Below are 57,671 nucleotides of genomic sequence, written 5' to 3'. Positions count from 1 at the left end.
ATTGCCGCGACCATAGGGGATGATGCAAAACGTACAGCGGTGATCACAACCATTTTGGACCTGCACATAGGCGCGCGACCGCGTGCCAAATCCGTCAATCAAATGCCCGGCGGTTTCAGTGACCGACATGATGTCATCGACCAGAACTTTTTCACTTTTGCCAATAAAATCAGGGCCAGACAGTTTCTGCCAGGTCTCAGGTTGCATCTTTTCCGTGTTGCCCAGAACCAGATCGACCTCATCCATATTGGCAAAGGTTTCGGGTTCTGTTTGCGCGGCGCAACCGGTAACGATCACTTTTGCATCGGGGTTTTCACGGCGCAAACGGCGGATTTCTTGGCGGGCTTTGCGCACCGCTTCCGCTGTTACGGCACAAGTGTTCACCACCACGGCACCGCCAATGCCGGCCTCTTCTGACATGGCTTTCATCGCCTCGGTTTCATAGGCGTTCAGGCGGCAACCCAGTGTCGTGAATTTTAGATCAGATGTGGTCATCAGAGTGCACTCAGAAATTCTTCACTCATCGTGCCATCAAACACATGCGTGGCGGGGCCCGTCATCCAGACACCATCGTCGCGCCAGTCAATCTCAAGCCAACCACCATCAAGTTCCATCTTAACCTTCTTATCAGTCAGGCCCTTTTGATGCGCCACAACCGCGGCCGCACAGGCGCCAGAACCGCAAGCAAGGGTGATTTCACCGCCACGTTCCCAAACCCGCATGCGAATTTCGTCCCGCGCCCGGATTTGCAGGAACTCAACATTCGTACGTTGGGGGTATAAGATATGATGTTCCAGAGTTGGGCCAATTGCCCGTAGATCCACTGATTCTATATCATCTACAACAAACACCATATGCGGATTTCCCATGCCACAGGCACCTGGCGCACCCTTGATTGGCAGGTTCATCAAGTCGTCAACGGCGTGAGACAGGGGCACCTGATCCCAGGTCAATTGCGGATGGCCCATATTCACGCTGAACAAATCATCGTCCACGCGCATGCCCGTTAAAACCTCATGACCTGTGAAGAATCGAGCTGTATCACCGCCAGTTTCTTCAAGGATAAGTCTGGTAATACAACGGCTTGCATTGCCGCATGCATCAGCGCGCGACCCGTCAGAGTTCCAAAATTCAACATCCAGATCAGCTTGATTGGATTCACGAAGAATCACCAATTGATCAAAGCCCACGCCAAAATAGCGGTTCGCAATAGCCTTGGCGCGTTCCGGCGTCATGACATCGGGCCCATGACGCGTATCAATGACGACAAAGTCATTTCCCAAGCCGTGCATCTTACGAAACGGTAAACCGGCGGTGTTTTTCTGCTGCATATCCATGGCTTCCGTATAATCTGAAAGAAAAAATCATGCCAGAGACGGATTTTCAAAGATTCCTCCTTGACCCCGTCGGCTCGCAACCTTAAACGACCCGCAAGTGAGGGCCCTTAGCTCAGTTGGTAGAGCGGCTGACTTTTAATCAGTAGGTCACTGGTTCGAACCCAGTAGGGCTCACCATTATTTGAAACCACCATGTCTGAGTAATACTCGATATGGTGGTTTTTTAATTCTCTATTCAATTCGATACCTTGCGTGGCCCGCTGCGAACTAGCCTACAAATTTACATTCATTTGACGGCACGTTTCTCTCGATCATAATGACCCGCTCGAACTGTAAGTACAGGATACTGAGTCTCCCCCTTTAAAGTGGTCCGCCCCTATGTGACGAGTGATGAATACTACAACGCACACGTCACCCAGATGCTCGGTGATCGCAAACCGGATTTGCAGCGCACGCCAGAGCGCGAAGCACTTTTATTAGGCATGATATTGCGTGCAGGCTTGATCAATTCGGCCCATGGCATCATTGATGATAGTGTCGATGGTTTCCCACGTGACAGCCACATAGGCATTGCTGAACTCTGTCGGGAGATTGTCACCCGCGCACCATAAACATGCACTTTGAATATCTGCTTACAGGACGAGAAAAATGATCCAGAATAACCCCGATCTGATCAAGGCAATCCGAGATCAATTCGCCCATGTGGACAACTGCCCGTTTCAAGGAGATCGTATTTTCTTTGAAAACGCAGGCGGTGCATTGACGTTGAAAACCGCTGTTGGGACCTCTTCAAAATATGCGGCGATCCCGGATAATCAGGGGCGTGACAACCCAGCGGCACACGCGCTTGTGGCAACGATTGACAAAGCCAAAGCCGATATGGCGGTCTTGATGAACGCGAAGTCGGGTCAATTCTTTGCGGGTGAAAGCGGCACCGAACTGCTGTTTCGTTTGATCCGCACAGCCTGTGTGAACGCGCCCAAAGGTGCGAAAGTGATCGGGTCATCGATTGAACACCCCGCAAGCCGATCTGCGGCGCGCCGTTGGTCTGATATCGCAGGTCTTGACTATGTGAACGTGCCACATGATGACGCAACGGGCCTTGTAACCGCTGCCGCATATACCGCGTTGATGACGCCGGATGTGGCGGTTGCGACGATCTTGCATGCGTCACCCGTCACCGGCATGGGCATGGATGTTGCGGCGATTTCCAAAGCGATCCGTGCGGTTTCCCCTGATTGTATAATCATTGTGGATGGCATCCAACACGCGGCCCACGGTCAGATGGACCTAGAGGCCTACAACGTCGATGGTTACGCGATTTCGCCTTACAAAATGTTCTCGCGTCATGGGTATGGCATTGCCTGGATTTCCGACAAGCTGTCTGCCCTGCCGCATGATATGTTGATCGATGCGGCCCCCACAGGTTGGGAATTTGGGACACGCGACACGGGCGCATATGCAACATTGTCTGATGTGGTCAGCTATTTTGATTGGCTGGGGGGTGAGGTTTCCAATGAGGTCGAGCCGCGCAAACGGATCGAGGCCGCCGGGCGTGCGATCCACGCCTATGAAACCCATCTGACCAACGCGATGATCAATGGCACAGGCAACCTTCCGGGCCTGCGCGACATGGATCACATCACAATTCTGGCTGGTGCCGATAATGCGGCCCGCGAAGGGCTTGTGTCGATTGTGGTGAAAGGTATGGCATCCCCTGATGTTGTGACCATCCTGAACAATCAAGGCATTCGCACCCACACGCGCAAAGCCGATCATTACAGTGGCAACGTGCTTGACCCGCTTGGTCTGCCTGATTGTATTCGCATTTCGCTGTGCCATTACAATACAGAAGCCGAAATCGCGCAGCTTTTGACCGTGTTGAAAGACCTCGCTTAGCAACAAAATGACATGCAGGCCTTCACGCATGACTTGAAGAAACCACCACATCTGGGCCCCTCGATGTGGTGGTTTTTAACGTTCCTGATGGGCCTGAAGCGTTTTGGCCAATTCAAAAAGTTGTGGTGCAAGTGGGTTGCTCTTGCGCCAAATCATCCCAACCTTGCGTGATGGGGCAGGGCGCGCGAATGTTGTCACCTCAACGCTTTCGGACTGCACCTCGAACGGAACGGCCATTTCTGGGATCAAGGTCATCCCCAGACCAGCCCCAACCATGCGCACCAAAGTGGACAGGGAACTGCCCTCCATCACATCGCGCGCCTTGACCCCACCGACATTGCAATACGACAAAGCCTGATCCCGAAAGCAATGCCCTTCCTCAAGCAATAAAAGCCGCATTTTCAGCAATTCACTGGGGCTTGGCAGAGGCATCTGCGCTTCCCGACCGTGTCTGACCAAAACGAATTCTTCTTCAAACAGCAAGAATTCTTCCAACAAGGGTTCAGACACGGGCAATGCGACGATGGCCGCGTCCAATTCATATTCCCGCAGCCCTTTCAAAAGCGTCTTGGTAACCGTTTCCCTAGGGATCACGTCCAACGTCGGGAAATTCGCGGCAAGCTTTTTCAGGATCTCTGGCAATAAATACGGGGCAACTGTCGGGATCACACCCAACCGCAACCTGCCGCTTAGCGGGCCTTTCGAAACGCGCGCCAGATCGTCCAACTCGGCCACGGCACGTAGAATGTCTTTCGCCCGCATGACAAAATTTTCACCGACAGGCGTCATCCGAAGACCGCGCGGAGACCGTTCCACCAGTGGCGTCCCAAGAGATGTTTCCAGCTCTTTTATTTGGATCGACAAGGCGGGCTGGGTGACCGCACATGCATCCGCCGCGCGCCCAAAATGACCGTGACGATCTAGCGCCACGAGATAGCGAAGCTGCTTCAAAGTAAAGTTGTTCATAATAATAATTTATCGGGAGGCACAAAAAATGCAATTGGATTTATCATCATCCCGCCGATAGCCTGATCTAGAGAGCCAAATAACAATAATAATATCAGCAAACGGAGTTTTTCATGACCAAGACCGCACAACAAGGCGAGGGCTGCCCGTTTCACCACGGTGGAAATACGACACTGTCAAAGCCCGTTACAAAGTGGTGGCCGAATGCGCTTAATTTGGACATTTTGCATCAACACGGCGCACCCACAAACCCGATGGATACCGATTTCGATTACCGAACTGCGGTGAGCCAGCTTGATTTTGACGCTGTAAAAGCTGACGTGCACGCGTTGATGACCGACGAACAAGATTGGTGGCCTGCCGATTGGGGGCATTATGGGGGTTTGATGATCCGGCTGGCGTGGCATTCGTCCGGGTCTTACCGTCTGGCAGATGGACGCGGCGGCGCTGGCTCTGGCAATATTCGATTTGCACCTCTGAATTCTTGGCCTGACAATGCAAGCCTTGATAAAGCGCGCCGCCTGTTGTGGCCGGTTAAGAAGAAATACGGTAACGCCCTAAGCTGGGCTGACCTTATCGTTTTATCTGGCACAATTGCTTATGAATCCATGGGGTTAGATACGTTTGGTTTTGGATTTGGTCGCGAAGATATTTGGAGGCCAGAGATCGATACATATTGGGGTTCTGAACAAGAATGGTTGGCCCCAAGTGAAGAACGCTATGATAATTTAGAAGACCCATCCACCTTAGAAAACCCATTGGCCGCCGTTCACATGGGGCTGATTTATGTGAACCCAGAAGGCGTGAATGGCAAACCTGATCCGTTGAAAACCGCCGCCCAAGTGCGGGAAACCTTCGCCCGAATGGCAATGGATGACGAAGAAACCGCCGCCTTGACCTGCGGAGGGCACACAGTTGGCAAAGCCCATGGCAACAACGACGGCAGCAACATCGGGGCCGAACCTGAAGGGGCCTCAATCGAAGCACAGGGGTTTGGTTGGGCCAATCCAGCGCAAAACGGCAAAGCATCCGAGGCCTTCACCTCAGGTATTGAAGGGGCCTGGACATCTGAACCCACAAAATTCGACATGGGTTTCTTCGATCTTCTGTTCGGCTATGAATGGGCCTTACAAAAATCACCAGCAGGCGCGTGGCAATGGGAACCCGTTGACATCAAAGAAGAAGATAAGCCGCTTGATACGTCAGATCCGTCCCTGCGCCGCAATCCCATCATGACAGATGCGGATATGGCAATGAAAATAGACCCGACCTATAATGCAATCTGTCAGAAATTCATCGCGGATCCTGCCTATTTCAAAGATGTCTTTGCCCGTGCTTGGTTCAAACTGACACATCGGGATTTGGGCCCGAAATTATGTTATATTGGCCCTGACGTTCCGCAAGAAGATCTCGTTTGGCAGGATCCGATTGCACCGGGTAACGCGACCTATGATGTCTCTGCGGTGAAGGCCAAAATCGCAGCCAGTGGCCTGAGCAACGCCGAGATGATAGCAACCGCTTGGGACAGCGCAAGGACCTTCCGCAGGTCGGATAAACGCGGTGGTGCCAATGGTGCCCGCATCCGACTTTCGCCTCAGAAAGATTGGCAAGGCAATGAACCTGCGCGCCTCGCCAAAGTGTTGAACGCGCTTGAACCCATCGCAACAGAGGCCGGCGCATCCATTGCTGATGTGATCGTTCTTGCGGGCAATATTGGCCTTGAAGCCGCTATCGCGGCAGCCGGGTCGAATATCGCGGTTCCCTTTGCCCCTGGTCGTGGTGATGCAAGCGATGATCAAACCGATGGCGCATCTTTTGACGTGCTTGAACCTCTCGCAGATGGGTTTCGCAATTGGCAGAAAGCCAAATATGCAGTCAGCCCAGAAGAAATGATGTTGGATCACGCCCAATTGCTTGGCCTCACGGCGCAGGAAATGACCGTGTTGCTTGGCGGCATGCGTGTGCTGGACGTAAATCACGGCGGCGGGCAGCACGGTGTTTTCACTGACCGCCCAGGTGCCTTGACGCCAGATTTCTTCGTTAATCTAACCGATATGGCCTACAGCTGGCACCCGGTTGACGGCACGGACACTTATGAAATCCGTGATCGAAAGACTGGGGTCGTGAAATGGACAGCTACCAGCGCCGATCTGGTGTTTGGGTCAAATTCCATTCTGCGCGCCTATGCCGAAGTCTACGCCCAAGATGACAATGCGGAAAAACTAATTCGCGATTTTGTCTCGGTTTGGACAAAAGTCATGCAAGCCGACCGATTTGACCTTGCCTAAGCACATCAACGCCTTCGCCATCACCCGGTGGCGAAGGCATATTGATCAGCGTGTTTACTTTTTTGGCCGCTCTCAATGCATTTTTTGCCAGTTCGTTTATTCTGGGTTCAGATTCTGCGTGAATTAATGCATATCGTACCTAAGTATTAGGCAATCACCCTTGCCACCTTTTGAGATTGCGACCCTGGAGCCTGAATGACCGACTTTACCCCCCGCGAAATCGTTTCCGAACTTGACCGTTTTATCATCGGCCAAAATGACGCCAAACGGGCCGTTGCTGTGGCTTTACGCAACCGTTGGCGCCGCAAGCAGCTGCCTGACGATCTGCGCGACGAAGTCTACCCAAAGAATATTTTGATGATCGGGCCCACAGGCGTTGGCAAAACCGAAATCTCGCGCCGTTTGGCGAAACTGGCACGTGCGCCGTTTCTGAAGGTCGAAGCAACCAAATTCACCGAAGTCGGGTATGTTGGCCGAGACGTTGAACAGATCATCCGTGACCTTGCAGATGCCGCGATTGCTCAGACACGCGACCTTATGCGCGAAGATGTGAAAACCAAGGCCCACGAAGCCGCAGAAGAACGCGTTTTGCGCGCCATCGCCGGCGAAGATGCCCGTGAGGCGACGATTGAAATGTTTCGCAAGAAGTTGAAGGCGGGTGAACTTGATGACACTTTGATCGAACTTGATCTCGCTGATACATCAAGCCCAATGCAGGGCTTTGACATTCCAGGACAGCCGGGTTCAAGCATGGGCATGATGAACCTAGGTGACCTGTTTGGAAAAGCGATGGGCGGGCGCACAACACGGCGCAAACTGACCGTTTCCGAAAGCTATGACACTTTGATTGGCGAAGAAGCTGACAAGATGTTGGACGACGAAACCATCACCCGTACGGCCCTTGAATCCGTTGAACAAAATGGCATCGTCTTTCTGGATGAGATCGACAAAGTGGCTGTTCGTCAAGAAAGCCGAGGGGGCGATGTTTCGCGCGAAGGTGTGCAACGTGACCTGTTGCCCTTGATCGAAGGCACAACTGTGTCGACCAAACATGGCCCCGTCAAAACGGACCATATCCTGTTTATCGCATCCGGCGCGTTCCACATCGCGAAACCGTCAGATTTGCTGCCAGAATTACAAGGCCGCTTGCCCATTCGCGTTGAACTGCGTGCCCTAACAGAACAAGATTTCGTCCGCATTTTGACCGAAACTGACAATGCTTTGACCCTGCAATACACCGCATTATTGGGCACCGAAGGTGTCACCGTCACCTTCACAGATGACGGCATTGCGGCGCTTGCAAAGATTGCTGCGGACGTGAACGAAACTGTCGAAAATATCGGTGCACGTCGGCTTTACACAGTGATTGAGCGTGTATTCGAGGACCTTGGCTTCACCGCCCCAGACCGCAGCGGCGAAGAGATCACGGTGGATGCGGATTTCGTCGAAGCAAACCTTGGCACATTGGCGAAATCCACAGATCTGTCGCGCTACGTGCTGTAAATTGACATCAAGTTTCGGTTCTAAAATCAGATGAACCTTGGTTTTATCTATGTTAATCTGCGGACAAGTTTAGTTTTAGCAGGTTAACATGCGATCCATTTATCTTCTGATTTTTCTGGCCCTCACGGCCTGTTCCCCACGGGTAACACAGATCAATGTTGTCCCTGGGCAGCTCAAAAATCACACCATCCCAGTGTTTTTCGCCACAAGCCGCAGCCCAGATTTCACTTTGCGATACGGAAGTGATCGCAGCGAGGTCACGGGATATGGGCAATATGATATTTCCATCCCACCCAACCATGTTACGGGACAAATTGAGTGGCCCAAACGCACGCCTGATGCTTTGAAACATTTTGTTGCGCGCAGTGAAAATCTATTCTCTTCCCCACAAGAGTTTAGCGAAAAACTTGCCCGGGAACTTCGTCAAAAACCGCGTGGGGAACGCGATGTCACGATATATGTGCATGGGTTTCTGAACAGTTTCGCGGACGGCATCTATCGCACGGCACAACTGTCCAATGACTTTGGGAATCCAGACGTATCGGTACATTATTCTTGGCCCAGTGCCGCGCATCCGCTTGGCTATATTCACGATCGGGATTCCGTGTTGTTTGCTCGTCGTGGCCTAGAAGAGTTAATCAATCAAGTCGACGCTGCGGGTGCCGACAGTGTCTCGCTGGTGGGCCATTCCATGGGGGCCCTTTTGTCGATGGAGGTCCTGCGCACGATGGCCATCCGCGACAATCGGGAAATGCTGCGCAAGGTTGGTGGCGTCTTCTTGGTTTCGGCAGACATCGACGTTGATGTTTTTCGCAGTCAGCTTCAAGAAATCGGCGCGCTTCCCGATCCATTTATTTTGATAACGTCAGAACAAGACCAAGTGTTGCGACTGTCTGCTTTTGCGACGGGGTTGAAGCAACGCGTGGGCTCTTTGGGCAACCCAGATGAAATCGCCGACTTTGACGTGACCGTCATCAATACCAGCGATTATTCCATCCGGGGTGGGCATTTTAATGCGGGGAACTCTGCCGAATTGATCACGATTTTACAGCGCATGCAGGGTACAATTGACAGCCTTAGCGATGGTCAGAATACGCGTACGGGCATTGTACCCGGTGCCGCGATATTGGTGCAAAATGCCACGCAAATTCTACTTCCGGGGATCGGGCAGTAACATTAGCGACGTCGGCGTAGATACACATACCAAGCACCGCCGCCGCCGTGTTTTTTATGGGCTTCGACGATCTGTAAAACGGCCCCATTCAGCGCGCCACTGTGCAACCACTGTGGCACTTGATGGCGCAGAATTCCGATGCGTTCCGGGATTGGGCCACCCGTGTCACGATCTTTACCCTTGCCCGTAATCACCAGCACCAAACGCGCGCCATTCGCATGGGCATCTAGGATAAAACGGTTCAAAATAGGATGCGCGCGGTTCAACGTCATGCCGTGCAGATCAAGTCGCGCTTCTGGCACCATTTTACCCCGCTTTAAACGGGTGAAGTTCTTTTTGTCCATCTGCAACGCGTGACCCGCAACCTGCTCGCTGATCGAGGGCGATATGACATGGCCCGCAGATTTACTGCTGGCGCGCTCTCCCAGTTTAAACGGCATAATCGGGTCGCGCGGCTTGGCGGGTTCACGGATTTTTTTGACTGGATCAACGGAAAGATTTTCAATCGGGCTTTCACGCAGAACTGACTTTTTCAACGGGTTCGCGGTGTCAGCCACCTTATTCCAAAGCGCTTCTTCTTCGGGACGCAACCCGCGCCCACCATGTTTGCGTTTCATATGTCCCCCTCCGGAACCTTTTGAAATGCAAGGGTAATTGGCAACAACACAACCATCCGACCACGATCACGAACCTGGCCTGCGGCGCGCCCGGCCAGATCCCCAGACCCATAAAAGATATCAGCGCGTTGCGCCCCTTTTATCGCAGAACCCGTGTCCTGCGCCACCATCAAGCGCCGCAGCGGATCACCGCCCTCTTTTTCAATCCAAACCGGCGCGCCCAACGGCGTGTAACGGCGATCAACGGCAACTGTGCGCATGGTCGTGACAGATCGGTTCATCGCACCAAGCGGGCCCTTATGGGATGGAACATGTCGCAATTCGCGGAAATATACAAAGGACCCGTTATGACGCAAAAGTTCGGCACCATCGACAGGGTTTCGACGCACCCAATTGGCGATAACACCCGCAGAAACTTGGTGACGGTTGTAAATGCCGCGGCGGATCAATTCTTGACCGATAGACCGATATTCATGCCCGTTTGCACCAGCATATCCAACACGAAGCACGCTGCCATCTGTCAGGCGAACACGTCCAGATCCTTGAATTTGAAGGAAAAACAGTTCAACTGAATCATCAACCCAGCAAATCTCAAGCCCACGCCCATTCAAAGCACCGGTTTCTTCCAGTTGACGTCGCGACAAACGCCGCACAGAATTATCACGCGGTAGGCTGTAAATCGGGAAACGGAAACGCCCGGTGCGGGCGCGCGAACCGGATAATTCAGGTTCAAAATACCCCGTGAACAACATGGGTTCACCATCTTCGATCAGCACAGGGCGGAAGAACATCTCGAAGAAGGTTTGTGCAGAAGATTGATCCATCGGGCGCGATTTTGCCAAGGCACAAATCGCTTTCCACTCGGGGTCTTTCAAGTCTCCGCAGGTTTCTAAAAATGCAGAAAAGGCTTCTGCATGATTGTCTTCTTGCCAACCATCCAACTGATTGAAAGGTAACAAAGAATAGCGTTCTTCAGACTGTGCAGTCATTCCCAAGATCACCCAGATAAATGCCGTAAACAGGACATATCGTATTTCCCGAAGTCTCACGGCATTCATCCACTTGCTGCGTTTGTGCCGCTATTATTCGCCCGTGGCGACCAGCTTCCAATTTGGGTTCTCTGATCCCATTTCATGGGCAAAAGTCCATGTATCACGCTGGCGTTTTACAGTTGTTTTATCGCCCTCGATGATGTCACCACCACGATCACGAACAACCGAGGTCAGCTCGCCGATGACACGCACGGATATCTCGCCTACGCGCGTGGTGCTGTTAAATTCAGCGCCAGCAATCGCGATTTCACGGATGCCGATGAAATCGGCCTCAATGGTCAGGCCTTTCAGTTCGCGATCCGTCACAACTTCGGCGAAGGTCTCGTACACGTCAGGTGCCAAAAACGGTTTGATTTGACCAAGATCGCCCCGTTCAAACCCCATCAAGATCATTTCATAAGCACCACGCGCGCCACCGATGAATTCTGTAACAGAAAAACTAGGGTCGGCGGCTTTCATCGCGGCCAATGTGTTGGCCTCGGGGCTGTTTTCTTCCACGTGATCGGTGATGTCACGATCAGGGCCGCCTTCAATCACTTCAAAATTATGTTCCACCTGCCTGCTGGTATCGGGGCGTGGCATAGGGGGTTTTTCAAAACCCTCGCGTGTTCCAAGCACGGAACGCAGTTTTAGAAAGAGAAAAATGGCAACTCCGGCAAGAACCAGAAGCTGAAGTGAAGATGAATCGTTCATGAATACCCTCAAAAGGATGGAAACATTTGTTGTTGATACATATGTAGGTGTTGGGTGGGCGCAAGTCCACCGAAGCTAACGAAAGGATTGCCCATATGTGGCTGTTTGTTGCGTTTATTGCGGTTCCGCTGATAGAAATCGCTTTGTTTATCCAAGTTGGGGGGGCGATTGGCCTGTTTTCCACCTTGGCTGTTGTCGTGGTTACTGCCGTTCTGGGCACTTGGCTTGTCCGATCTCAGGGCGCGCAAGCGATGGCGCAACTGCGGGGGTCCTTCAATGAAATGCGCGACCCAACTGAACCTCTGGCCCATGGCGCGATGATCCTATTTGCGGGTGCACTTTTACTAACGCCTGGCTTTTTCACCGATGCCATTGGTTTTCTTCTACTTTTCCCGCCATTTCGTACTGCTGCGCTGAAATATCTAGGGCGCGCGTGAAAATGCAAAGCTTCACCATGGGCCAACATCCAGGCGCACATCCGCGTTCACATCCAACACATGCGTCAGCTTATGATGATGTCGTGGATGGTGAATATTCCGAGGTGCAACCAGATACACCACAGATCCAAACCCCATCAGATAATCCGTCAGGTTGGACCAAAGATCAGTGACGGTTGTTCCCCGGCTGATCGCCTGTTAAGACTTCTGCAAATTTTATCACAAAAGAGAGAGCCCAATGGCCGAAAACGAAAAAGCTGCTGCTGCACCAGAACAACCCGTTGTTCCACGTATGCAGGTTGCTGCACAATTTATCCGCGATATGTCATTTGAAAATATCGTTGCCCAAAAAGGCATTCAAGGCGACGTGCAACCTGACATTCAAGTCCAAGTAAATCTGGACGCGAAAAAGCGTGAAGCTGAAAACACTTATGAAGTGATCAGCAAATTTTCGATCCACTCAAAGAACAAAGCTGACGGCAATTCCTTGTTCATGATGGAACTGGAATACGGCGGTGTTTTCGTGGTTGAGAATGTTCCCGAAGAACAAATGCACCCGTATCTTTTGATCGAATGCCCACGTATGTTGTTCCCCTTCGTGCGCCGCATCGTTTCTGACGTCACACGTGATGGTGGCTTCCCGCCGCTGAACTTGGAAAACATCGACTTTGTTGGTCTGTACCGTCAGGAACTGACCCGTCGTGCCCAAGAAGAGAAAAAAGGGCAGACCGTTTCCTAAACCTTAGGAAAACCGGTTCCAGACCGCTTCATCGCCCATGCCGGATATAAATTCGGCGTGGGCTTTTTTTTCGTCTTCCGTTAGGCGCGAGGGTAGGGGGGCTGCGCGCTTTGAAGGCCGCCATTCGGCTGATCCTGCGCCGCCTGATGACTTTCCACCTGATACCGTAGACAGGCCAAAATCAGGTTGTTTGCCGCCGATCAGTTCAAGGTAAACTTCCGCCAAAATTTCGGAATCGAGCAAGGCGCCGTGTAACGTACGCGCCGTGTTATTGATCCCATACCGGCGACACAACGCATCCAAAGATGCGGGTGAGCCGGGAAATTTTTTGCGCGCAATCGCCAGGGTATCAAGGGATTGCGACATGGGAAGTTCCTTCATCCCAAGCCAGCGCAATTCAGCATTTAGGAACTTCATGTCAAAGCTGGCGTTGTGAATGACCATGCGATCACCACGCACAAAATCAACAAAACCCTGCGCGACATCTTTGAACAACGGCTTATCACGCAAGGTAATTTGGCCAGGTTCCGGTTTTTGCGGCGGCGTTAGAATATCAGGGCCAATTCCGTGAACTTCAAACGCACCTGCCGGCATGTCACGTTCAGGATTGATATAAACGTGATAAGTTTCGCCCGTGGGCATGTGGTTCCACAGCTCAAGCGCACCGATTTCGACAATCCGGTCACCACTTTCGGGATCAAAACCCGTGGTTTCCGTATCAAGCACCAGCTCACGCATTGAATTTCCCCTTCGCGATATCAGACAACACTTGTTTCACAGCTGCCCGGGCACTGTCCAGATCTGTCGTCTCGATAACATAATCTGCCCGCGCGCGTTTTTCCGCATCTGGCATCTGTTTCGCGAGGATCATTTCGAATTGTGCTTCTGTCATCGTGCCACGTTCCAAAACCCGCGCGCGCTGCACATCAGAAGGGGCCGAAACCACGACAATCACGTCAACGATCTCATGTGTTCCCATCTCAAACAAAAGCGGGATGTCCAACACAGCAATCGGCGCAGTTGTCGTTCGAATAAAGTCTTGGCGGTCTTCATTCAGAAGGGGGTGAACGATGGCTTCGATCTGCTTCAGTGCAGTTTTATCCACAGAAATCCAAGCTTTTAGTCGACCACGACTAACTTTATTATTTTCAATAGCTTCCGCATGAATATCCCCAATCAACCCAACGGCTTTTCCACCGGTATCATAGAGACGATGCACAGCTGCATCCGCATCCCAAACTGGGGTGTTTTCAGCTTTGAACATCGCCGCGGTAGTCGATTTCCCCATCCCAATGGAGCCCGTTAAACCGATCAGAATTGGTTTCATGCAGATAGAACCGCTTGGCGCAAATCTTCGTCCACTTCTGGGCGTTGTCCGAACCAGCGTTCAAAGCCAGGTGCCGCTTGATACAACAACATTCCCAATCCATCGACGGTCGTACAGCCCGCTTCGCGCGCGGTTTTCAGAAATTCTGTTTCGAGCGGCGCGTAAACGATGTCGGTCACGACAGTTTCCGGGCGCAACCCTTCCAACGACACGTTTAACGGTGCATTTCCCTGCATTCCCAAGGAGGTGGTGTTCACCACAGTGTTCGTTTCTTCGATCATTGTATTGGCATGCACCCAATCAAAAACCGAAATCCTGGCGCCAAATTCGGCTTTTAATGCCTCAGACCGCGCTTTTGTGCGGTTTGCCAAGAGAATGCGTTCAACGCCCGCGTCTAATAATGCCGACAGCACTGCCCGAGATGCACCACCGGCACCCAATACGGCCGCCGGGCCTGCCTTAGGATCCCAGTTTGGCGCACCCTGTTTCAGGTTTTCAATAAAGCCATAACCATCTGTGTTATCAGCATAAATTTTACCGTCTTCATTGAATGTCAGGGTGTTTGCAGCCCCTATTAACGCTGCACGATCGGTCACACTGTCAGCGATATTCAACACTGTTTCTTTATGAGGAATTGTAACGTTCACGCCAACAAACCCCATTTTGGGCAAGGCACGCAGACAGTCTTCAAGCGCGTCATGCGCTATATTCATAGGGACATAATGACCCTTGATCCCGTATCGTTGCAGCCAATGACCATGCAACGCAGGGGATTTACTATGTTCAATGGGTGAGCCAATGACCCCCGCCAATGGAATTTTAGCTTCACTCATCCGTCAATATCCCCTCGTAGGCTTAACCAGTTCAAAAGTTCCAACAATGGAAGCCCCAAAACATTAAAGTAATCCCCATCAACACGCGAAAAAAGCCGCACGCCTTCTTCCTCCAACTTATAAGCGCCCACGGCGTGACGGATAGAGTCAAAATTGCGTTCTACATAACTGTGAAGATATTCATCGGAAAATTCGCGCATTGTCAGGCGCACTTGTCCGATATGACGCCAAAGTGGTTGCCCATTTTTATAAACGACAGCCGCGGAATGAAGCATATGTGTTTGCCCTTTCAACGCCTGCAATTGCCGTATAGCTTCGTCAGGTGATGTGGATTTATTTAGAATTTCACCTTTAAAATCAAGTACTTGATCACATCCCAGAACCAAATCATCAGGTTGCTTTAAGCTGATTTTTCGGGCCTTTGCTTCGGCCAACGCATCGGCAATATCGCGCGGGGCAACATTATCCGCCTGCAAAGCTTGTTTGATTGCGTCTTCATCTATGCGCGCGGGCATCACATCAACCGTAAGCCCGGCATTTTGTAAAAGAGAACGTCGAATTTCTGACGCAGAAGCTAACACCATGTTCATGACTCTGTGGAAAACTCCCGTCGATTGCGCTGTGTAAATTTGCGGATAACAGCATTGCCGCCTTGGCCTGTGTAAATCTACAGGGGCTCAGGTGCAATCCTAACAGTTTCTCCCGTGTGGGTAAGGAAAACTCTGGTCTGTATAAAACTGCCATCCTGCAAAATTATCAACCGGTATGTATGAAATATGGCAAAATAAGAAATTGAAATATAAAGGTTTTTATAGGGTTGATTTCATTTTACCCACAATCATGCACAGAATCGACGCTTGGGGATAACCTGGTGGATGATCATTTAATCCACCGTTTTGGCCCTCCCTACAAAAACATCATCTTTTCTTTTATATATAATTATTATTAGTAAGGAGAGAGCGAGACGCGCCAATCTCACAGAACAGGCCTATGCTATGATAAATTTTCTTAATGACTGGTATATGTGGATCAAGGTTGGTCATATTTTCTCTGTGATCGCTTGGATGGCTGGTATTTTTTATCTTCCTCGCTTGTTTGTTTATCACGCAGAAACTGTGAAACAGGGCAGTGAAACCGACCAGTTGTTTCAAACCATGGAACGCCGTTTGTTATACGGGATCATGAGCCCCGCCATGACTGGCGTTTGGATCTTTGGTCTTTTAATGGTTTTCACGCCTGGTGTTGTTGACTGGTCAGCGATTTGGCCTTGGACCAAAGCGATCTCTGTCTGTGTGCTGACGTGGTTTCATCACTGGTTGGGGTATCGCCGCAAAGATTTCATGCGCGGTGAAAACAAGCTAACTGGGCGTCGATATCGGATGATGAATGAACTTCCCACTGTGTTTCTTGTGGTGATATTGATCTCAGTCGTTGTCCGCCCGTTCTAAGAATCTGATCTTAGATTTGACTCGACAGCTGATTTCATATTAAAAGCATCTCAACCTGCCGTCCGGCGGTGTATTTCCATACCTATGATTCCTTGTGCCCAATCTGTGGCACCCTATGAGATGCCTTCTCCACATGTCCGATACCGATATTACCGCTGAAACTGCGCCAACCAACACTTTGTCCTTGGCCGAGTTGAAAGCGACTGCACCAAAAGATCTGCTTCCTCTTGCGGAAGAACTTGAGATCGAAAACGCGTCGACCATGCGCAAAGGCGATATGATGTTCGCCATTCTGCGTGAACGTGCGGAAGAAGGCTGGGAAATCTCAGGAAACGGTGTTCTTGAGGTTCTGCAAGACGGATTTGGTTATCTGCGTTCCCCTGAGGCAAACTATTTGGCTGGTCCCGACGACATCTATGTATCGCCTGACATGATCCGTAAGTTTTCTTTGCGCACTGGTGATACCATTGAAGGTGTGATCAAAGCCCCACGTGAGGGTGAAAACTACTTCGGTCTGACATCTGTCACGACGATCAACTTTGGCGATCCAGAGAAAGCGAAACACAAGGTTGCCTTTGAAAACCTGACGCCGCTGTACCCTGATGAACGCCTGAAGATGGAAATCGAAGATCCGACCATCAAAGATAAATCAGCACGCATCATTGATTTGGTTTCACCCATCGGGAAAGGCCAACGTTGTTTGATCGTGGCACCTCCGCGTACGGGTAAGACAGTTCTGCTGCAAAATATCGCCCATAGCATCGAAGCAAATCACCCTGAAATTTACCTGATTGTTCTGTTGATCGACGAACGTCCAGAAGAAGTCACCGACATGCAGCGTTCCGTGAAGGGCGAAGTTGTATCTTCGACCTTTGATGAACCTGCGACACGTCACGTTGCCGTTTCTGAAATGGTGATTGAGAAAGCAAAACGTCTTGTGGAACACAAGCGCGATGTTGTGATCTTGCTTGACTCGATTACGCGTCTGGGCCGGGCATTTAACACTGTTGTGCCGTCTTCTGGTAAGGTTTTGACCGGTGGTGTGGACGCAAACGCGTTGCAACGCCCTAAGCGTTTCTTTGGTGCCGCACGTAACATCGAAGAAGGCGGGTCATTGACCATCATCTCAACCGCGCTGATCGACACAGGTTCGCGCATGGATGAGGTGATCTTCGAAGAATTTAAAGGCACCGGTAACTGTGAGATCGTTCTGGATCGTAAAGTTGCGGATAAACGTGTTTATCCCGCCATGGACATCCTTAAGTCGGGCACGCGGAAAGAGGAACTTCTGGTTAATCCCAAAGACTTACAGAAAACTTATGTTCTGCGTCGGATCCTTAACCCGATGGGCACCACAGATGCGATTGAATTCCTGCTAGGCAAGCTTAAACAAACGAAATCTAATGGTGAATTCTTTGATTCAATGAACACCTAAGGTGTTTACCTGAATAAAAACAAAGGTTTAACAATGGACACTATATTTGCACCTGCCAGCGGCCGCACGAAAGCGGGCGTTGCCGTGATCCGTATTTCCGGGCCACAGGCAGCTGCTGTGTTAAAATCGCTGTCTGGTGACCTTCCGCCCCCACGTTTTGCGGCTTTGCGAGAACTTCGCGGGGCTGAGGGGTTGCTGGACCAAGCCCTTGTTATTCTATTTGAAAAAGGCGCAAGCTTTACCGGCGAAGAAGTGGTTGAGCTACATCTTCATGGCAGCCAGGCCGTTGTCGCCGCAGTTTTGTCAGAACTGTCTAACCACAGTGGTCTGCGCATGGCAGATCCCGGTGAATTCACCCGACGTGCGCTGGAAAATGAATGTCTTGATCTAGCGCAGGTCGAAGGCCTTGCAGATCTTATTGAGGCCGAAACAGAAGCGCAGAGAAAGCAGGCGTTGAAGGTTTTATCGGGTGCAATCGGTGATGCGGCGTCCAACTGGCGGCTTGATCTTATTCGTGCCGCCGCTCTGATCGAGGCAACGATTGATTTCGCCGACGAAGAAGTTCCCGTTGACGTCTCACCAGAGGTCGCTGATTTAATCACCGGTGTTCAAAGCGATGTTCAGAAACAATTGTCCGGTATTGATGTGTCGGAACGCATCCGAGATGGGTTCGAAGTTGCTATCATCGGCGCGCCGAATGTCGGTAAATCGACTTTGCTGAACGCGCTTGCGGGTCGCGAAGCTGCCATCACATCTGAATTCGCCGGCACGACACGTGACGTGGTCGAAGTGCGTATGGATCTTGGCGGTTTGCCCGTCACAATTTTGGACACCGCCGGTATCCGTGACACAGAAGATTACGTCGAAGGCGTTGGTATCGAACGCGCGCGGGCACGGGCAAAAGATGCCGACATTCGGGTTTTTCTATGTGAGAATACTTCTGATGATCCCGGCGTTGATTTTCTTGATGGTGATATTCGTTTGATGGCAAAGGCTGATCTTCACAATGGCGCGGATAACGCCGTTTCGGGTAAGACCGGGGCAGGGGTATCAAACCTTGTTAATCATTTGCGCGATGTGTTGGTGCTGCGTTCTGCTTCTGCATCTATTGCCACGCGCGAACGTCACCGCATTGCGATGTCTCGTGCTTTGACCTCTATGGAATCAGCACGATTTGAGCTATCCTTAGGTTCTGAACGTTCTGAATTGGCGGCAGAAGAATTGCGCACCGGTATTCGCGCGCTTGACGCGTTGATTGGTCGGGTTGATGTTGAAAATCTTTTGGATGAGATTTTCACAAGTTTCTGTATTGGCAAATAGCCACAAGAAGGAGTGTTTCACGTGAAACATTTTGACTATGATGTTGTTGTGGTCGGTGGTGGCCATGCTGGATGTGATGCTGCTTTGGCCTCTGCGCGGGCTGGCGCGCGCACCGCTTTGGTGACTTTGACCGAAGAAGGCATCGGCGTGATGTCTTGTAATCCAGCGATTGGTGGCCTTGGTAAAGGGCATTTGGTTCGCGAAATTGATGCGCTTGATGGCGCGATGGGTCGTGTTGCCGACCAGGCAGGTATTCAATTTCGCCTTCTAAATCGACGCAAAGGCCCCGCCGTTCAGGGGCCACGCACCCAAGCTGACCGCAAGCTATACCGCACTGCGATGTTATCCGAGGTAAAGAAGCAACCCGGTCTATCTATTGTTATTGGCGAAGTTACTGATCTCAAGATGGATGGGGCACGCGTTTCTGGTGTGGTTCTGGATGGGGATACCTCGATTTCTTCTGGTGCTGTTGTACTGACGACAGGGACATTTCTGCGCGGCCTGATCCATATTGGCGATGTGTCATATGCGGGCGGACGCATGGGGGATAAACCATCCGTCCGCTTGGCTGAGCGGATCGATGATTTCGGATTTAACCTTGGGCGTTTGAAAACTGGTACACCGCCCAGGCTTCGCGCATCTTCTATCAATTGGGATGGCCTGGAAATGCAAGCGGGCGATGATGACCCCGCGATGTTCTCATTCCTATCGATAAAACCGACCGCCCGACAAATCGCCTGTGGCATTACTGAAACCAACGAACGAACCCACGACATTATTCGCGAAAACCTAGAACGTTCAGCGATGTATGGTGGGATGATTGATGGGGTAGGGCCGCGTTATTGCCCTTCTATCGAAGATAAAGTCGTTCGTTTCGCTGATAAAACATCACATCAAATCTTCCTTGAGCCCGAGGGCTTGGATGACGACACGGTTTACCCAAACGGTATTTCAACATCCCTGCCGGAAACTATTCAGTATGATTATGTGCGTTCTATCCGAGGGTTAGAGCAGGCCGAGATCTTACAGCCCGGATATGCAATTGAATATGACTATGTGGATCCCCGCGCGCTGAATGAGACCTTGGAAACCAGTACAGTTCCCGGGTTATTCTTGGCAGGCCAGATCAATGGGACAACGGGTTATGAAGAAGCCGCCGCGCAAGGGCTTGTTGCTGGGGTGAATGCTGCGCGTTCTGTCTTGGGGAAATCCAGCGTCACATTCAGTCGATCAGAAAGCTATATAGGTGTGATGATCGACGACCTCATCAGCCACGGTGTCTCTGAACCCTATCGTATGTTCACATCGAGGGCTGAATTTCGGCTGTCTTTGCGCGCGGATAACGCTGATCAACGTCTTACCCCGAAGGGGATTGATGTCGGATTGGTTGGTGAAGCGCGTCGTGTTGCCTTTGAAAAGAAATCCGAAAAACTTGCAATCGCAAATGCCCTGCTGATGGACATGTCCATTACGCCGAAGAAAATGAAGGACGCTGGGTTTGCTATCAATCAAGATGGCGTGCGCCGAAATGGGATTGAGCTTCTTTCTTTTCCAGGGATTACGTTTGATTTGTTGAAGACGGTGGAACCCGGTCTCGATGCCGTTGCTAGGGGGATTGGTGTTCAGTTGGAAAAAGACGCGCTTTATGCCAATTATATTGATCGTCAAAACGCGGATGCTCAGGCACTTCAACGCGACGAGGCGAAGAAGATCCCAGCTGATTTTGACTTTTCTACGATGGAAGGGCTTTCAAACGAATTGAAGTCCAAATTATTGTCCCATCGGCCCAAATCAATCGCACAGGCTTCCAAAATTGAAGGTATCACACCTGCAGCGCTTATGCTCATTTTGGTTAAACTTCGCCAAAAATCTGAAAGGAAAGCCGGATGACTGGATCAGATCACTTTCAGCGCGAGACGAATGTTTCACGTGAAACATTGGCGAAGCTAGAACAATACGCAGCATTGCTACAGAAGTGGAACCCTGCGATTAACTTGGTCGCACGCTCGACCCTTGATGATATTTGGTCGCGGCATATGCTTGATTCAGCGCAGATACTATCTTTGGCGCCGGAAGATGTAACGTCTTGGGCTGACTTGGGGGCAGGTGGCGGTTTTCCGGGTTTGGTTGTTGCGACGATGGCGCAAGAAACACATCCGGCCTTGCATGTGACCCTTGTTGAAAGCGATCAACGGAAGGCAACTTTTTTGCGAACAGTTGCGCGAGAGTTGGGTTTAAACGTTTCTGTCCTGTCCCAACGGGTCGAATCCATCGAAAATTTGAAAGTTCAGGTCATTTCCGCGCGTGCATTGGCGGCTCTTGATCCCTTACTGGCTTTGGCAAAGCCGCTTTTGCAAACTGACGGGATCTGTATTTTCCCCAAAGGTGCAACTTGTGATAAAGAAGTTCAGGAAGCACTTGCATCTTGGTCCTTTGTCGCCGAAAATTTCGTAAGCAAAACAGATTCCAATGCGACCATTTTGAAACTTAGGGAAATTCGACGTGTCTGATCCTACTCGGCCCAAGGGCCCGAAGATTATCGCCATTTCCAATCAGAAGGGTGGAGTCGGTAAAACAACGACTACGATTAATCTGGGCGCTGCGCTTGCAGAGCTTGGAAAACGCGTCCTGCTTGTTGATCTGGACCCTCAGGGCAACGCATCCACGGGCCTGGGTATTGATGCGGACCGTCGCGAGACCACGACATACGAACTTCTTACCGAAGAGGTGGGCTTGGGCGAAGCCATACAAGAAACCGATGTCGAGAATTTATGGATTATTCCCGCCAATACTGACTTAAGCTCGGCTGATATTGAACTTTATTCAAATGAAAAACGCATTTTTCTAATGCATGATGCGCTGCGCCAACATGCGATTGATGGATATGGTTTTGATTATGTGCTGATAGATTGCCCCCCGTCTTTGAACTTGTTGACGGTCAACGCAATGGTCGCGGCAGATTCCGTCCTAGTTCCACTACAAAGTGAATTCTTTGCATTGGAAGGCCTGTCACAACTGATGCTTAGCGTGAGAGAAGTCCGCGAAAGTGCCAATCCAAACCTTCGCATCGAAGGGGTTGTGATGACAATGTATGATCGCCGCAATAATCTTTCGCAGTTGGTGGAAAATGATGCTCGGGATAATCTCGGTGAGATGGTGTTCAAAACCGTAATTCCGCGTAATGTTCGCGTGTCAGAAGCGCCATCTTACGCGTTGTCTGTGCTGGACTATGATTCCAATTCGCGCGGAAGTCAGGCATATCGAGCTATGGCAAAAGAATTAATCGCAAGAAACACGACAGTTAAAGCAAAGGTGGTCGCATAATGGTAGGCAAGAATGAGCGGCGCGGTTTAGGGCGCGGATTGTCAGCATTGATGGCAGATGTGCAACCTGAAACGCCGGCGGTGCCATCCGCTGGTGATCTTCGTTCGGATCGCAAGATTCCCATCGAAAATTTGCATGCCAATCCCGATCAACCCCGCCGTACATTTACGCCAGCTGAATTGGAAAGCCTGTCACAGTCGATTGCTGAGAAGGGCGTTATTCAGCCGCTTATTGTGCGGAGCTCGCCCAAAGGTGACGGAAGCTATGAAATCGTTGCGGGTGAACGCCGTTGGCGTGCGTCTCAGATGGCGAAATTGCACGAAGTTCCTGTGGTTATCCGTGATTTCAGCGACATTGAAGTGCTGGAAGTTGCGATTATCGAGAACGTTCAGCGCGAAGACCTGAACCCATTGGAAGAGTCCTTGGGATATCGCGCATTGATGGACCGCTTTGATAGAACCCAGGAAGAGATGTCCAAGGCGCTGTCTAAGTCACGCAGCCATATCGCAAATATGCTGCGGCTTTTGAATCTTCCAAGTGATGTGCAAGAATATCTGCGTGAAGGTAAGCTGTCTGCAGGGCACGCACGCGCGTTGGTGGGCAATGAAAATGCCTCTACCTTGGCCTTGCAGGTGATTGGAAAAGGCTTGTCTGTGCGTGCCACGGAAAGCCTGGTGAAATCCACTTCCAAGCGTAAATCTGCGCCGAAACAGCGGATAGAAAAAGATGCAGATACCCGCGCGCTGGAAGGTGAGCTTTCCGCGAACACTGGCATGAAGGTCAGCATTGATCACAGCAATGGTAAAGAAAGTGGTCAGATCACGATCAAATATAAAAATATGATGGATCTGGATAAGCTTTGTAATCTGCTCTCATAGGCAGATCAGCTGTTTGGGCGGGTCCAGATAAAGACTAGGACGCCGCCCAGCACGATTGCTTGAATAACAATAACGAAGGTTTTCACACCCAGTATCAATGACACTGTAAATGCGGCGGCGATGGAAATCGTCGCCAATTTTTTTGCTAAGGGACTGATGGCGCCGTGGTCATTCCAATCGGAAATGGCAGGACCAAACCGTGGGTGGTTGATCAACCAGCTGTGCAACCGCTCGGATGATTTGGAAAAACAGAACGTTGCAAGCAACATGAGTGGCACAGTGGGCAGCAACGGAAGGAAGGCTCCGACAAGTCCAAGGGTGAAGGACATCAACCCCGCGATAAGCCAGAGCGCGCGCATCTAGGCTTCCAACAATTTTCGCAAAATTGCATTTAGTAATGGGCGGCCTGTTGGGGTGACCCGAATGCGGTTTTCGTCGGTGAAAATTAGGCCATTCTCGCGCAGTTCAGTGACCTGTGGGCTGACCAATAGATCTGAACTCGACGAGAGACGTCGCAATTCTACCCCATCTGAAAGACGAAGCCCCATCAATAACCGTTCAACATACTGATCTTGAAGGGAAATTTTTTCACGAAGGCTCTCACCGGTTTGATTTTGGGAAACAGAAGAAAGCCACGATTTTGGCATCAAATGCGTTTCAGTTGCATATTTTTCACCATTTAGCGTCAAACGACCATGTGCCCCTGGTCCAATCCCAGCGTAATCGCCGTAGTTCCAATAAATCATATTGTGCCGCGATTCAGCGCCAGGGCGGGCATGGTTAGAGACTTCGTAAGCAGGAAGACCTTTGTGATCACAAATTTCCTGCGTCGCGAAATACATGTCAGCGGACAGATCTTCTGAGGGAAGACCGCGCAGCCCCCCCTTTGCGAAGCGATCTCCGAAAGCGGTGCCATCTTCAATCGTCAGCTGGTATAGCGACAGGTGGTCCGGTTCCAGATCCAAGGCCTGCTTAAGTTCGGATTGCCAAGCGGATAAGGTTTGATCTTGGCGGGCATAGATCAGATCGAAACTGACGCGACTAAATGTTTCACGCGCGATATCTAGGGCGGCCATTGCTTCGGATACGGAATGCATCCGCCCAAGACGGCGCAGGTCATCATTGTTCAGGGCCTGAATGCCGACCGACACACGATTAACACCGGCATCGCGGAAACCCCGAAATTTATCGGCCTCAATTGAGGTGGGGTTGGCTTCCAGAGTGATCTCGCAATCATTGGACAGATGCCATGTTTCACGGATACGGGTCAGAATGCGATCCACCAGGCGCACGGGCATCAAGCTGGGTGTGCCACCGCCAAAGAAGATCGAGTTAAGCACACGCCCCGGTGTTTCACGGCCTAGACGGTCGATTTCGGATAGGAAAGCGTGCTCCCATGCATCATCATCTACAGTTTTAGATACATGTGAGTTAAAATCGCAGTATGGACATTTCGCGAGGCAAAAGGGCCAATGCAGATACAGGCCAAAACCTGCGTTCTGCCAATCTTCCTTCACGAAGTCTCACCAAAACAGCCATCAACCAGCAGCTTGAACGCCGCATTGCGATGGGTCAGCGGCGCTTTTTCTTCGGGCAACATTTCCGCAAAAGTCACGTCATGGCCTGTGGGTTGAAAGACCGGATCAAAGCCAAAACCATTGTCGCCACGCATCGGCCAGACGACTTGGCCCTCGGCGCGACCTTCAAACACTTCGTCATGCCCATCGGGCCAAGCGATACACAGGGTGCAAACGAACGCGGCCTTGCGTGGGTGCGCGGCGTTCTTGTCATCCAGAAGGGTCTGAACCTTGGTCATGGCCATCTCGAAATCACGACCATTGTCGGTTTCAGCCCAATCGGCGGTGTACACGCCAGGGGCACCATCCAGCGCGTCGACCATGATGCCACTGTCGTCTGACAGGGCAGGAAGGCCGGATGATTTGGCGGCGAAATGGGCCTTGATACGGGCGTTACCGGCAAAGGTATCTTCGGTTTCTTCTGGTTCCTCAAAACCAAGATCGCCTACGGATTTCACATTGATTCCAAAGGGTTCCAGAAGAATCCCAATCTCGCGGATTTTGCCCGCGTTATGGGATGCAACCACGAGATCATTGCCGGTAAACTTGCGCATTATTTTACCGCCGCCAATTGGACGGCCGTCAATTCAGACGCGCCTTTTTCAGCGAGATCCATCAATTGATTCATTTGATCGCGCGAGAAAGTCGACCCTTCCGCAGACATCTGAATTTCAATCAGCTTGCCAGAACCGGTCATGACAAAGTTGCCGTCAACGCCGGCCTCAGAATCTTCGGGATAGTCGAGATCAAGCACAGGTTGACCGGCGTAAATACCACATGAGATCGCGGAGACCGGATCAATCAGCGGATCAGATACAACGTCGCCAGCCTTCATCAGCTTGTTGACCGCAAGGCGCAGAGCAACCCAACCGCCTGTAATCGCAGCACAACGGGTGCCACCATCGGCCTGAATCACGTCGCAATCGACGGTGATTTGACGTTCGCCCAAGGCAGAACGATCAACGCCTGCGCGCAGTGAACGTCCGATAAGGCGTTGAATTTCCTGAGTTCTTCCAGATTGCTTGCCCTGCGCTGCTTCACGACGCATACGGGTGTGTGTCGCACGGGGCAACATGCCGTATTCCGCGGTGACCCAGCCAAGACCCGTGTTGCGCAGAAACGACGGAACGCGGCTTTCAAGGGATGCGGTGCATAGAACGTGGGTTTCACCCATTTTGATCAGGCAAGAGCCTTCCGCGTGGCGGGTTACGTTTGTTTCAATGGAAACGGAACGCATTTCATCAGTCTGACGGCCAGAAGGGCGCATGATCTCATCCTTTTTACTGTTGCATTCAAATAGCTTTTGATGCGGTAAAAAAGCAAGCTGTGATTGACCTTTTGGTGGGTTAGTTTTTAATGAGTGGCGCAGTATAAAAGGCCCAGTATGACCGATAAGAATCCGATATATGAGGACATGAACGACCGTTCCCGCGAGGTATTTCGCCAGGTTGTCGAAAGCTATTTGCATGATGGGGAACCCGTTGGATCCCGCACTTTGACGCGCACATTAAGTGAAAAAGTGTCTGCTGCCACTGTGCGAAATGTCATGCAAGATCTTGAATTTATGGGATTATTGGATAGCCCGCACGTGTCTGCCGGACGCATCCCAACACAACAGGGCTTGCGCATGTTTGTCGATGGGATCATGGAAATGCGCGATGTTTCGCGGGATGACCAAGACAAAATCAACGCGACTGTGGGTTCAAATCAACAAGATGTTGGATCGATTTTGGGCAGTGTTGGGAAGGCCCTGTCGGGAATTACCCAGGGGGCCAGCCTGGTTTTGGCGCCGAAACACGAAGCCCCCATCAAACATATCGAATTTGTGCATTTGGGTATGGACCGGGCGCTGGTGGTGCTGGTGTTTGCCGATGGGCATGTTGAAAACCGGGTGTTTCAGCCGCCAATGGGCCAAACGCCCAGTTCTATGCGCGAAGCCGCGAATTTCTTGAATGCGCTGGCAGAGGGCCACACGCTGTCGGAACTTCGGCATCGCGTAAAACATGAAATAAAAACGCGGCGGCAGGAAATTGACACGCTTGCGCGCGATTTGGTTGAAAATGGCTTTGCGCTTTGGGAAAACGAGGGCGAAAGTTATGAACGATTGATTGTCCGCGGTCAGTCTAACTTGTTGGAAGAACACGGAAACTCGGAAGATTTGGATCGTATCCGCAGTCTTTTTGACGACCTTGAACGAAAACGCGATATCGCTGATTTCCTTGATCTCACGGAATCTGGTGAAGGTGTGCGCATTTTTATTGGCTCTGAAAATAAGTTATTTTCACTTTCGGGTAGCTCTTTGGTGGTTTCTCCCTATATGAACGCTGATCGGAAGATTGTGGGCGCGATTGGGATCATCGGGCCAACCCGTTTGAACTATGGGCGCATTGTTCCGGTGGTGGATTACACAGCACAGCTTGTCGGACGGATGATTTCTGATAAAAGCTGACGTTGGCGAAAAGGTGAAGACATGGCGGACATGAAAAAAGACGACTTTCTGGATGACATCGCAGCGGCGGAAGCGGATGTTTATGGTGATGATCAGTTGGACATTATGGAAGAGGCGCTGAAAGAAGGCCCTTCTGTTGAGGTCAATGCGATCATTGCGGAACGTGATGATTTTAAAGATAAATTCATGCGCGCTTTGGCGGATGCGGAAAACGCACGCAAGCGTTCTGATCGCGACCGTCGTGAAGCAGAAAACTATGGTGGGTCCAAATTGGCCCGCGATATGCTGCCTGTGCACGACAACATGAAACGCGCTATGGAAACCATGTCCGAAGATCAACGTGCCGCGAATGCTGGCCTGTTTGAGGGTATCGAGTTGACCATGCGCGAACTTCTGAGCGTGTTTGAAAAGCATGGAATCAAACGTATTTCACCAGAAGTGGGTGATCGTTTTGATCCACAAGAACACCAAGCGATGTTCGAAGCACCGCTGCCAGGGACAAAAGCTGGCGACATTATTCAGGTCGCGGCAGAAGGCTTTATGCTGCACGATCGCTTATTGCGTCCGGCGCAAGTTGGCGTTTCGTCAACACCAGCATAAATGATTATGGGGCGCCTTGAGCGCCCCTTTTTATTGGGACGCGCTGATCTTTTTCAATTCATAAATCAGGTCCAATGCCTCTCGCGGGCTTAGGCTGTCGGGTTCGATTTCGGACAGGCGATCAAGGGCTGGCGATGTTTTTGCCGGGGTAGGCATCGGTGGCGGCGCTGCGGAAAACAAAGGCAGGTCGTCGATCAAGGCTTTTGGTGTGTTGCCCCCGTCGCGATCCGATTTCTCAAGTTGTTCCAAAACCACACGGGCGCGTTCAACGACGGATGTTGGCAAACCAGCCAAACGCGCGACCTGAACCCCGTAAGATCTGTCGGCGGCCCCTTTGTGGACTTCGTGCAGGAAGATGACTTCGCCTTCCCATTCCTTCACCGCAACCGTGGCGTTTTCAACGCCTTTCAGCGTGTCAGCCAGTTGGGTCAACTCATGATAATGGGTGGCAAATAAGGCGCGACAACGGTTGGTTTCGTGTAAGTATTCAAGCGTTGCCCAAGCGATGGAAAGGCCATCCCAGGTGGCGGTGCCACGACCGATTTCGTCCAAAATGACAAAGGCTCGATCGTCGGCTTGGTTCAAAATTGCCGCGGTTTCAACCATTTCGACCATGAATGTCGAACGCCCGCGCGCCAAATCGTCAGAAGCCCCAACGCGTGAAAACAGCTGACTGACAATCCCAAGTTTGGCTTCTGTTGCGGGAACAAAACTGCCGGATTGGGCAAGTAGGGCGATCAAGGCATTCTGGCGTAAGAAGGTCGATTTACCCGACATGTTAGGACCCGTCAGAAGCCAAATCGCGGCAGCTTCACTGTCGGCAAACGCGCAATCATTGGCGATAAACCCGCTGTCCCCTTGCCCACGCAGCGCGGCTTCGACGACTGGGTGGCGTCCCCCTGTGATGGAGAACTCTCGCCCGTTTGACAGCAAGGGACGGGTCCAGTTTTCAAAGCTTGCGAGATCAGCAAAACCAGCGGTTAAATCCATTTCCGACAGCGCGCGCGTTGTGGTGAAAATCTTATCAGAACAGTCCAGAACGGCTCGTGTTAGGGTGGAATAGAGTCTTTTTTCGATCTCAAGCGCATTATGTCCTGCGTTCAAAATCTTGGTCTCAAGTTCAGACAGCTCAACCGTGGTGAACCGGACTTGATTGGCTGTGGTTTGGCGATGAATGAAGGTTTCCGACAGGGGCGCGGAAAGCATCTTATCCGCATGTGTTGCGGGTGTTTCGATGAAATAGCCAAGCACATTATTGTGTTTGATCTTCAACGCGTTGATGCCGCTGACGTCGGAATATTGGGCTTGAAGACCCGCGATAACGGAACGGCCTTCGTCGCGCAGGGTGCGGGCCTCATCAAGGGAGCTGTCGTAACCGGAGGCAATAAGCCACCGTCACGCGCCAAAAGGGGCGGTTCGGCGATCAACGCGGCGTCAAGCAGATCAATCAGTTCGTCGTGACCCGGAAGGGATTGCATCGCCGATTGCAACACGCCGGGCATGTCGGACGGCAGGCTTTGTGTAATGGCCTCGGCTTGGGTCAAACCGTTGCGGATGCCCGCAAGGTCACGTGGCCCACCACGTTCCAAAGCAAGGCGGGACAGGGCGCGGTCCATATCGGGCACTTGGCGCAATATGTCACGTAACCTTGTGCCGGTGGTTTGATCGTCGAATAGATAGGCCACAGCATTGTGACGGTCGTTTAAGACGGCAACATCCATAGATGGGGAGGACAGTCTGCGTTCCAAAAGACGTGCGCCGCCAGCAGTGACCGTGCGGTCGATTGTGGCTAAAAGTGAACCGGCGCGCCCGCCATTCATGGAGTGGGTGATTTCAAGATTGCGGCGGGTTGCTGCGTCGATTTGCATAGTGCCGCCTGCGATTTCGCGCAGGGGTGGGCGCAATAGGGGAAGCTTGCCCTTTTGCGTCAGATCCAAATATTCAACCACAGCCCCCATCGCACCAAATTCAGCCCTGGTGAACTGCCCAAATGCTTCGAGTGTTGTGACGTTCAGCAGGTTTTTCAGCCGATTTTCAGAAGACGAACTGTCAAACGCGGAACGCGCAAGAGGGGTGATGGCAATGCCTAAATCAGACCCTAATTCGAGGAAATTACCCTCTTCTTCGGAATTCACCAGCAATTCGCGCGGGGCAAGACGGGCAAGTTCTGGCGATAGACGCAAGGAAGTACAAGGCATTACGTGGAACGCCCCGGTCGAGATATCAACCCAGGACAAAGCCCCCTCATCGCGCACCTGAGAATAAGCGGCTAGAAAGTTGTGCTGACGGGCATTCAGAAGGCTGTCTTCGGTCAAGGTTCCGGGCGTCACAAGGCGTACAACACCGCGTTTGACGATAGATTTATAGCCACGTTTTTTGGCCTCAGCGGGGCTTTCCAACTGTTCACAAACCGCGACGCGAAACCCTTTGCGGATCAACGTCAGGAAATATCCTTCGGCCGCGTGATGTGGGACGCCGCACATGGCGATGTCTTCGCCTTGGTGTTTGCCGCGTTTGGTCAGGGCAATGTCCAGCGCTTCGGCGGCATTGACCGCATCATCAAAAAACATCTCATAGAAATCGCCCATGCGATAGAACAGCAAAGCGTCGGGGTGATCGGCTTTGATTTCCAGATATTGCGCCATCATTGGTGTGACGCCGTCGCCTTTTGATGCTGCCATTTTTCCGCCCCGGTTTGGTTTTAAACAGGAATACGGGGGAATTCGTGCCCCTGCAAACCCGATCTGGGCCCAACAAGCGGGATTAGTCCAGAAAAGGCCGTATTTTGGGTTGGCTGGTTGTTGTCGGCGCGGTTTTTTTCTGTAGTTTGGGCGAATACCCGGATTGTGAGGACCCATGGCCAATAATAGTAAAGTTACCCCGGAAGAGGCGCTCGCCTATCATCTCGAGCCGACCCCTGGAAAATATGAGATCGTTGCGTCAAAACCAATGATGACTCAGCGCGATTTGTCGCTGGCCTATTCCCCTGGCGTGGCTGTCCCCTGTGAGGCGATCGCGGCGAACCCAGAATGCGCCTATGATTACACCAACAAAGGCAACATGGTCGCGGTGATTTCCAACGGGACTGCGGTTCTTGGCCTTGGGAACTTGGGTGCTTTGGCGTCAAAACCCGTAATGGAAGGCAAAGCCGTGCTGTTTAAGCGGTTTGCTGACGTGAATTCCATCGACATCGAATTGGACACCGAAGACCCAGAAGCGTTCATCAATGCTGTGCGTTTGATGGGGCCTAGTTTTGGTGGGATCAATCTTGAAGACATCAAAGCCCCCGAATGTTTCATTATTGAACAACGGCTTAAGGAAGAAATGGACATTCCAGTCTTCCACGATGATCAACACGGCACTGCGGTTATTTGTGCGGCGGGCCTTTTGAACGCGTTAAAGATTTCCGGCAAAAAGATCGAAGATTGTCGGATCGTTTTGAATGGCGCGGGTGCGGCGGGTATCGCTTGTATTGAGCTGTTGAAATCTATGGGCGCGCGGCATGAAAATTGTATCGTTTGCGATACAAAAGGCGTGATTTATCAAGGTCGTACTGAGGGTATGAACCAATGGAAATCCGCCCACGCGATCAAGACAGAATTGCGCACATTGGATGAGGCTATGGAAGGCGCTGACGTTTTCTTGGGCGTGTCCGCCAAGGGTGCTGTGACACCCTCGATGGTCGCTGCGATGGCCAAAGATCCGGTGATTTTCGCCATGGCAAACCCCGACCCGGAAATCACCCCAGAAGAGGCCCACGCCGTACGCGAAGACGCGATTGTTGCGACGGGGCGGTCTGATTATCCCAACCAGGTGAACAATGTTTTGGGCTTTCCGTATCTGTTCCGTGGTGCCTTGGATATCAACGCGCGTGCGATCAACGATGAGATGAAAATCGCTTGCGCACAGGCCCTTGCGGATCTCGCGCGCGAAGATGTGCCGGACGAGGTCGCGATGGCTTATGGTCGCGAATTAACCTTTGGTCGTGACTATATTATTCCAACGCCGTTTGATCCGCGTCTGATCTATTTGATCCCGCCTGCGGTCGCAAAAGCGGGCATGGATACCGGTGTTGCGCGTCGTCCGATCATTGATATGGATGGGTATACGCAAAGCCTAAAAGCGCGTCTTGACCCAACTGCAACGATCTTGCGTGGCATCAATGCGCGGGCAAAACAGGCCCAAGCGCGCATGATTTTTGCCGAAGGGGATGATCCCCGTGTTTTGCGCGCTGCTGTTGCCTATCAGCGCCAAGGCTTGGGCAAGGCATTGGTTGTTGGACGTGAAGCAGATGTCGCTGAGAAGCTAACAGCAGTTGGTCTTGGGGATGCGGTTTCTGAGCTCGAGATCGTGAACGCCGCCAACTCGCCACATCTGCGTCAGTATAAAGCGTACCTCTATAAACGCCTGCAAAGACAAGGGTTTGATCGGGGTGATATCCACAAACTGGCCGCCCGTGATCGCCATGTTTTTGCAGCTTTGATGTTGCAACACGGCCACGGCGACGGGCTTGTTTCTGGTGCGACGCGCAAGTCTGCTCAGGTCTTGAACCTGATCAATCACGTGATGGATGCCGATGCCGAAAGTGGTGCGGTTGGCGTGACTGCGTTGCTGCACAAAGGGCGGGTTGTGTTGATTTCTGACACGCTGGTGCATGAATGGCCGGACGAAAATGATCTGGCAAATATTGCCACGGCTGGGGCGAAAGTGGCCCGCGCGCTTGGTCTTGAGCCACGTGTCGCATTCGTCAGCTTCTCGACCTTTGGGTATCCTGTGTCTGAACGCGCCGAAAAAATGCATCTCGCACCCGACGTTCTGGACGCGCGCGGCGTCGATTTCGAATACGAAGGCGAGATGACCGTGGATGTGGCCTTGAACGTCACAGCACAGGAAAGTTATCCTTTCCAACGACTGACTGGTCCTGCAAACGTATTGGTTGTCCCTGCGCGGCACTCTGCTTCGATTTCTGTTAAGTTGATGCAGGAAATGGCGGACGCCACAGTGATCGGCCCGATTTTGACAGGCGTTGATCACCCAGTTCAGATTTGTTCCATCGGATCCACGGTGAACGACATTCTAAACATGGCGATCTTGGCTGCGAATAAGGTTGGTTGATTGGGCAACATGTTGAAATATATCACTTTCACCCTTTGAGGTGGGTGGAATGTACATATACTTCAATATATTAGACAAAATATTACTTGCTATCAGGATTCTGTAGGCGCTAAATAAAGTAAGCAGCACCAAGATGGCGCTGCTTACAGTTAGTCTTCAACTAACGTTATAACGGCAGTGTCAGCTGCCGTGGCTTAGGCCAGCGGCGGGTATGTGAAATCACATACTCCCGCTTGCCAAAGCGCATTCTGGTGTATTCACTAACGTGAACTTCCATATGCGTCTCCTTACTTTATTTTCCAGAATCTGCTGGCCCACATTGAAGGCTTCACGCCTTCGAATCCGTTTGCTTGTGGACACCAAGTCTGGTGTGGTAAGGATGACTGAGCACAGTATCTGGTTTTGTGTGGGTGTAGGTCAACACAAAAGACTCATGGACCAATTATAATATATGTTGACTCCTGTGATTATAGTGAGAAGAACGATTCGTGAACTTGGAGTGAAAAATGACTGTCTTTTGCCTTGGCTCCATCAATGCTGATCATGTGTACCAGGTGCCGCATCTGCCGGCCCCCGGCGAAACGCTTGCTGCAACTGGGTTTCAGACGGGGCTTGGTGGTAAGGGTGCGAACCAATCCGTTGCTGCCGCCAAGGCCGGATCTGAGACACACCATATTGGCGCTGTTGGGGCCGATGGCGCTTGGACGATTGATGCGTTGCAAGGTTACGGTGTGGGCACGGACCATGTGCGTACATCTGAGATCCCAACAGGGCATGCGATTATTAATGTGGATCCCGAGGCTGAAAATGCCATCGTGATCTTCTCGGGTGCGAATTATGATCAATCGGAAACCGGGATTGCGGCGGCTTTGTCCGGTGGCAAACCTGGCGATTGGATTTTGATCCAAAATGAGACCTCACAACAGATTACAGCTGCGAAGGCGGCGCGCTCAAAGGGTGTGAAAGTTGCCTATTCTGCAGCGCCTTTTGATGCGGATGCCGCGCGCGATATGTTGCCATTTGCGGATCTTCTGTTGGTGAACGAGATTGAAGCAGCCCAATTGTCACAGGCTTTGGGTGTCGATGTTGGTGATTTACCCGTGGCAAACGTGTTGATCACATTAGGTGCCAAGGGTGTTGATCTGGTGGATACGGAAACTGGTGAGATGATCTCTGTTCCCGCGTTTTCGGTCAATCCCGTTGACACCACCGGTGCGGGCGACACCTTTGCGGGCAGTTTTGTTTCCGGGCTGGAACAGGGGATGTCTGATCGTGACGCCCTGATCCGTGCAAGCGCGACATCCGCTATTCAAGTGACGCGTGTTGGGGCCGCAACGGCCATTCCCGATGCGGCTGAGGTTCAGGCGTTTATCGCAGATCAGTGACCCACAAAGGGCGCAGCGTTGCCCCATAGTTCAGCAACACGCGCATCACGACCACAGCCTTCACGGTAACGTTTATACGCGTCCGCTTGGCGGATGACGCCAAATCGTGTGATGACGCGCCTGCGGCCTTTGTAATAATCTTGATGTCCGTCATCAGCGGCGTAAAATGCGGTGCGATCAAGGATAGGGGTGACGATACGTTGCCCTAGATCCGCTTCCGCTTGGGCCTTGGCGGCTTCCGCAACTTGACGTTCCTGCGCATTGGCAACCCAAATCGCAGTGGCATAACTTTCGCCACGGTCACAGAATTGCCCGCCTGCATCCGTTGGGTCGATGGACCGGAAAAACTTATGCAGAAGGTCGGGCAGATCTGCGCGACTTGGATCATAGGTGATCTCAACCGCTTCCAAATGACCCGTGCCGCCGCGCGTCACTTGTTTGTATGTGGGGTTCGCAACCGCACCCCCTGTGAACCCTGACACGGCTTCGGTCACGCCGGGCAGAGATTCAAAATCGCTTTCGACACACCAGAAACATCCACCGGCGACGATGATGGATGATGCATCTTGGGCGCTGACAGAATTGCACTGCACAGCGAACCCGGTGGCGATGGCGATTGACAACAAGATGGGGCGTAGGGATCTGGGGAATATGGTCATTGGGACGCTCTTTGGCTGAAACTGATTCCAACCTGTCGCATGACCGCTGTCAGGGCAAGGACGCGCACCCCAATCTCACGCGAAGGTGAGAGGGTGTGAAACGCAAAACGCCCGACATTTGCCGGGCGTTTAACACATTATTGTAGCTGCATTTAGCCTTTGTTGCGTTTGTTGCGGGCTGCCAGCAGTTTCAGGCGCAGGGCGTTCAATTGAATGAAACCAGCTGCGTCTGTTTGATCATACGCGCCAGCATCTTCTTCAAAGGTCACATGGGCCTCAGAGTACAGGCTGTTTTCGGACCAACGACCAACGGTCTGCGCCATGCCTTTGTACAGTTTCATGCGCACTGTACCGGAAACATGTTCCTGGCTTTTGTCGATCGCCGCTTGCAGCATTTCGCGTTCGGGGGAATACCAGAAACCGTTGTAGATCATCTCAGCGTATTTCGGCATGAGTTCATCTTTCAAGTGCATTGCGCCGCGATCCATAGTGATGGATTCGATGCCGCGATGCGCTTCCAACAACAAGGTGCCGCCGGGGGTCTCATAGATACCACGGGATTTCATGCCAACGAAGCGACCCTCGACCAGGTCAAGACGACCAACGCCGTGTTTGCCGCCAAGTTCGTTCAATTTGGTCAGAACGGTTGCCGGGGACATTGCTTCGCCATTGATCGCGATTGGGTCACCTTTTTCAAAGGTCACCTCAACGAATTCCGGGGTGTCTGGCGCGTCTTCTGGGTGCACAGTACGCTGATAAACATAGTCTGGCGCAGCAACTGCCGGGTCTTCCAGAACTTTGCCCTCAGATGAGGTGTGCAGAAGGTTCGCGTCAACAGAGAAAGGTGCTTCGCCACGTTTGTCTTTTGCCACAGGGATTTGGTTTTGTTCAGCGAATTCCAGCAGGCGGGTGCGAGAGGTCAGATCCCATTCACGCCAAGGGGCGATCACTTTGATGTCAGGGTTCAGGGCATATGCAGCAAGTTCAAAACGAACCTGATCGTTGCCTTTACCGGTCGCGCCGTGGGCGACAGCGTCAGCACCGACTTCAGCGGCAATTTCGACAAGACGCTTGGATATCAGCGGGCGCGCAATCGAGGTGCCAAGCAGATACAGGCCTTCGTAAACCGCGTTTGCACGGAACATTGGGAAGACAAAATCACGTACAAATTCTTCGCGTACATCTTCAATATAGATGTTTTCGGCTGGAATTCCCAGAAGTTCAGCTTTGGCGCGTGCTGGTTCCAGCTCTTCGCCCTGACCGAGGTCAGCAGTGAACGTTACCACTTCACAACCATATTCGGTTTGCAGCCACTTTAGGATGATAGAGGTATCAAGACCCCCGGAATAGGCGAGAACAACTTTTTTTGGCGCAGACATCACGGGCTCCTTCGTAGCATAACCGCTTCGCGATTACCTGTTTTTAAAGGGAGGAGCAAGGGTTGCGATGCTTGTGCTTCAATTCATTTTCACCCTGAGGCGGTTCCAGGCTGCATGCGGGTAAGGAACTCTGCCCGGGATCCGTCATAACAAGTAAAGATTTCAGGTAAGGATACGGTACTGGTATCCCCGTTTGCAGCGGCGGTTTCACCCGCTTGGCAGAGGCCTGTAAACTGAGAAAAACCAAGGTTCATCGCGCTGCCTTTCAGAAAATGCATGTCTTCTTCAAGAGTGTTTGGGCTTGGCGTGGCCTTCATTCGGGCGATGGTTTCTTCGACTTCCTCAAGGAACAAAACAACGACTTCGGTGAAATCTTCGTCACCTACTTCCTGCTTAAGTTCCTCAACTCGTTTCCAATCAATCATCTATCCACCGTGAAGTTGTTTGGTCTTGTGATAACAGCCGAAGGTTACTGCCCGCTTAATGAAAGCACGGGAATATTATGGCAAAGATTCACTAAGTGTTAAGCGCAATTCGATAGATCAGAACCAGTGAAATTAGTTGAGTGGCATCAGTGATGAAAGAAGCTGCGCTGAAGCAGGACCCGCAAGGATTTGTTGAAGTCGATTACTCGTCTGGGGATGATGGGTGTCGTGTTGTGCTTGTTGTTGACGACAGCAAAGTGCAACGTAAAATTCTGTCTGCGATGCTGAAACGTTGGGGGTTTGACGTGATTGAAGCCGAAACAGGGCATCACGCGATGGACATCTGCACGGCGCAACACGTGGACTTTGTCCTGAGCGACTGGATGATGCCTGGGATGAATGGGCTTGAGTTTTGCGAAGCATTCCGGGAATTGGAACGCAAGGGTTATGGGTATTTCATTCTGCTCACCTCAAAAAGTGAAAAGGGTGAAATCGCGCGGGGCCTCGAAGTTGGCGCGGATGACTTTCTGACCAAACCTGTGAATGCGGGCGAATTGCGTGCCCGTATTTCTGCTGGCGAACGTATTCTGAAGATGGAAAACGAGTTGCAGGAAAAGAATCGCTTGGTTTCCGCTACATTGACAGAATTGACCGAACTATATGACATGGTGGATCGAGATCTTCTTGAAGCAAAAAAACTCCAAGAATCCCTTATTCGTGAACGTTTTAAAGATTTCGGTGCCGCACAAGTGTCACTAAGCTTACGGTCGAGTGGGCATGTGGGCGGCGATCTTGTGGGGTTCTTTCAAGTTGACGAACATCAGATCGGCATTTGGGGAATTGATGTTTCCGGGCATGGGATCACGTCAGCGCTAATGACGGCCCGCCTCGCTGGCAATTTATCTGGTCGCTCCCCCGAGCAAAACGTGGCGCTTGAAGCCGATGAAAATGGTGGGTTTCGTTTGCGTAACCCTGCAGATGCCGCGGATCTTCTAAATACAATTGTTATGAATGAAATGGAGACCGAACATTATTTCACCCTTTTGATCGCGAATGTTGATTTGCGAACGGGTGAGATAACACTTTGCCAAGCTGGGCATCCCCATCCTGTTATTCAACGTGCGGACGGAAGTTGTGAATCAATTGGGACGGGCGGAATGCCTGTTGGCTTGATTGATGCCGCCTATTATTCAGATTTTAAAGTGCAGTTGTCTCCAGGCGACCGGATAATCATTCCCTCTGACGGGGTTACTGAATGCCCGGATGTGGATGAAAACCTGTTGGATGACGAGGGATTGCGCGCGTTTATGGAGGCCAATCCTATCCTAAAAGGCGGCAGCTTGCTTGAGGAAATGATTTCGTATTTAGCCGAATATTCAGGCGGGCGGGATTTCCCGGATGATGTTTCGGCGGTCTTGTTGGAATATTGTGGTCCAGTGACGGATCAATAAACTTCTGCGCCGCACGCAAAATTATCGCGCGCGCCGGCAGCGGTTTTGGTGGGTGATGTGAAGTTTAAGCAGGAACTTTCTCAACTGTAAGTCTTCCGTTGGTGTAGACGCAAATGTCCGAAGCAATTGCCATAGCATCACGGGCAATGGTTTCTGCATCCTTTTCCGTGTCCATCATGGCGCGGGCTGCGGCAAGCGCAAAATTGCCGCCTGACCCGATCGCTGCGACCTCGTGTTCAGGTTCCAACACATCTCCAGCACCGGTAATAACCAACAGGTTTTGGCCATCAGTCACGATCAACATCGCTTCCAGTTTCTGCAAATATTTGTCGGTTCTCCAATCTTTCGCCAGTTCGACAGAAGCGCGTTGAAGCTGTCCTGGTGTTGCTTCCAATTTGGCTTCTAGACGCTCAAGCAAAGTGAAGGCATCTGCGGTCGACCCTGCAAAACCGGCAACCACGTCATGGCCTCCGGGTGAAAGACGGCGCACTTTACGAGCGGTTCCCTTGATCACTGTTTGACCCAAGGAAACTTGGCCATCGCCCGCAATTACAACTTCATTATTCTTCTTCACGCCAACAATTGTTGTGCCGTGCCATCCGGGAAAATCACTATCAGCCATAAGTTTCTCCAATTGCTTCATTTCTATATGAGCGCGTGATAGGGAAGGCACAAGGGGTATTCAAAGTATGTTGGAGCTGGTGGGCGAATGATTACGGGTAGAAAGCTGAGAATTTATCTCGATAAAGGGATGCGCGCGGCCGCTGAGGAAGGGCGTAATAATTTCCTCAACCGTCTGAAAAACGCCGTAGAAAGCCGCGATGTGAAGGTTGAATATTGCCTCAACAGCGACGCAAATATTCTTAAATCCCGCGATCGTCATGGCTTTACGCTTTTCCATATGGATGATCCATATCACGAAAAATCGCTAACGATGCGGCGTGTGTATTATTATCCGTTTTGGCAAATTGAGACGTCCGCTAAACGCTGGGAGTGGGCCGTTTCACACGCAAATTTTGACCCTTCTGAAATTGATGCACATACAGCAAAGTCCTTTGCGATTCAGTGGCGCAAGCGGCTTTTCGAGGGATGGAAAGCCATAAAGAACCAAGGGTATGTTTACATGCCTTTGCAAGGAAGATTGTTAGAACAACGCAGTTTTCAATCCTGTTCACCCGTGGACATGATCCGAGAAACAATAAAACACGGGCCACGGAAACCAATCGTTGCAACTTTGCACCCGGGTGAGAAGTATAATGCGTATGAATACGAAGCCCTTGCCGAGCTAATGGAAGAATACCCAGAGTTCACGGTTCAAAGCGATGGAAACCCTGAAAGCTACCTTGCGGAATGTGATTGCGTTGTGACGCAAAACTCTAGCGTGGCTTTTTCGGGGTATTTTTGGCACAAGCCTGCGGTTTTGTTTGGCAAAATCGATTTTCACCATATCGCGTTGAATGTCGGGGATCTGGGGGCCAAAGACGCCTTCGCGAGGTTGCCAAACCATGTTCCTGATTATGACAAGTATCTTTATTGGTTTTTGCAGTTGCAATCAATAAATGCAGGGCGGCCTGAAACCGAAGAAAAGATTATAGAAACCCTACGCACACGTGGTTGGGATCTTTGAGGTAGACACAAAAAAGGCGCCCGTAGGCGCCTTTTCTAAACAACAGAAATCAAACGTTTTCTTTGATCCAGCTGTCTAGCGCTGCTTTTGGAGCTGCGCCAACTTTGTTCGAGATTACTTGACCATCTTTGAACATGAACAGGGCTGGAATGCCGCGAACGCCCATTTGCGCTGGTGAATTGGGGTTTTCGTCGACGTTCACTTTGACGATTTTCACCTGGCCATCATATTGCGCAGAAAGCTCTTCAAGCGCGGGGCCGATTTGTTTACATGGGCCACACCATTCTGCCCAAAAATCTACGACCACGGGGATCGCGGATTCTTTTACTTCTGCATCAAATGTTGCGTCGGTGACTGCTACGGTTGCCATGTCTCAAACTCCTCGAGAACAAATAAAAGTTGATCGAAACCTAAGGTCGACCAGGTCTGACGTCAAGGCGTGGCAGCGCGGGATATGGCTGCGGACACAAGATCGTGAGGTATTGGCATAAGTGTTGCTGACTTTGTCCACAGAATGGCGGTTTCCACTTTCCTGTTGGGAAAAATTTGCTTCAACGCCAACTCATATGCGCCCAATTGCCTAAGGATTCCTTCGGGCACTTGGGTGGGATTTTCCGGTATGTTTCGGTTGGTTTTGAAATCAACTGCGCAGATGCTTTCGGGGGTGATCAACAACCTGTCGACAATTCCGTGTAACCGAAGTTCGCCTGTCAGAGGTGCCGAGAGGGAGACTTCGGCAAGTGAGTCAGCAGCAAAAAGCCCGGCCAATGACGGAGTGTTCAGCAAAGTTAACGCTTCGGCCAACAGGTTTTCCCGTTCAGTCTCAGGTACATCAGGCCAACGTTCCAACAATCTCGCGCCATGGGTTTTTCGAAGGGTTGGTTCGACATCGGGTAAGTTTTCAAGAAGGCAATGGACAATCGTCCCATACAGCATTGCCTGATCCTGGTCGCCTTCACCATCAACAAACCCAGCCATGATTTTTTCGCCCCCCAACCCGGACGGCGAAATGGTTTTCTGTTGTGCCGCGGGGGCCGAGACCGGATGGTCGATCCAATCAGGCAAGCCAGTGTCAATGGCATCATCCGCCTGCGTCGCTGGTGCAAATTCCACATTGGTCCATTGCCCAGTTTCCAGACGCAACCCATCGCCTTGTGCGAAAGGATAGGGCTGTGCATCAGCAAGCCCAAGGCCCGCTTCGATTTGGCGATACCAGCTGCTGTTGTTTCCGTCGACCTCGCCTGCGCCCGCGACGATCAGCCATTTTTCTGCGCGGGTCATCGCGACGTAAAGCAGGCGATCTTTTTCCTCAAGTTGACGTTCCGCGATGGCATCGCGTTCATCCACAACAGCGGGCGGGGTGGCATCGGCGTTTGGTTTCCAGACCGGAGTGCCTTGAATGTCGAATATTTCTTCGCGAACCGTGTTCTTCTTTACGGCGGTGTCGGGCAATATCACAATGGGCGCTTCAAGCCCTTTTGCACCATGCACCGTCATCACGCGAATGCGATTTCCAGCACCGTCGGGTTGCCGTTTGATGTCGATATCACCACTGTCCAGCCATCCCAGAAAGCCAGTTAACGATGGCACGCTGGAACGCTCAAACGCTTCGGCCTGTGTGAGTAATGCATCCAGGCCGTCTTCTACTTCTTGGCCCAAACGCGCGATCAAATGGCGGCGCCCATCGTGCCGCGTTAGGATGCGTTCGATTAGATCCCACGGCCGCAGGAAATCCGCTTCGCGCAGTAGGTCTGACAACACATCGCGGGTTTGGGCATGATTTTCATCGTCGCGCAGCGCTTGCCACAAATATTCCCCATTGCGTCGGGGCTGTGCCAGGTGATGAAGCGCATCTGCTGTCCAACCAAATAGGGGTGATCGCAATGCTGCTGCCAAGGACAAGTCGTCTTCAGGGGTTGCCAAAAATGACAAGAGTGCACGGATATCTTTGACGGCCAGTTCAGCCCCAATTTTCAACTTATCCGCCCCGGCAATGGGCAAGGCGCGCGCTTTGCATTCTGCGATGATCTCATGAAATAGGGTCTGCCGCCCCTGCACGAGGATCAGAAAGTCGCCGGGTTCAACGCGGCGCATTTCATATGTCCCGGAATGGCCAATCTCGTTGGGAATGCAGGCGGAGTCCAACATGTTTGAAATATGGTCCGCAATGGATCGGGCAAGCACAACGATTTCATTGTTTCGCGCGGGCTTATCGACGGGTTCATACCATGCGGTTGGGTCTTCTTTTTCTGGTTTAGGTTCCACGGGCCAAAGATCGACGCGACCAGGCATCTCGGATTTAAAGGCGATATGCGTCATCTCGTCGGTCGCTTTGGTGGCGCCGCCGGGCTTGAACGTTACATCCACGGCACGCAAAATTGCGGGGGCAGATCTGAACGAATGGGCCAGTTGCATGCTGTTGAACGGCATCTGCGCAGAACGCAAACGATCCCCGAATTCTTGGCGCATGCGATCAAAACTGGCGGGGTCTGCACCTTGGAATGAATAGATCGATTGTTTTTCATCGCCCACGACGAAAAGTGAACGATCAACACCGCTGCGCGCCCCTTCACCTGCGGTAAATTCTTGGGCCAATGCTTCGACAACGTCCCATTGTGCGGGGCTGGTGTCTTGGGCTTCGTCCACAAGGATATGATCGACCCCGCCATCAAGCCGAAACAAAACCCATTGCGCCACCAATGGATCACGCAGCAAATCGCGTGCTTTTAGGATAAGATCGTCGAAATCCAATTTCCCACGGATCAATTTTTGCGCCTCATAGCCTTTGACAAATACGGCAGCGAAAGCACACAGCGCATGGCTTCGGTTTGCGGTCAACAGATTTAGACGGCGTTCACGATTTTCCTCAACACGCTGCATAAGTTCGTTTAATGGATCAAGCAGCGACCCAAGGGTTGCCTGCGTTTTCTTGGTCGGAAGAGACCCAATTTTTGCGCTGAAAGGTGATTTTGCAGTCGCGCCCGTCAGGAACAGTTTCTCAAGTGTTGCGAGGTCACCGATGGATATCTGATCAGACGCGATGGAATATAAAATACCGGCGTTCTTCTGATCTGTTGTGCCGCCCTTCGCAAACAATGGCGCTAGGTCGCGCAACAGCTTGGGATCATCGCGATCAATGGTGTCTGCGATCAAAGCATCCAGCGTGTCGTCGGGTGCCAAGTTTAAGGCTGTTTTGATGCCTTGTTCAGAAGGCGGGGGGGCGAATTTCGATTTATTCTTCACGATCTCTTGTGTCAGCCGTGAAAAATCTTCCCCCGTGTAATAGCGCGCCAACTGATCAATCAAGTTCACGTCTGGCCCCGATGCGATGGCATCGACCACGGCGTCTCGCAATGTATTGGCGTCGCGTTCATCCATTTCTTGAAACTGCGGCGAGACCCCTGCTTCAAGGGGGAAGCGGCGCAATAGGGACGCGCAAAAGGAATGGATCGTTTGGATTTTTAACCCGCCAGGGGTTTCAATTGCGCCCGCAAACAGGCGTCTGGCCCGATCCAAAACATCGGATGTCAGATCTTCAGTGACGCCAAGCAAGGACAACTCACTACGCAGGTCACCGTCTTCCTTCATGGCCCAGGACCCAAGCAGGCGGAACAAACGGTTCTGCATTTCGGTTGCGGCGGCAGTGGTATAGGTCAGGCAAAGGATGTGCTGCGCGTTGACGCCACCAAGCAACAGGCGCGCCACTCTGTTGGTTAATACCCGTGTTTTACCTGATCCGGCGTTGGCCGATAACCAGACAGAACCGGCGGGGTCTGCTGCGTTCATTTGCGCCAGCGTTGCGTCGTCTGGGCGGATCATATTAGGTCATCCTCTTGCGGGGTTGCGGTGGTGTCCCATTCGCCATACCGCGCGAGGTGGTCGTAATCGCCGTCAAATCGTTGACCTTCGATCGCGCGACGGGACAGGTACCCGCGTTCAGGTTGCATCCAGGATTCAATCAACTGGCAGAACTGATCCCAAACTTCATCTGTTGTTGGGTCCTCCAAGGATGCGGTCATAAAGACGGGCGATGACCCTAACCCGATGTATGCAGCTTGTGAAATATGTGCGTTCCCAAGGGTTTTGAACGCCCCGCGTTCCGCCATGGCGGCTTGCAAGGGCAGTTGTTTGTCAAAGTGTTTTTGCTGATCCTTTGAGGGCGGGGCACCGGTCTTGTAATCGTAAATCCGCACTTGTCCGTCAGATGACTGGTCAATTCTATCCGTGCGGCAAGTGAGATTGAATTCAGTCTGTGCCAATGTGACTGAGCCCTTTTCTTCAAATAATATCGGCGTCGCATGTGTCTGCCGTACAGCTTCCGTTTCAAGCAACCAACTTGACACACGCAGCAACTTAGCCCGCCACATTCTCTGTACCGCAGGCCATGGGGCAGCTGTGGGCAGCTTTTCATCAATCACCCATAAGAACGTTTCTTCAGACAGGTCATTTTCCTTGATGAACGCGTCTAAAATATCGTGAACAATCGTGCCTCTAAGTGGGGCATCAGGGGATTGTTGTAACGGTCTGAGTGCGCGCAGACGTAAGATGTAGCGCGCATAAATGGCGTATGGGTCCCGTATTAGGGTCTGAATCGCGGTGACGGGCAATTCTTTGGGGCGTTGATCTATGGGGGGACGTGGGGAGGGGCGTGATGCTGGGGAAACCTCTGGCAAAGCGCGATCCCACTTCTTCAGCAAGTCTAGCCAATTTTGGCCACGTGACACCATTTCCTTTAGTGCATTGGGGCCGTTTTGTTCCTGTAGGCCGGAAAGCAGATTGACCAGACGGTTCACCCAGCGGGATGGAACGGTTTCAGCGGATGCATCCCGGATAGATCGGGTTATCCAGACCTCCTGCGCGCCAGCAGCCTGTTGGAAGTCATGTGCGGCAAGGCCCGTACGCCGTTCTGGCAACAATAACCCCAACTCGCGCCTCATGTTCCTGTTCAGCCAAGGATCAGGCGTGGGTTGCCCCGGCCATACCCCTTCATTCAAGCTGCCCAAAATCACAAGATCCGCCGTCTGAACCCGTGCTTCAAGCGTGCCCCAGATCATGACATTCGGATTCGGTACAATAGCGTTGCGCAGCTCGCCATCTTGCAACAGCGACAACAGCAGTGCGGTGAATTCGCGTGGGCTATGTGTGCCGCCTGCGTCCGAGACCTCAAGCAGGTCATCCATCACACGCTTTGCTTCATGACCCGCAATGTTTTCCCACAATTCGCCACTTCCCACCTGTTCGGGACCAGCGCATAGGGCTTCACATGTTGTGACCAGGTGTTTTGTGAAATGCCCAATGTCGGCTTCCATCACTTCCCCAAGCGACCTTAGGCAGCCCAGCAGCCAATTCACCCAGGTTTTTGAGGCATCTGTTTTGACGTGTTCCTGCCAAATCATCAGGTCGTCGGCATTGGGGAATGGCATGCCTTTACGGCGAATCCAAAGTTCCAATTCGCGGGTGTGTAACAGATGTTGCCCGCGCACATCTGGTCCAGTTGCAACCAAGGGATGCTTTAAAAGGGCCAGTAAATCAGAGGCTTCCATCTGATTGCCGAACAAGGCGGCGACTTGGCGCAAGAGACGCCCTGGCGCTGACAGATGCAGCGGTCGACCCGCCGAATCGTCAGGTTCAATGCCCCAACGAGACAACGCCATGGCGACCCTACGGGAAAGTTGACGATCCGGCGTGACAAGGGCGGTCGTTTTCCCGTTCTCAAGGGCTGCACGCATGCCAAGCGCGATCGCGCCAGCTTCACTGCGGCTGTCGGGGGCTTCAAGCAAGGTGACACCCGCGCAAGCTGCCTGAATATCGGTGGAATCAGCGGCTTCATTGTGCCACTGATCTGTTACCGGGGCGGGGCGCAGTGCCAATGACAGCAAGCGATTGCGTGCAGGCGCGGGTGCGGAAATATCCACCCAAGGCAGGATCTCATCCCGGGATATGTCTAGCGATTGCATCAACGTTAGGGCGCGATATTGCGGATGATCTTCGCCGCTGCCTTCCTTTTCCAGTGCTTTCCAGGCGCTGGCGGGCATGTCAAAGTCAAATCCGGGCAAGATGACCGCGCCTTGGGGCAATCGGGCGACGGCATCCATGATGAAATGGGTTGTGCCGCGCGACCCCGTAGAACCCGCGACAATCATCGGGGTTTCTGGCGGCGATACCTGCCACATGTTGATTAAGCTTAGGGCCGCCGTTCTTTTTCGGGCTTCATTGCCTGGGCCGGAACTTTCAAAATATGACATAACGAGGGACAGGAATTGTTGTGCGCGCGCCCAATGTCCAGATTGATCACTAAGATCTAGCGCCAGGATATTTGCGGGATTTATGCCTTCTCCCTCGGCTTCATCGAACAGGGAAACAAGGCTTTCGGCAAGGTCAAAGGCAGCAGACTGCGGGGCGAGATCTGGCGATCTGGCAATCATCGCCTGCACCAACTGGGCGATTTCCAAGCGTTTGCGCAGGCTTGAGATTAGGGGCGGTGCGTCTGACAGTGGTACTTCGGTGGCAAATTCATCAAGCGTCTTGATGCGGGGTAATAACCCTGCGGGCCCTTGGTCAAATGCATCACGCAGCTTCCGGGCGCTGCGCCGGGTGTTTAAGTAGATTTCGGTTTTGGGCGGTGCTAACGGGTCGCTGTCTGGCCAACGGGTGCGAAGGCCAGCAAGCAAGGACTGCGTGAAATCTACGCCCGGGGGTAATGCAAACACGCGGGGCTGCGTGGACGGTTCAAACATCGCTTTCTCGCAGGATTGTTTCGGCCAATGGAATGCTTTCAGGTTGCCCAACATCACACCATTTACCGGGCCAATGCAGCCCAAACAATCGACCTTTCGCGGCGTAGATGTCCCAAAGTTTGTTTAGGGAAAACACGTCATCGGGGATGTCTGGCAGACCAGAGGTGCTAATAATTTGCGCCCCGGAATATACCTTGCCCGGCCCGCGCGAGATTTCACCGCTTTCGTCCAAGATAAAGTCACCGTTGCCTTTATGACCTAGGGCTTGATTGGGGTTTATTAACAAAAGCAATGCGTCCATCTTGCTGGCGTCCCAAGCGGCGTGAAGCATCGCAAGTGGATCAGGGCCATTCCAAATGGCATCTGAATTCAGGGTGAAAACAGGGTCTGTTTCGAGGATATCAGCAGCTTTTCGCAACCCACCGCCCGTTTCCAAAAGCTGATCCGTCTCGTCCGAAAACGAGATGTTTCGGCCAGATAAGTGATCTTTCAACATGTCGCTGTGGTAATGAAGGTTAACAACAATCCGAGAGATTGGCGCGTGTTTCACGGTGTCCAACGTATGATCAATTAGGGTTTTCCCACCCACTTTTACCATGGGTTTGGGTTGATGTTTCGTGAGCGGCCCCATGCGTGTGCCAAGGCCTGCCGCGAATATCATTAAGGGAAAATTAGGTGTCACGATGCAACCTTACTGTTCTCAGGCGAAACGATGATGTTCGATGCGATGTCTTGTAGATCCGACAAGGCCGGGTGGGCGAGGTCACGTTGCAGCTGGTTCCAGACCGCTGGCAACCATTTGAGGTAACCCGTTTTACCTTGGCGGGAGGCGAGTGCCGAAAAGATCCCCAAAATCCGCAGGTTTCGTTGCGCCGATTGGGCCGCGCAAGCCGCCTGAAATTCTGTAACGGGCAGGTTGGATTTATGCGCAAATTTGACAATCGTGTCCTGTGCCAGATCCATATCAATCTTACGTCGAATGTCGAAAAGCATGGATACCAAATCATAGGCGACATGCCCAACCGCAGCATCTTGGAAATCCAAAAGCCCAACACGTTTATGAGCTTCGCGATTTGGAAGCCAGATAAGGTTACCGGCATGGAAATCACGCAACAGTGTCACCGGGTTGCCCAGCCAAGTTTTTTGCAAAACAGTCTCTAACACAGTATAAAATTGGCTTTCTGCCTGTGGATCACGCGAGACATCCGGTTGGTAAAAGTCGAACAGAGGTTGTGCCATGCGACTCATGTTGTTGGGGGTGTAGATCGGTAAGTCGGGCATTGGTGCGCGTTGATGCAGCTCGCACAGCATGTCAGAGGCGGCCTCAAATGCCACATCACTGGGCAGGCGGCCGGAATCAATTTCCATGCTGAAAACGGCGTCAGAAAGGTCTTCGCACAATAGAAAACCAGCCGGAATATCGCTGTGTATAATTTCAGGGGCACTGAAACCAGCGGTGGTTAACCACTGGGCGATGTCGACAAAGCTGTCTTGAGGAGGGTTTTTATCAGGGGGGGCATCCATCAAAATGGTGGTTTCAGCGCCATGTTGGACGCGAAAATATTGGCGGGCCGAGGCATCTTGCGCCAAAGGTGTGATGGTCGCGTGATCACGGCCGGATGTCGCGATAAAGGTTTGCATGTCTTGAGAGCGGGTCATTCTGCGTGGATGTCCTGAATTATCGTTTGCCACCGTTCGGTCGGGGCATGCACCAATAGATTTCGTGTGTTGGGATGCTCACCGACGCTGAAGGTTAAAGTGAGTGCAGTTTTAGGTCGGTAAGATCCAAGGCGATCCGGCCATTCGACAAAACAAATTGCGTCGGAAAATGCATCTTCCAAGCCCAGTTCAGCAACCTCGTCCGTGTGGGACAGCCGATACAAGTCGCTGTGCCATATTTCGCCATGCTGCCCATCATATGTTTGAACCAGAGTGAAGGTCGGCGAGGGGATGTCTTCAGCAACAATAAGCAGCTCGCGGATAATCGCCCGGGCAAAATGTGATTTTCCTGCGCCGACAGGACCTTCTAGCAAGATACAGTCGCCGGGGCGCAGATGTTCAGCCATGGCAACGGCAAAGGCCGCGGTCTGGTTTTCGTCTGGGAAGTGGAATGTGTGATCGTGCATTTGTAACATGCGCAGAGTTTACCTTAGGTGTCAGCCACCGCAAGGCCTCAGACGGGTGCGCCGTTAGATGGCAGGATGTGTCACCGCAGGCTGTCCCTGATCTGACACCGCCTTGCCACGGGTCGTGAAGCGTACAAGCGTTGCGCCGCCTGTGATGGGGGTGATGCTAATAAACAAATGACGCCCGTCGTCCATCTTGATTTCAGCACTCCAAGATTCGCGATTGTGAATGCGCCCAATGCTGTTCTCCACGCCCGACCAAATCGGGGTGGCTTCTGTGGCTTTGGCCCAAAGGGAAACCGCATCAGAGCAGGTGATTTCGGCGATGTTTGACCCGGGGTCACTGCCCCAAAGTGTGGCGTATGCGCGGTTGGAAATCGTCAATATTCCATCTGGGGAAAAGACGACTATGGCCTCTGGGAATGTGTCGATGACAGCTTGGCTAAGTTCCAATTCCGCGCGGAATTGCCGTGTCAGGGTGATTTCCGGGGTGATATCTTCGATCTGAAACGTGATTGCGCCATTTGGGTGAGGGCGGCCTATAATTTTATATGTACGCCCAGACGGCAGAGACCAGGTTTCTTCATGCGGCCGATTGCTGGCGTTTGCTTCCAACCGACGAATGTGTTCCCGCCAATGGGCATAGTTTTTTGGCTCTGGCATCATGCGTTTGTCACGCAATGCGTCCAGAAACGAAGATAATTCGGGCTTGTTCGAAAGAAACATCACGTCAAGCCCCGTCAATTCAGTAAGTGCGGGGTTGAACATGGTTAACTGACGGTCGCGATCAAAAATCGCTAATCCGATGGATAGATGCGCAAAGGTTTTTGACAATGTTTGTACGAATTCATCAAGCGTCGCGCGGGCGTTTACTTCTGCACCACTTTCGATTGCGACACATATGGTCGTGTCCTGCCAAGTGGTTTTCCGACAGTCAAACCAACGAGATTGTTGCCCAGGTACCAGACGGCGGGCCTCTTCTGGGTGCAAGGTCAATCGATGTTCCATGCCATCAATTGGTTTGTCGCGAAGTTCGGGGAAAATATCTTGGGGTGGCCAAAGATGGTTGTGTGTTGCACCCGCATGGGCGGCGGCGACATCCATATAAGCGGAATTGGCCCAAATCAGATTGCCGGGACGGTCCAGTTGCCAAGCGATAACCGGGCTTTCATTTGAGACGTGACGCAACAAGGCGAGCTCTTCTTCGGTGGCCCGTAAACATTGCCCATCAATCGCAACATCGCCTTCGGGTTTGGCGGCGTCGGTCAGTTCTATGCGCACCATCCCGTCCCACCATTCAGCATGGATCATGCCGCTGTCATCTGGTGCAGCGGCTGCGACAAAGACTTCGCCGTTTGAACCAAGGTCCGTCAGGTCATCGGCAATACTGGGAAATCTTGGGGAAAGTAGGGCTGTTAGCCGCTTCCAATTCGTTGTTGCCGAAGGGGCAGCGCGTAGCAATTCGCGCGCGGATGGGGTGGCGTCTGTAAGCGTTTCATCGCTGAATAAAAACACAGGCACACGGTCAGCTTGGCGGATCAGCAGGTGAGGGGAGGTTGCGTTTTGTGTTGGTTTTGTCCGAAAAAGATACAGCATCAGCCCGCCGGTGAGGAGGGATGTGGTCACCACAATTGCAAGTTCAATGATCCCAGCCGGCATACCAGCAAAACTATGCAACACCACCTGTCTCCTTCTTTAAGTTCTCCTGGTTAGGGTGCCCTAAAGTCGGTTAACAACGGGTTAATTGATGATTTGGTCATTTTCCCCAAGGGCGCTCCGACTGCCTTTTTGTTGAAAAACATCGGCTTGCGCAGGCCAGGATACTTCGACAATCGCGCCGCATTGTTCGGGCCATTCCGTGCGCAAAAGATAGGGATCGGATCCATTGTTGAAGCTAAGCTCGGCACCTGTGCGTTCCAGCAAGGTTTTCGCGATGAACAAGCCAAGGCCCATGCCCTGATATTCTGGTCGCTGACCTGCAATGTTCGGTGCGCCGCGCCGTCGCACAAAGGGATCCCCGATGCGCCCGGCCATGTCCAATGGATATCCAGGGCCATCATCAATCACACGAATGATGATGGTGTCGGCGCTCCATCGGGCCTCAACCCAAACATTTTCCCGTGCAAAATCAACGGCATTTTGGATGAGGTTGCGGAGACCGTGTATAACTTCGGGTAGGCGGAACGCGTCGGGTTGTGGGGTTTGACTGTCTTCACCTCCGAAATTAAAATGGACCTCTTTGCCGCGCATCAAATGGGGCTCGGCCGCTTCTTCGATCACAGTTTGAAGGGCTGCAATTTTGAGATGTTTGTCAGACTTCCCCGCGCGACCCATGGACCGCATAATGTCGTGGCAACGACCAACTTGTTCACGGATCAGCACGGCGTCATCGCGCAGTTCTGGATGGTCTTCTAGTTCTTCAATCAACTCCGAACTGACCAGTTTGATGGTTGCCAAGGGGGTGCCCAATTCATGGGCTGCGGCGGCGACAACGCCACCCAGATCTGTCAGTTTTTGTTCGCGCGACAGTGCCATTTGGGTCGCGAGAAGGGCTTCGGACATGGAATGCTGTTCCGATGTTACCCGGTGGGCGTAGAGCCCCAAAAACACGATGCCTGTGATGATCCCAGCCCAAAACCCGAAGGCCAGAACCGCAGGGATTTTCAATATTTCGCCTGCATCGGTGATCAATGGCAGATGGGTGAGGGCAAGCAATGTGACGCTGCACGCGGATATGAGCGCCAGAGCGACGGTTGATCGCAAGGAAAGGGCTGCCGCTGAAATTGTAACAGGGGCCACGATCAGAAAGGCAAAGGGGTTGTTTAAACCGCCGGTCAGCCACAGCAAAATCGTCAGTTGCAATGTGTCAAACAACAGCATGCGCGCGGCCTGACTTTCGGTGAGACGGCGCACATTTGAATAGACGAACATAGAGACCAGATTGATGATGATGGACAGGCCAATCACCATAGATATGAGGCCGGTTTCAAGGTCGATCCCATAGATCCATTCCGCTGCGATGACCGCCGCCACCTGCCCCGTGATGGCAAGCCAGCGCAACATAATCAGGGTGCGCAAGCGGATCCAGTTGTTATGGGTGTGGCTGCCAAAAAGGGCGGATTGGGTATCGGTCATGGGCTTCCGTTCACGTTGTTGTGTCTGGGCGGTGTCTGCGTCAACTCGTGCTCTTGATACTTGGCGTTAATAACGCGATCAATGCGCAAACGCGTGAAACAGAAAGAACAATCATGATCCGGAATGTTGCAATTATTGCCGTCGTGGCAATTCTATCGCTGCTGGGTGGGATTTGGTATTCCACAAAAGCCTCGATTTCAGAATGTGTCGGGGGGAATGATATCATCCTTGGTGGGCTTGATCAGATTGGGGGCCCTTTCAACTTGGTCGACCACAATGGGAATGCCGTAACGGATGTAGATGTCATCTCAAAGCCGACACTTTTGTATTTTGGCTACACATTCTGCCCTGATGTTTGCCCCGCTGATACCGCGCGTAACGCCATGGCGAGTGAAATTCTGCAAGAGGCGGGATATGACGTGCAGCCTGCGATGGTTTCGATCGATCCGGCCCGTGATACGCCTGCGGTCATGAAGGATTTTGTGTTCAATTTGCATGAAGACATGATTGGTCTCACTGGTTCTGAGGAACAGGTGAAAAATGCTTCTCTCGCCTATAAGACTTACTTTAAGAAGGAAGAGAACGGCGATCCAGAATACTATTTGATGGATCATACGGTCTTTTCATATCTTGTGATCCCAGGTCAGGGCACAATGGCAATGTTTGGGCGAACCCCGACACCTGAAACGGTCGCCGAAGTTTCCGGTTGCCTTATAGATGCCGCCAAATAACCTAAGAACAGGTGATAAATTGACCCTTACCGTGCGAAAGCCTATGGTGAGGGGCAGTGCAAATTGATGAGGATCCCATGACAGAGAGAGACCTTCAGGACATCGGTGAAGACCGATCATTGCTTCTGGTTGATGACGATGAACCATTTTTGCGCCGCCTGTCGCGCGCAATGGAAAAACGTGGTTTTGAACCTGAGATTGCGGGATCTGTTGCAGCAGGGCGTGCGATTGCAACCGCGCGCCCCCCCGCTTACGCCGTGGTGGATTTGCGTTTGGAAGATGGCAATGGTTTGGATGTCGTTGAGTTGTTGCGCGAACGTCGCCCGGATGCCCGGATCATCGTGTTGACCGGATATGGCGCGATTGCGACGGCGGTTGCTGCGGTGAAAGCCGGTGCCACGGATTATCTGTCTAAGCCCGCAGATGCCAATGATGTCACCGCTGCCTTGCTGGCGAAATCTGATACATTGCCGCCGCCCCCAGAAAATCCCATGTCAGCGGATCGCGTGCGTTGGGAACATATTCAGCGTGTGTATGAACTATGTGATCGCAATGTATCTGAAACGGCACGTCGCTTGAACATGCATCGCCGTACCTTGCAGCGTATCTTGGCGAAACGCAGCCCGAAGTGACATGATTTCGGGTTAAGACAGGTCGTAGATCTTGACGGTTTTCTCAATGGGGGTGCCGTCGGTCAGTTTGCCTTTGCGCTTTGTGTTCCCCCGAAACCCAATGCTTTGATAATAGATCAGCCCGCCTTCATTATCTGAACGAATTTCAGCTTCTATCCAGTTCTTATTCATGGCGCGCGCTGCGGATTTTGTGACTTCGAATAGCTTGCTGCCAATCCCTTGCCCGGTTTGCCCCGCGCGGACAAAAGTGGCGATTTCGATGGTATCTGCATCAAGACCTTCCCATGGCCCGATCCACTGAAACCCCAGCAATGTACCGTCATCGCGTTCGGCAATGTGCCAGACGCAGCCTTCCCCATGCGCCCAATCCGTGAATTCGTCGCGGGACAGTGCAACATTTATGGCAGTCGTGCCCCCGATCTGAATGATTTCGTTCAACAGATCGCAAGCATTTCGGGTGTCTGCAAGGCTGCCACGACGAATAATAATTGCGTGTTTCATAGATCCTCGAGCAAGGTTTGGTGACGTTTGGTGAAGGCCTGACGTGCATTCAGTGGTGGGCGCAAAATCAACGAAAGCCCTTTAATAGTGTCTGATTTCGGGGTTCCAAAGATCTTGTTTGCTTCGGCTTCCGAAAACCCGGCAAGCTGAATTGCCTCAAGCCAAGCAGAGATTTTATCTGCCCGTTTGATCGCTTGTTTTACGGTTTTTGGAATTTGCGCAGGCAAACCAAAGCGTATGTGGATTGCCGCCATCAGTCGCGCATCCAGTTCCTCATATCCAGGACCAACGGCAGATTTTACCGGCGAAATCATGTCCCCGATGACGTATTCCGGCGCGTCATGCAGCAGGGCGGCAAGTTTCCATTTCGCAGGCGCATTAGGGTTCTGTCGGGTATAGATCTCTTCAACCAGCAAGGAATGTTCGGCAACGGAATAGGCAAAATCACCCCGCGTTTGGCCGTTCCATCGCGCGACAAAAGCCAAGCCGTGGGCGATATCTTCAATCTCGATGTCAACCGGGGTTGGATCCAATAGGTCAAGTCGGCGGCCAGACAACATCCGCTGCCAAGCCCGAGGTGTTTTTATCATGGTCTCGTCTCTGTGTTGGTCACCTGTCGTACCTTATAAGGGCGGCGCATGGGCGTTATAGGGCAAATCGCGTTTGAACGGGAAACCCCTTAACGAAAACCTCATATATCGTGTTTTACATGACACGATGCACGGCGCAGGGCGTTTTGTGCAAGTAAATCGGATTGTTTTGATTCTGCGCCAATGGTATTGCGCGCGCAGAGTATTTTGTAGGGAGCCGTTCTCATGGCCAATGACTATATCGTCAAAGACATCAATCTTGCTGAGTTCGGCCGTAAAGAGCTGGACATCGCAGAAACTGAAATGCCGGGCCTGATGGCGCTGCGCACCGAATATGGTGAAAGCAAGCCACTTGCGGGTTCACGCATTGTGGGTTCCCTGCACATGACCATTCAAACCGCTGTGTTGATCGAAACACTGGTTGCTTTGGGTGCGGACGTGCGCTGGGCGTCTTGTAACATCTTCTCAACCCAAGACCACGCGGCGGCTGCGATTGCGGCTGGCGGCACACCTGTGTTCGCGATCAAAGGTCAAACACTGGAAGAACATTGGGATTACCTCGACAAATCCTTCATGTTCCCAGAAGGTCCAAACCTGATCTTGGATGATGGCGGCGACGCGACCCTTTATATCCTTGTGGGTGCGCGCGTTGAAAATGGCGAAACCGGCCTGATCGAAACACCAACGTCTGAAGAAGAAATCGCAGTCTTTGCGCAGATCAAAAAACGCATGGCGGCAAGCCCTGGTTGGTTCACCAAGATGCGCGAACAGATTCAGGGTGTTTCTGAAGAAACCACCACTGGTGTGCACCGTCTGTATGAACTCGTGAAGCAAGGCCAGCTGCCTTTCCCTGCGATCAACGTGAATGACTCGGTTACCAAATCCAAGTTTGACAACAAATACGGCTGTAAAGAATCCCTCGTGGATGGCATCCGCCGCGCGACTGACACAATGATGGCTGGTAAAGTTGCTGTCGTTTGTGGTTACGGCGATGTTGGCAAAGGTTCTGCTGCGTCTCTTGCGGGTGCGGGCGCACGTGTGAAAGTGACCGAAGTTGACCCAATTTGCGCGCTGCAAGCTGCGATGGACGGTTTTGAAGTTGTGACCTTGGAAGACGCTGTGTCTTCTGCGGATATCTTCATCACCACAACCGGCAACAAAGACGTGATCCGCATTGAACATATGCGTGAAATGAAAGACATGGCGATTGTTGGCAATATCGGCCACTTCGACAATGAAATTCAGGTCGCAAGCTTGAAAAACCACAAATGGACAAACATCAAAGACCAAGTGGACATGATCGAAATGCCATCCGGCGCTCGTTTGATCCTGCTGTCCCAAGGTCGTTTGTTGAACCTTGGTAACGCGACTGGTCACCCATCTTTCGTGATGTCCGCAAGCTTCACCAACCAAGTTTTGGCGCAAATCGAACTTTGGACCAAAGGCGATGACTATAACAACGACGTTTATATTCTGCCGAAACACCTGGACGAAAAAGTTGCACGTCTGCACCTTGATCGTATTGGTGTGAAACTGTCCAAACTGTCCACAGAACAAGCTGATTACATCGGTGTTTCTGCGGAAGGCCCATTCAAGCCAGAACACTATCGTTACTAAGTTCTGCTTTGAGATGAATGAAATCAGCCGCCTTCGGGCGGCTTTTTTCGTGCCTGCACTTTGAGGCTGGCAGGTTTAAGGGGAAAAGGTCGCAAATCTTTTCCTTTGCCGAAGAAGCGTAACGCAGTACCGTTTGCCCACGGGGATCCCCCTCAATCAATTTTCTGGGAGCAAATTATGGGAAAACGTGACGACCTGATCGTGAAATATGCGGACGATCTGAAAAACAAATGTGGCATGACACCTGACATGGATCTGCTGACAAAAGTAACAATCGGCTGTGGCCCTGCGATTTATAACGCAGATGCGTCCACCGTTGCGGGCAGCCAAGAGGCTGAGCTTGAGACAGTGAAAAACAATTTCCTCATCAAAAAGCTGGGCCTTGCTGATGGTCCACAATTGATGGATGCGATCAATGCGGTTCTCGAAACCTATGGCCGCTCTGAGCGCAGCAAATACCGCGCGGTGGTGTATTACATGCTGACCAAGCACTTTGGCAAAGAAGCTGTTTACGGCTAAATTGTCACGCAGAAGAATACAAAAGACCGCCTGATATGTTCAGGCGGTCTTTTTGCTTTTGAGAACTATGTTGGTCTTAGGTTAGCCAAGTGGCGCGCGAATGCCACCGGTTTGACCGCGATCCAATAGGATGTGGTCCAGGACAACACAGGCCATCATGGCTTCGCCCACGGGGACGGCGCGCACACCAACGCAGGGATCGTGACGCCCTTTGGTGACGACTTCAATTGCGGTGCCATCTTTGCGAATGGATTGGCGCGGGGTCAGGATCGATGACGTCGGTTTGACCGCGAAACGCACGACCAAATCTTGACCAGTTGAAATGCCGCCAAGAATGCCACCCGCGTGATTTGAACTGTATTCGGGGCCATTTTCGCCCATGAAAATTTCATCCGCATTGTCGGTGCCGGTCAGGGATGACGCGGCCATGCCTTCGCCAATTTCAACGCCTTTCACCGCGTTGATTGACATCATGGCAGCGGCCAAATCAGTGTCTAACTTGGCGTAAACCGGGGCACCTATACCTGCGGGCACGTTTTGCGCGATGACTTCAATTGTTGCGCCAACTGAATTATGGTCCTTGCGGATCTTTTGCAGGTAATCTTCCCATTCCTGCACAGCGGTGGCATCGGGCAGCCAGAAATCATTGTGGTCGATTGCATTCAGATCCAGCTTTGAACGATCCAACTGCATGGCACCCATCGCGGTCATATAACCTTTGATTTTCAAGTCAGGCGCAAGATGGTTCAAGGCGGCGCGGGCCAGCCCACCAGCGGCGACACGAGCGGCGGTTTCGCGGGCGGAAGACCGACCACCACCGCGATAATCGCGATTGCCGTATTTCTGGTGATAGGTGATATCCGCGTGACCGGGGCGGAATGTATTGGCGATATCGCCGTAATCTTTGCTGCGTTGATCGGTGTTTTCGATCATCAACTGCACAGAGGTGCCCGTGGTTTTGCCTTCAAACACACCAGAAAGAATGCGCACCGCATCGGGTTCTTGGCGTTGGGTCATGTTTTTATTCTGACCTGGGCGGCGTTTATCAAGAAATTGCTGAAGGAAGGCCTCGTCCACGGGGACATTTGGGGGGCATCCATCCACAGTCGCGCCAAGGGCTGGCCCGTGGCTTTCGCCCCAGGTCGT

At 52.0% G+C, this 57,671-nt stretch carries 52 protein-coding genes, 1 tRNA gene and 2 pseudogenes (2 of these 55 cut by a window edge); 25 read left to right on the top strand and 30 right to left on the bottom strand.

Annotated elements, in window-relative coordinates; translation table 11 throughout:
- On the bottom strand, nucleotides 1-495 hold the 5' end (the start) of the coding sequence (mtaB, locus tag RJ38_RS08555; RefSeq protein ID WP_039018437.1) for a tRNA (N(6)-L-threonylcarbamoyladenosine(37)-C(2))-methylthiotransferase MtaB. It extends 771 nt beyond the left edge of the window; only the first 495 of its 1,266 coding nucleotides appear in the window; its start codon is at nucleotides 493-495; its stop codon lies off the left edge, out of view.
- Complete coding sequence (gene dapF / locus RJ38_RS08550; RefSeq protein ID WP_039018860.1) at nucleotides 495-1,331, bottom strand: diaminopimelate epimerase; 837 nt, start codon at nucleotides 1,329-1,331, stop codon at nucleotides 495-497. The genes mtaB and dapF overlap by 1 nt, the downstream gene beginning before the upstream one ends.
- Before the next feature lie 107 nt (nucleotides 1,332-1,438).
- Here dapF and RJ38_RS08545 point away from each other — a divergent pair.
- From RJ38_RS08545 to RJ38_RS08535, 3 genes are all read left to right on the top strand, one after another.
- Nucleotides 1,439-1,514 (top strand) — tRNA-Lys (locus tag RJ38_RS08545).
- A 203-nt stretch (nucleotides 1,515-1,717) separates the two neighbouring features.
- Nucleotides 1,718-1,948, top strand: coding sequence for a hypothetical protein (locus tag RJ38_RS08540; RefSeq protein ID WP_156121811.1), 231 nt, complete (start codon nucleotides 1,718-1,720; stop codon nucleotides 1,946-1,948).
- A 37-nt stretch (nucleotides 1,949-1,985) separates the two neighbouring features.
- Nucleotides 1,986-3,236 carry an aminotransferase class V-fold PLP-dependent enzyme gene (locus RJ38_RS08535; RefSeq protein ID WP_039018435.1) on the top strand — a complete coding sequence of 417 codons (1,251 nt, stop codon included), beginning with the start codon at nucleotides 1,986-1,988 and terminating at the stop codon, nucleotides 3,234-3,236.
- A 75-nt stretch (nucleotides 3,237-3,311) separates the two neighbouring features.
- Here RJ38_RS08535 and RJ38_RS08530 read toward each other — a convergent pair whose 3' ends face one another.
- Complete coding sequence (locus RJ38_RS08530) at nucleotides 3,312-4,202, bottom strand: LysR substrate-binding domain-containing protein (protein ID WP_039018434.1); 891 nt, start codon at nucleotides 4,200-4,202, stop codon at nucleotides 3,312-3,314.
- Between the two features lie 113 nt (nucleotides 4,203-4,315).
- Between RJ38_RS08530 and katG the strand changes: the two genes are divergently transcribed.
- The 3 genes from katG to RJ38_RS08515 all read left to right on the top strand — a co-directional run bounded on the left by katG (nucleotide 4,316) and on the right by RJ38_RS08515 (nucleotide 9,167).
- The gene (gene katG, locus RJ38_RS08525; protein ID WP_039018433.1) at nucleotides 4,316-6,490 is read left to right on the top strand and encodes a catalase/peroxidase HPI; all 2,175 of its coding nucleotides are present in this window, start codon (nucleotides 4,316-4,318) and stop codon (nucleotides 6,488-6,490) included.
- A 195-nt stretch (nucleotides 6,491-6,685) separates the two neighbouring features.
- Nucleotides 6,686-7,993, top strand: a complete 1,308-nt coding sequence (gene hslU / locus RJ38_RS08520; protein WP_039018432.1) for an ATP-dependent protease ATPase subunit HslU — start codon at nucleotides 6,686-6,688, stop codon at nucleotides 7,991-7,993.
- Between the two features lie 88 nt (nucleotides 7,994-8,081).
- Nucleotides 8,082-9,167: an alpha/beta hydrolase gene (locus RJ38_RS08515; protein WP_052245301.1), complete on the top strand. Its 1,086-nt coding sequence runs from the start codon at nucleotides 8,082-8,084 to the stop codon at nucleotides 9,165-9,167.
- 2 nt (nucleotides 9,168-9,169) lie between these two features.
- Here the strand turns inward: RJ38_RS08515 and RJ38_RS08510 are convergent, their stop codons facing one another.
- The 3 genes from RJ38_RS08510 to RJ38_RS08500 all read right to left on the bottom strand — a co-directional run bounded on the left by RJ38_RS08510 (nucleotide 9,170) and on the right by RJ38_RS08500 (nucleotide 11,529).
- Nucleotides 9,170-9,784, bottom strand: a complete 615-nt coding sequence (locus RJ38_RS08510) for a Smr/MutS family protein (protein ID WP_039018431.1) — start codon at nucleotides 9,782-9,784, stop codon at nucleotides 9,170-9,172.
- Complete coding sequence (mltA, locus tag RJ38_RS08505) at nucleotides 9,781-10,773, bottom strand: murein transglycosylase A (protein WP_052245328.1); 993 nt, start codon at nucleotides 10,771-10,773, stop codon at nucleotides 9,781-9,783. The genes RJ38_RS08510 and mltA overlap by 4 nt, the downstream gene beginning before the upstream one ends.
- A 93-nt stretch (nucleotides 10,774-10,866) precedes the next feature.
- Complete coding sequence (locus tag RJ38_RS08500; protein WP_039018430.1) at nucleotides 10,867-11,529, bottom strand: Tim44/TimA family putative adaptor protein; 663 nt, start codon at nucleotides 11,527-11,529, stop codon at nucleotides 10,867-10,869.
- A gap of 95 nt (nucleotides 11,530-11,624) precedes the next feature.
- On the opposite strand from RJ38_RS08500, the pseudogene RJ38_RS08495 reads away from it, so the two are divergent.
- Together RJ38_RS08495 and secB are read left to right on the top strand one after the other, a co-directional pair.
- Nucleotides 11,625-12,139: pseudogene (locus RJ38_RS08495) on the top strand (FxsA family protein).
- 65 nt (nucleotides 12,140-12,204) lie between these two features.
- Nucleotides 12,205-12,705: a protein-export chaperone SecB gene (secB, locus tag RJ38_RS08490; RefSeq protein ID WP_039018429.1), complete on the top strand. Its 501-nt coding sequence runs from the start codon at nucleotides 12,205-12,207 to the stop codon at nucleotides 12,703-12,705.
- A 3-nt stretch (nucleotides 12,706-12,708) separates the two neighbouring features.
- Here the strand turns inward: secB and dnaQ are convergent, their stop codons facing one another.
- The 4 genes from dnaQ to RJ38_RS08470 are packed head-to-tail and all read right to left on the bottom strand — an operon-like array spanning nucleotide 12,709 to nucleotide 15,455.
- Nucleotides 12,709-13,443, bottom strand: coding sequence for a DNA polymerase III subunit epsilon (gene dnaQ, locus RJ38_RS08485; protein ID WP_039018428.1), 735 nt, complete (start codon nucleotides 13,441-13,443; stop codon nucleotides 12,709-12,711).
- Entirely contained in the window at nucleotides 13,436-14,032 is a 597-nt protein-coding gene (gene coaE, locus RJ38_RS08480) for a dephospho-CoA kinase (protein ID WP_039018427.1), read from the bottom strand. Before coaE ends, dnaQ begins: the two co-directional genes overlap by 8 nt.
- Complete coding sequence (locus RJ38_RS08475) at nucleotides 14,029-14,865, bottom strand: shikimate dehydrogenase (protein ID WP_039018426.1); 837 nt, start codon at nucleotides 14,863-14,865, stop codon at nucleotides 14,029-14,031. Before RJ38_RS08475 ends, coaE begins: the two co-directional genes overlap by 4 nt.
- Nucleotides 14,862-15,455 (bottom strand): Maf family protein, encoded by a 594-nt coding sequence (locus RJ38_RS08470; protein WP_039018425.1) that lies wholly within the window; start codon nucleotides 15,453-15,455, stop codon nucleotides 14,862-14,864. The genes RJ38_RS08475 and RJ38_RS08470 overlap by 4 nt, the downstream gene beginning before the upstream one ends.
- A 405-nt stretch (nucleotides 15,456-15,860) precedes the next feature.
- Here RJ38_RS08470 and hemJ point away from each other — a divergent pair, with 405 nt between their 5' ends.
- The 7 genes from hemJ to RJ38_RS08435 all read left to right on the top strand — a co-directional run bounded on the left by hemJ (nucleotide 15,861) and on the right by RJ38_RS08435 (nucleotide 23,270).
- Complete coding sequence (gene hemJ / locus RJ38_RS08465) at nucleotides 15,861-16,313, top strand: protoporphyrinogen oxidase HemJ (RefSeq protein ID WP_039018424.1); 453 nt, start codon at nucleotides 15,861-15,863, stop codon at nucleotides 16,311-16,313.
- A 133-nt stretch (nucleotides 16,314-16,446) separates the two neighbouring features.
- Nucleotides 16,447-17,748 carry a transcription termination factor Rho gene (gene rho / locus RJ38_RS08460; protein WP_052245300.1) on the top strand — a complete coding sequence of 434 codons (1,302 nt, stop codon included), beginning with the start codon at nucleotides 16,447-16,449 and terminating at the stop codon, nucleotides 17,746-17,748.
- 33 nt (nucleotides 17,749-17,781) lie between these two features.
- Nucleotides 17,782-19,068: a tRNA uridine-5-carboxymethylaminomethyl(34) synthesis GTPase MnmE gene (gene mnmE, locus RJ38_RS08455; protein ID WP_039018423.1), complete on the top strand. Its 1,287-nt coding sequence runs from the start codon at nucleotides 17,782-17,784 to the stop codon at nucleotides 19,066-19,068.
- A gap of 21 nt (nucleotides 19,069-19,089) precedes the next feature.
- A complete protein-coding gene (gene mnmG / locus RJ38_RS08450) occupies nucleotides 19,090-20,958 on the top strand; it encodes a tRNA uridine-5-carboxymethylaminomethyl(34) synthesis enzyme MnmG (protein WP_039018422.1) in 1,869 nt (622 codons plus the stop codon).
- The gene (gene rsmG / locus RJ38_RS08445) at nucleotides 20,955-21,578 is read left to right on the top strand and encodes a 16S rRNA (guanine(527)-N(7))-methyltransferase RsmG (RefSeq protein WP_039018421.1); all 624 of its coding nucleotides are present in this window, start codon (nucleotides 20,955-20,957) and stop codon (nucleotides 21,576-21,578) included. The genes mnmG and rsmG overlap by 4 nt, the downstream gene beginning before the upstream one ends.
- On the top strand, nucleotides 21,571-22,392 hold the full coding sequence (locus tag RJ38_RS08440; RefSeq protein WP_039018420.1) for a ParA family protein: 822 nt from the start codon (nucleotides 21,571-21,573) through the stop codon (nucleotides 22,390-22,392). Before rsmG ends, RJ38_RS08440 begins: the two co-directional genes overlap by 8 nt.
- Nucleotides 22,392-23,270 (top strand): ParB/RepB/Spo0J family partition protein, encoded by an 879-nt coding sequence (locus RJ38_RS08435; protein ID WP_039018419.1) that lies wholly within the window; start codon nucleotides 22,392-22,394, stop codon nucleotides 23,268-23,270. Before RJ38_RS08440 ends, RJ38_RS08435 begins: the two co-directional genes overlap by 1 nt.
- A gap of 5 nt (nucleotides 23,271-23,275) precedes the next feature.
- Here the strand turns inward: RJ38_RS08435 and RJ38_RS08430 are convergent, their stop codons facing one another.
- Genes RJ38_RS08430 through rph form a run of 4 tightly spaced genes read right to left on the bottom strand, consistent with a single transcriptional unit; the run spans nucleotide 23,276 to nucleotide 26,114 of the window.
- Nucleotides 23,276-23,629 carry a YbaN family protein gene (locus RJ38_RS08430; protein WP_039018418.1) on the bottom strand — a complete coding sequence of 118 codons (354 nt, stop codon included), beginning with the start codon at nucleotides 23,627-23,629 and terminating at the stop codon, nucleotides 23,276-23,278.
- Nucleotides 23,630-24,787: a radical SAM family heme chaperone HemW gene (gene hemW / locus RJ38_RS08425; RefSeq protein ID WP_039018417.1), complete on the bottom strand. Its 1,158-nt coding sequence runs from the start codon at nucleotides 24,785-24,787 to the stop codon at nucleotides 23,630-23,632.
- Complete coding sequence (rdgB, locus tag RJ38_RS08420; protein ID WP_039018416.1) at nucleotides 24,784-25,404, bottom strand: RdgB/HAM1 family non-canonical purine NTP pyrophosphatase; 621 nt, start codon at nucleotides 25,402-25,404, stop codon at nucleotides 24,784-24,786. Before rdgB ends, hemW begins: the two co-directional genes overlap by 4 nt.
- The gene (gene rph / locus RJ38_RS08415) at nucleotides 25,401-26,114 is read right to left on the bottom strand and encodes a ribonuclease PH (RefSeq protein ID WP_039018415.1); all 714 of its coding nucleotides are present in this window, start codon (nucleotides 26,112-26,114) and stop codon (nucleotides 25,401-25,403) included. Before rph ends, rdgB begins: the two co-directional genes overlap by 4 nt.
- A gap of 117 nt (nucleotides 26,115-26,231) precedes the next feature.
- On the opposite strand from rph, the gene hrcA reads away from it, so the two are divergent.
- Both hrcA and RJ38_RS08405 read left to right on the top strand, forming a co-directional pair.
- A complete protein-coding gene (gene hrcA / locus RJ38_RS08410) occupies nucleotides 26,232-27,296 on the top strand; it encodes a heat-inducible transcriptional repressor HrcA (protein ID WP_039018414.1) in 1,065 nt (354 codons plus the stop codon).
- Between the two features lie 21 nt (nucleotides 27,297-27,317).
- Nucleotides 27,318-27,896, top strand: a complete 579-nt coding sequence (locus RJ38_RS08405) for a nucleotide exchange factor GrpE (protein ID WP_039018413.1) — start codon at nucleotides 27,318-27,320, stop codon at nucleotides 27,894-27,896.
- A 30-nt stretch (nucleotides 27,897-27,926) separates the two neighbouring features.
- On the opposite strand, the pseudogene mutS reads toward RJ38_RS08405, so the two are convergent.
- A pseudogene (mutS, locus tag RJ38_RS08400) lies at nucleotides 27,927-30,544 on the bottom strand (DNA mismatch repair protein MutS).
- 208 nt (nucleotides 30,545-30,752) lie between these two features.
- On the opposite strand from mutS, the gene RJ38_RS08395 reads away from it, so the two are divergent.
- Together RJ38_RS08395 and RJ38_RS08390 are read left to right on the top strand one after the other, a co-directional pair.
- Nucleotides 30,753-33,011: an NADP-dependent malic enzyme gene (locus RJ38_RS08395; RefSeq protein ID WP_039018412.1), complete on the top strand. Its 2,259-nt coding sequence runs from the start codon at nucleotides 30,753-30,755 to the stop codon at nucleotides 33,009-33,011.
- Between the two features lie 506 nt (nucleotides 33,012-33,517).
- Nucleotides 33,518-34,396: a ribokinase gene (locus RJ38_RS08390; RefSeq protein WP_039018411.1), complete on the top strand. Its 879-nt coding sequence runs from the start codon at nucleotides 33,518-33,520 to the stop codon at nucleotides 34,394-34,396.
- Here RJ38_RS08390 and msrA read toward each other — a convergent pair.
- From msrA to RJ38_RS08375, 3 genes are all read right to left on the bottom strand, one after another.
- Nucleotides 34,390-35,055: a peptide-methionine (S)-S-oxide reductase MsrA gene (gene msrA / locus RJ38_RS08385; RefSeq protein WP_039018410.1), complete on the bottom strand. Its 666-nt coding sequence runs from the start codon at nucleotides 35,053-35,055 to the stop codon at nucleotides 34,390-34,392. The genes RJ38_RS08390 and msrA overlap by 7 nt on opposite strands.
- A 152-nt stretch (nucleotides 35,056-35,207) precedes the next feature.
- Nucleotides 35,208-36,434, bottom strand: coding sequence for an argininosuccinate synthase (locus tag RJ38_RS08380; RefSeq protein WP_039018409.1), 1,227 nt, complete (start codon nucleotides 36,432-36,434; stop codon nucleotides 35,208-35,210).
- An 89-nt stretch (nucleotides 36,435-36,523) separates the two neighbouring features.
- A complete protein-coding gene (locus RJ38_RS08375; RefSeq protein ID WP_039018408.1) occupies nucleotides 36,524-36,859 on the bottom strand; it encodes an Hpt domain-containing protein in 336 nt (111 codons plus the stop codon).
- Nucleotides 36,860-36,999: 140 nt separating this feature from the next.
- On the opposite strand from RJ38_RS08375, the gene RJ38_RS08370 reads away from it, so the two are divergent.
- Complete coding sequence (locus RJ38_RS08370; RefSeq protein WP_238321669.1) at nucleotides 37,000-38,310, top strand: PP2C family protein-serine/threonine phosphatase; 1,311 nt, start codon at nucleotides 37,000-37,002, stop codon at nucleotides 38,308-38,310.
- Nucleotides 38,311-38,374: 64 nt separating this feature from the next.
- Here the strand turns inward: RJ38_RS08370 and hslV are convergent, their stop codons facing one another.
- Nucleotides 38,375-38,932: an ATP-dependent protease subunit HslV gene (gene hslV / locus RJ38_RS08365; protein ID WP_039018407.1), complete on the bottom strand. Its 558-nt coding sequence runs from the start codon at nucleotides 38,930-38,932 to the stop codon at nucleotides 38,375-38,377.
- An 87-nt stretch (nucleotides 38,933-39,019) separates the two neighbouring features.
- Between hslV and RJ38_RS08360 the strand changes: the two genes are divergently transcribed.
- Complete coding sequence (locus RJ38_RS08360) at nucleotides 39,020-39,937, top strand: hypothetical protein (protein ID WP_039018406.1); 918 nt, start codon at nucleotides 39,020-39,022, stop codon at nucleotides 39,935-39,937.
- A gap of 49 nt (nucleotides 39,938-39,986) precedes the next feature.
- Here the strand turns inward: RJ38_RS08360 and trxA are convergent, their stop codons facing one another.
- The 8 genes from trxA to regB all read right to left on the bottom strand — a co-directional run bounded on the left by trxA (nucleotide 39,987) and on the right by regB (nucleotide 51,935).
- Entirely contained in the window at nucleotides 39,987-40,307 is a 321-nt protein-coding gene (trxA, locus tag RJ38_RS08355; RefSeq protein WP_039018405.1) for a thioredoxin, read from the bottom strand.
- A 62-nt stretch (nucleotides 40,308-40,369) separates the two neighbouring features.
- Nucleotides 40,370-43,756 carry a double-strand break repair helicase AddA gene (gene addA / locus RJ38_RS08350; protein WP_039018404.1) on the bottom strand — a complete coding sequence of 1,129 codons (3,387 nt, stop codon included), beginning with the start codon at nucleotides 43,754-43,756 and terminating at the stop codon, nucleotides 40,370-40,372.
- On the bottom strand, nucleotides 43,753-46,647 hold the full coding sequence (gene addB / locus RJ38_RS08345; protein ID WP_238321668.1) for a double-strand break repair protein AddB: 2,895 nt from the start codon (nucleotides 46,645-46,647) through the stop codon (nucleotides 43,753-43,755). The genes addA and addB overlap by 4 nt, the downstream gene beginning before the upstream one ends.
- A 19-nt stretch (nucleotides 46,648-46,666) precedes the next feature.
- Nucleotides 46,667-47,356 (bottom strand): nucleotidyltransferase family protein, encoded by a 690-nt coding sequence (locus RJ38_RS08340; protein WP_238321667.1) that lies wholly within the window; start codon nucleotides 47,354-47,356, stop codon nucleotides 46,667-46,669.
- Nucleotides 47,353-48,333, bottom strand: a complete 981-nt coding sequence (locus RJ38_RS08335; RefSeq protein WP_039018401.1) for an aminoglycoside phosphotransferase family protein — start codon at nucleotides 48,331-48,333, stop codon at nucleotides 47,353-47,355. The genes RJ38_RS08340 and RJ38_RS08335 overlap by 4 nt, the downstream gene beginning before the upstream one ends.
- Nucleotides 48,330-48,809 (bottom strand): tRNA (adenosine(37)-N6)-threonylcarbamoyltransferase complex ATPase subunit type 1 TsaE, encoded by a 480-nt coding sequence (gene tsaE, locus RJ38_RS08330; protein WP_039018400.1) that lies wholly within the window; start codon nucleotides 48,807-48,809, stop codon nucleotides 48,330-48,332. Before tsaE ends, RJ38_RS08335 begins: the two co-directional genes overlap by 4 nt.
- A gap of 54 nt (nucleotides 48,810-48,863) precedes the next feature.
- Nucleotides 48,864-50,480, bottom strand: coding sequence for a PAS-domain containing protein (locus RJ38_RS08325; protein ID WP_156121810.1), 1,617 nt, complete (start codon nucleotides 50,478-50,480; stop codon nucleotides 48,864-48,866).
- A gap of 60 nt (nucleotides 50,481-50,540) precedes the next feature.
- A complete protein-coding gene (gene regB / locus RJ38_RS08320; protein ID WP_039018399.1) occupies nucleotides 50,541-51,935 on the bottom strand; it encodes a sensor histidine kinase RegB in 1,395 nt (464 codons plus the stop codon).
- Between the two features lie 113 nt (nucleotides 51,936-52,048).
- Here regB and RJ38_RS08315 point away from each other — a divergent pair, with 113 nt between their 5' ends.
- Nucleotides 52,049-52,666 carry an SCO family protein gene (locus RJ38_RS08315; RefSeq protein ID WP_039018854.1) on the top strand — a complete coding sequence of 206 codons (618 nt, stop codon included), beginning with the start codon at nucleotides 52,049-52,051 and terminating at the stop codon, nucleotides 52,664-52,666.
- Between the two features lie 77 nt (nucleotides 52,667-52,743).
- Nucleotides 52,744-53,298 carry an ActR/PrrA/RegA family redox response regulator transcription factor gene (locus RJ38_RS08310; protein WP_039018398.1) on the top strand — a complete coding sequence of 185 codons (555 nt, stop codon included), beginning with the start codon at nucleotides 52,744-52,746 and terminating at the stop codon, nucleotides 53,296-53,298.
- Between the two features lie 12 nt (nucleotides 53,299-53,310).
- Here RJ38_RS08310 and RJ38_RS08305 read toward each other — a convergent pair whose 3' ends face one another.
- Nucleotides 53,311-53,799, bottom strand: coding sequence for a GNAT family N-acetyltransferase (locus RJ38_RS08305; protein WP_039018397.1), 489 nt, complete (start codon nucleotides 53,797-53,799; stop codon nucleotides 53,311-53,313).
- Nucleotides 53,796-54,389: an HD domain-containing protein gene (locus RJ38_RS08300; RefSeq protein ID WP_039018396.1), complete on the bottom strand. Its 594-nt coding sequence runs from the start codon at nucleotides 54,387-54,389 to the stop codon at nucleotides 53,796-53,798. The genes RJ38_RS08305 and RJ38_RS08300 overlap by 4 nt, the downstream gene beginning before the upstream one ends.
- 225 nt (nucleotides 54,390-54,614) lie before the next feature.
- On the opposite strand from RJ38_RS08300, the gene ahcY reads away from it, so the two are divergent.
- Nucleotides 54,615-56,006, top strand: coding sequence for an adenosylhomocysteinase (gene ahcY, locus RJ38_RS08295; protein WP_039018395.1), 1,392 nt, complete (start codon nucleotides 54,615-54,617; stop codon nucleotides 56,004-56,006).
- 177 nt (nucleotides 56,007-56,183) lie between these two features.
- Complete coding sequence (locus RJ38_RS08290; RefSeq protein WP_039018394.1) at nucleotides 56,184-56,525, top strand: DUF2853 family protein; 342 nt, start codon at nucleotides 56,184-56,186, stop codon at nucleotides 56,523-56,525.
- 81 nt (nucleotides 56,526-56,606) lie between these two features.
- Here the strand turns inward: RJ38_RS08290 and aroC are convergent, their stop codons facing one another.
- Nucleotides 56,607-57,671, bottom strand: partial view of a chorismate synthase gene (gene aroC, locus RJ38_RS08285; RefSeq protein WP_039018393.1) — the 3' portion only. It continues 36 nt past the right edge of the window; the window shows 1,065 of its 1,101 coding nt (coding positions 37-1,101); the start codon falls outside the window, past its right edge; its stop codon occupies nucleotides 56,607-56,609.

The organism is Halocynthiibacter namhaensis, assembly GCF_000812685.1.
Classification (GTDB): Bacteria; Pseudomonadota; Alphaproteobacteria; order Rhodobacterales; family Rhodobacteraceae; genus Halocynthiibacter; species Halocynthiibacter namhaensis.
Note: the sequence above shows the minus strand (reverse complement) of the source record. Positions and strands in the feature narration are given on the sequence as shown.

Bases quoted from the DNA above. Each gene is read 5' to 3' on its own strand.
- dapF (WP_039018860.1), bottom strand. From the start codon at position 1,331: ATGCAGCAGAAAAACACCGCCGGTTTACCGTTTCGTAAGATGCACGGC.
- RJ38_RS08535 (WP_039018435.1), top strand. From the start codon at position 1,986: ATGATCCAGAATAACCCCGATCTGATCAAGGCAATCCGAGATCAATTC.
- RJ38_RS08530 (WP_039018434.1), bottom strand. From the start codon at position 4,202: ATGAACAACTTTACTTTGAAGCAGCTTCGCTATCTCGTGGCGCTAGAT.
- katG (WP_039018433.1), top strand. From the start codon at position 4,316: ATGACCAAGACCGCACAACAAGGCGAGGGCTGCCCGTTTCACCACGGT.
- hslU (WP_039018432.1), top strand. From the start codon at position 6,686: ATGACCGACTTTACCCCCCGCGAAATCGTTTCCGAACTTGACCGTTTT.
- RJ38_RS08515 (WP_052245301.1), top strand. From the start codon at position 8,082: ATGCGATCCATTTATCTTCTGATTTTTCTGGCCCTCACGGCCTGTTCC.
- RJ38_RS08510 (WP_039018431.1), bottom strand. From the start codon at position 9,784: ATGAAACGCAAACATGGTGGGCGCGGGTTGCGTCCCGAAGAAGAAGCG.
- mltA (WP_052245328.1), bottom strand. From the start codon at position 10,773: ATGACTGCACAGTCTGAAGAACGCTATTCTTTGTTACCTTTCAATCAG.
- RJ38_RS08500 (WP_039018430.1), bottom strand. From the start codon at position 11,529: ATGAACGATTCATCTTCACTTCAGCTTCTGGTTCTTGCCGGAGTTGCC.
- secB (WP_039018429.1), top strand. From the start codon at position 12,205: ATGGCCGAAAACGAAAAAGCTGCTGCTGCACCAGAACAACCCGTTGTT.
- dnaQ (WP_039018428.1), bottom strand. From the start codon at position 13,443: ATGCGTGAGCTGGTGCTTGATACGGAAACCACGGGTTTTGATCCCGAA.
- coaE (WP_039018427.1), bottom strand. From the start codon at position 14,032: ATGAAACCAATTCTGATCGGTTTAACGGGCTCCATTGGGATGGGGAAA.
- RJ38_RS08475 (WP_039018426.1), bottom strand. From the start codon at position 14,865: ATGAGTGAAGCTAAAATTCCATTGGCGGGGGTCATTGGCTCACCCATT.
- RJ38_RS08470 (WP_039018425.1), bottom strand. From the start codon at position 15,455: ATGAACATGGTGTTAGCTTCTGCGTCAGAAATTCGACGTTCTCTTTTA.
- hemJ (WP_039018424.1), top strand. From the start codon at position 15,861: ATGATAAATTTTCTTAATGACTGGTATATGTGGATCAAGGTTGGTCAT.
- rho (WP_052245300.1), top strand. From the start codon at position 16,447: ATGTCCGATACCGATATTACCGCTGAAACTGCGCCAACCAACACTTTG.
- mnmE (WP_039018423.1), top strand. From the start codon at position 17,782: ATGGACACTATATTTGCACCTGCCAGCGGCCGCACGAAAGCGGGCGTT.
- rsmG (WP_039018421.1), top strand. From the start codon at position 20,955: ATGACTGGATCAGATCACTTTCAGCGCGAGACGAATGTTTCACGTGAA.
- RJ38_RS08435 (WP_039018419.1), top strand. From the start codon at position 22,392: ATGGTAGGCAAGAATGAGCGGCGCGGTTTAGGGCGCGGATTGTCAGCA.
- RJ38_RS08430 (WP_039018418.1), bottom strand. From the start codon at position 23,629: ATGCGCGCGCTCTGGCTTATCGCGGGGTTGATGTCCTTCACCCTTGGA.
- rph (WP_039018415.1), bottom strand. From the start codon at position 26,114: ATGCGCCCTTCTGGCCGTCAGACTGATGAAATGCGTTCCGTTTCCATT.
- hrcA (WP_039018414.1), top strand. From the start codon at position 26,232: ATGACCGATAAGAATCCGATATATGAGGACATGAACGACCGTTCCCGC.
- RJ38_RS08405 (WP_039018413.1), top strand. From the start codon at position 27,318: ATGGCGGACATGAAAAAAGACGACTTTCTGGATGACATCGCAGCGGCG.
- RJ38_RS08395 (WP_039018412.1), top strand. From the start codon at position 30,753: ATGGCCAATAATAGTAAAGTTACCCCGGAAGAGGCGCTCGCCTATCAT.
- RJ38_RS08390 (WP_039018411.1), top strand. From the start codon at position 33,518: ATGACTGTCTTTTGCCTTGGCTCCATCAATGCTGATCATGTGTACCAG.
- msrA (WP_039018410.1), bottom strand. From the start codon at position 35,055: ATGACCATATTCCCCAGATCCCTACGCCCCATCTTGTTGTCAATCGCC.
- RJ38_RS08380 (WP_039018409.1), bottom strand. From the start codon at position 36,434: ATGTCTGCGCCAAAAAAAGTTGTTCTCGCCTATTCCGGGGGTCTTGAT.
- RJ38_RS08375 (WP_039018408.1), bottom strand. From the start codon at position 36,859: ATGATTGATTGGAAACGAGTTGAGGAACTTAAGCAGGAAGTAGGTGAC.
- hslV (WP_039018407.1), bottom strand. From the start codon at position 38,932: ATGGCTGATAGTGATTTTCCCGGATGGCACGGCACAACAATTGTTGGC.
- RJ38_RS08360 (WP_039018406.1), top strand. From the start codon at position 39,020: ATGATTACGGGTAGAAAGCTGAGAATTTATCTCGATAAAGGGATGCGC.
- trxA (WP_039018405.1), bottom strand. From the start codon at position 40,307: ATGGCAACCGTAGCAGTCACCGACGCAACATTTGATGCAGAAGTAAAA.
- addA (WP_039018404.1), bottom strand. From the start codon at position 43,756: ATGATCCGCCCAGACGACGCAACGCTGGCGCAAATGAACGCAGCAGAC.
- RJ38_RS08335 (WP_039018401.1), bottom strand. From the start codon at position 48,333: ATGACCCGCTCTCAAGACATGCAAACCTTTATCGCGACATCCGGCCGT.
- tsaE (WP_039018400.1), bottom strand. From the start codon at position 48,809: ATGTTACAAATGCACGATCACACATTCCACTTCCCAGACGAAAACCAG.
- regB (WP_039018399.1), bottom strand. From the start codon at position 51,935: ATGACCGATACCCAATCCGCCCTTTTTGGCAGCCACACCCATAACAAC.
- RJ38_RS08315 (WP_039018854.1), top strand. From the start codon at position 52,049: ATGATCCGGAATGTTGCAATTATTGCCGTCGTGGCAATTCTATCGCTG.
- RJ38_RS08310 (WP_039018398.1), top strand. From the start codon at position 52,744: ATGACAGAGAGAGACCTTCAGGACATCGGTGAAGACCGATCATTGCTT.
- RJ38_RS08305 (WP_039018397.1), bottom strand. From the start codon at position 53,799: ATGAAACACGCAATTATTATTCGTCGTGGCAGCCTTGCAGACACCCGA.
- RJ38_RS08300 (WP_039018396.1), bottom strand. From the start codon at position 54,389: ATGATAAAAACACCTCGGGCTTGGCAGCGGATGTTGTCTGGCCGCCGA.
- ahcY (WP_039018395.1), top strand. From the start codon at position 54,615: ATGGCCAATGACTATATCGTCAAAGACATCAATCTTGCTGAGTTCGGC.
- RJ38_RS08290 (WP_039018394.1), top strand. From the start codon at position 56,184: ATGGGAAAACGTGACGACCTGATCGTGAAATATGCGGACGATCTGAAA.